The organism is Aeromicrobium sp. PE09-221, from assembly GCF_002174305.1.
GTDB lineage: Bacteria > Actinomycetota > Actinomycetes > Propionibacteriales > Nocardioidaceae > Aeromicrobium.
Window position 1 is genome coordinate 115,344 of record NZ_MIJB01000032.1, and the last position, 54,636, is coordinate 169,979.

Sequence of the window (54,636 nt, forward strand, 5' to 3'; positions counted from 1 at the left end):
TCGTGCCGTCGTCGAGCGCGACCTCGACCTCGACGGTCGGGTTGCCTCGCGAGTCGAGGATTTCACGTGCGCCGATGGCGTCGATGGTGGCCAAGGCCGTCTCCTGGGGTGTGAGGGTGGGGTCCGACTGCTCTCAGCCTAGCGCGTCGGTCACCCCGCGAGCGCCCGCCTCTCAGGCGCGTTCGGCGTACCGCCGGGCCGCCTGTTTCAGCGCCAGATCCGCGTCGATCCCCTCGGCCCGCGCCTCGGCCACCAGCGCGAGCAGCCGGTCGCCCAGCTCATCGCTCGCATCGAGGTCGATCCCGGTGCGAGCGAGCACCTTTTCGGCGTAGAGCAGCGCGGGCAGGGCCTCGGGGATGCCCTCGGTCGGGCTGCTGCGCTGCTGACGCTCGGCCTTCAACCGCTGCCAATTGGCGTCCACCTCCGCCGCGGATGTCACCGTCGCCTCACCGAAGACGTGCGGATTGCGATAGATCAGCTTGTCGCGGATCCCCTCGGCGACCTCGTCGATACCCCAGCCCTCGCCATCGGAGTCGGCGATCTCGGCGTGGAAGACCACCTGCATCAGCAGGTCGCCCAGTTCCTCGCGCAGGTGCTCGCTGTCGCCGGCGTCGAGGGCTTCGAGGGTCTCATAGGCCTCCTCGATCAGGTAGCCGCGCAGGGAGGAATGGGTCTGTTCCTGTGTCCACGGGCATTCGGCACGCAGCCGCGCCATGACCTCGATGAGGTCACGCAGCGGATCGGTCATGCCGAGCAGTTCAAGGCATCGGGAAGCTCCTGGCCGTCCAGCACCGGACCGGCTACCGACAACGAGCCTGACGGCGCCACGACCTCGCCGATACCGGCCATGCCGAATCTCGGATCGATCGACAGCGCCATGGAGTCGGCCTCCGCCCGCAAGATCTCCTGCCCGATCTGTCCGAGCTCCTGCTCGCTCAGGTCATCGGCTTCGTCACCGAGCTGCCTGCGGGCCAGCTCCGTGGCCACGGCCAGCGCGCGCTCATTGCGCTTGATCGTCGAGACGACGAGATCGGTCTGGTCGCCGAAGACCTGCCGCGCCTGCGCCAGATCGGAGCGATCGAGTCCCGCGACGGTGATCGAGATATCCTCACGCTCGGCCACCTGCTCGGCGACGGACTCGAGGATCAGCAACGAGAGCGCCTGGCGTCGCACCTCCGCCCCCGGGATCGAGCTCGCGCCCTGCGCGGCGGCATTCTGCGCTGCAAGGGTGCAGTAGCCCTCGGTGACCTCGTCGGCCTCGCTCATCGAGATCCGCCCATCACCGACCACCGCGGCGCTTCCGCTGTGCACCGAGCCGCATCCGGTCAGGACGAGACCTGCGACGACCAACAGAGCCAGACGACACCGGACGGTCATGGAACCTCCTCATACCCACAGGACGAACCCAGCCTACCCATGACCTGGATCACGTCGTGCGCGCCTGCGGCCGCCGGCGGTGAGTTGTCACGCACCTCGGTCGTCGGCGGTGCGCTACCGCCCACCTGCACCCGGACTACTGTTGCCTTGTGTTGCACTCGCAGACTCCCACGCTGGCGAACGATTTCGTCGTGCTGGAGCCCTTGGCCACCGCGCACCATGACGACCGACATCCCCTCGCCTCAGGACATGGCGAACGAGATCGAGCGCCGACGCGAACGCCAAGCCGAGGGTGAGATCGCCGCCTGGGCCGTCATCGACCCGGGGAACGGCAGAGCCGTCGGCATGACGACCTACCTCAAACTCGACCCCGCGAACCGCCGCCTGGAGATCGGATCGACCTGGCTCGGCCGCAGTGCACAAGGCACCGCGATCAACCCCACTGCGAAGCTCCTGCTGCTGGAGCGGGCATTCACCGGTCTGGACTGCATCGCCGTGGAGTTCCGCACCCACTGGCACAACCGCCAGTCTCGAGCATCGATCGCGAAGCTGGGAGCGAAACACGACGGGGCCACCGGGTAGATCCGGTTCCACCAGACCCGCCTACTCTCACCGTCACGTCCCTGCGGGACGCAGGATGTGACTCCCTGGCTGTCATAGCAACCCTGAAGACACATCTTTCGTCTCCGCGGGACAGAGGATGTGCCTTCAGGGTCGTCATAGCGACCACGGAGTCACATCCTGCGTGGACCGGCCAGACCCAACGCGACCACCGGTGGCGACCCGGCACGGCTAGCCGGTGATGGTGTCGAGAGCGGTCTCGACCCAGGCGATCAGCTCGCGGTCGCGCAGAGGCTTGCCACCGACCGGAGCAGTCTTCGGATGCGGCAGGAGCGCCACACCCGCAGCCTGCTTGTAAACGCTCTTGGGATACACCCGCGCAAGCCGCAGCTGCGCCGACTCCGGCAGCTTGACCGGGGTGAAGCGGATATTCGACCCCGCCGAGGTGATCTCGTTGAGCCCAGCCTCACGGACCTTGACCCGCAACCGGGCGACGTCCAGCAGCACCTCGACCGGATCGGGCGGGGTGCCGTAGCGATCCACCAGCTCCGCGCGCAACTCCTCGACATCCTCATCGGATCGGACTCCGGCGAGACGCTTGTACATCTCCAGTCGCAGCCGCTCGCTCGGGACATACCCGTGCGGCAGATGGGCCTCGATCGGCAGCTCGATCTTGACCTCGCGCTCGGGCTCCTCCTCGCCTCGGAACTCCGCCACCGCCTCACCGACGAGCCGGATGTACAGATCGAAGCCGACATCGGCGATATGACCCGATTGCTCCCCCCCCAGCAGATTGCCCGCGCCGCGGATCTCCAGATCCTTCATCGCCACCGCCATGCCACCGCCGAGCTCGGAATGCTGGGCGATGGTCGAGAGCCGGTCGTGTGCGGTCTCCGTGAGTGGCTTCTCAGGCGGGTACAGGAAGTAGGCGTAGGCCCGCTCACGGCCACGACCTACGCGACCGCGCAATTGGTGGAGCTGCGACAGACCGAACATATCCGCGCGTTCGATGATCATCGTGTTCGCATTGGACACGTCCAGACCCGACTCCACGATCGTCGTGCAGACCAGGACATCGAACTTCTTCTCCCAGAAGTCGACCATCACGCCCTCGAGCTGCTGCTCGCTCATCTGCCCGTGAGCCGTCGCCACGCGAGCCTCCGGCACCAGATCGCGTAGATGCTGCGCCACCTTGTCGATGCTCTTGACCCGGTTATGGATGTAGAAGACCTGCCCCTCACGCAGCAGCTCACGCCGGATAGCGGCGACCACCTGGCGATCCTCATAGGCACCGACGAAGCTCAGCACCGGGTGACGCTCCTCCGGCGGGGTCGCGATCGTGCTCATCTCCCGGATACCCGTGATCGCCATCTCCAGAGTCCGCGGGATCGGCGTCGCGGACATGCTGAGCACGTCCACCGAAGCACGCAGGTGCTTCAGCGCCTCCTTGTGCTCGACCCCGAAGCGTTGCTCCTCGTCGACGATGATCAGGCCGAGGTCCTTGATCCGGATGCCCGGCTGCAACAGCCGATGGGTGCCGATGACCAGATCCACCGTCCCATCGGCAAGACCCTCCAACGCCGCTTGCGACTCCTTCTCGGTCTGGAAACGCGACAGCGGCTTGATCGTCACCGGGAACTGACCGAATCGCTCGGCGAAGGTCGCGTAGTGCTGCTGCACGAGCAAGGTCGTCGGCACCAGCAGCACGACCTGCTTGCCGTCCTGGATCGCCTTGAACGCCGCTCGCACCGCAATCTCGGTCTTGCCGTAGCCGACATCACCGCACACCAGCCGGTCCATCGGCACCACGCGCTGCATGTCGCGCTTGACATCGTCGATCGTCGAGAGCTGATCGGGCGTCTCCATATACGGGAACGCGTCCTCGAGCTCTCGCTGCCACGGCGTGTCCGGACCGAAGGCGTGCCCCTGCGTGGACTGCCGCGCCGCATACAGCTTGATGAGCTCCCCGGCGATCTGACGGACCGCCTTGCGCGCCTTGTTCTTGCGCTGTGTCCAGTCGCTGCCGCCAAGCCGGTCGAGGGTCGGGGCCTCACCGCCCACATAGCGGCTGACCAGGTCCAGCTGATCCATCGGCACGAAGAGCCGGTCCGCCGGTTGGCCCCTTTTGCCCGGCGCGTACTCGATCACCAGATACTCCCGCGCCGCGCCCTGCACGACCCGATGGATCAGCTCGACGTACCGGCCGACACCGTGCTGCTCGTGGACCACCGGGTCGCCGGGCGTCAGCTCCAGCGGGTCGATCTGCTTGCGGCGACGCACCGGCATCTTGCGCTCGGCGCGATCGGCGACCTTCTGCCCGACGAGATCGTCATAGGTAAGCAGCACCAGACCGAGCTTCTCCGCCACGAAGCCCTCGCTGAGCTCCGCGACGGCGACCTGTACCGTCCGGGGTCCGTCCTCCGATGGCTCGAGCTGCTCGACGGCCCGGGCCGCGATGTCGTGTTCGGCGAGCCACTCGAGCGACCGCGTCACCTGCCCCGGTCCCGGGACGGTGACGAGGACCTCGTGCCCCTCGACGAGCCACCGGCGGATGTCGCCCACCGCCGCGTCCATATCGCCTCGATACAGGGGCGCCGGGTCGACGGCGGCCGATGCGTCGTCTCCGATACCGAAGGGACCGATCGCTCCCCAGGCATGTCCGGCGCGGACCGCGTGGTCGCGCACATCGTCGAGCTCCTTGAACGCGGCCGACCCGAGATCGATCGGCGTATCGGCGCCGGTCGCCGCCGCGGCCCATGACGCCGCGAGGAACTCCTCACTGGTCGCCACCAGATCATGCGCACGAGCCCGTACTCGTTCGGGATCGCACACGAGAACGGTCGACGACGCGGGCAGCAGGTCGACGACGAGCTCCATCTCGCCGACCAGTACCGGGGCGAGCGACTCCATGCCCTCGACGGCGTGGCCCTCGGCGAGCTTGGTGAACAGCTCGGCCAGACCGGGCTGCTCGACCGCCAGTCGTGCCGCGCGCTCACGCACCTCATCGGTCAGCAGCAGCTCACGACACGGCGGCGCCCAAAGCCGATCCACCGCTTCGACCGTGCGCTGGTCCGCGACCGCGAAGTGGCGGATCTCATCGACAGTGTCACCCCAGAACTCCACGCGCAGCGGATGCTCCTCCGTCGGCGGGAAGACATCGACGATACCGCCGCGGACGGCGAACTCTCCGCGCCGCTCGACGAGGTCGACGCGCGTGTACGCGGCCGCGGCCAGGCGTGCCACCACGACATCGAGCTCGATCTCCTGACCCGCGCGTAGCTCGACAGGCTCGAGATCGGCGAGACCCTTGACCTGGGGTTGGAGCACCGATCGCACCGGCGCCACGACCACACGCGGACGATCCACATCACCGTGCACCAGGTGACGCAGGACCGCCAGACGCCGCCCGACGGTGTCCGATCGTGGAGAGAGCCGTTCGTGCGGCAGCGTCTCCCAGGCGGGGAAGTAGGCGACGTGATCGGGATCGTCGACCAGGCAACGCAGATGATCGACGAGATCCTCGGCGGTCCGGGCGGTCGCGGTGACGACGAGGACGGTGGCGGCATCGCGCACGAGAGCCGTGCTCACGAAGGGATAGAGAGCTTCGGTACCGGTGATCTGGAAGTCCGGCGAGCCGGCATCGCGTTCGGCGACGGCCGCGGCGATCGCCGGTTCGCGGGCCATCGCAGCGGCCAGGGGAGCCTGGGAGGAGGGGGAGGTCATCATGTCCAGATTACTCAGCCCGCCTCGCGACGCTCGGGCGACCGCCCCGGCCGGGGTCTGTCCTTCAAACGGTGCGTGGGGTCAGCGGTTGAAGTCACTCTGGGTCGCGACCAGGCCGCGAGTGATGAGCGACTCGATGGCATCGGCCGCCTCCTCGACGTTGACGCCGACATCCTTGCGCTCGGTCGCCGAGAACGGCTTGAGCACGAAGTCGTGCACGGGCTGGCGTCCCGGCGGCCGGCCGATGCCCACGCGCACACGGTAGTAGTCGCCGGTGCCGATGGACTGACGGATCGACTTGAGCCCGTTGTGGCCGTTGTCGCCGCCGCCGAACTTCACGCGCAGCGCTCCGAAGCCGATGTCGAGCTCATCGTGAATGACCACGAGATGATCGGGCTCGATGTCGTAATACGTCATGAGCGACGCCACCGGTCCGCCGCTCTCGTTCATATATGAGCGAGCCCGGCCCAGCACCACCCGCTCACCCTGCAAGCGTCCTTCGAGCACATCGGCTCGACGGCCCTTGTGGGCGGAGAAACGACCGCCGACGCGCTCGGCGAGCGCGTCGGCGACGAAGTACCCGATGTTGTGCCGGGTGGTGGCGTACGTGGGCCCCGGGTTGCCGAGGCCCACGATCAGCCAGGTCATTCCTCGTCTGCGGCGGGAGCCTGGGCCTCCTCGTCGGTGATCGCACCGACCTCGGGCTCGGGCTCATCGTGCTCGATACCGGCTTCGGCCTCGGCCTCTTCCAGCTCGGCCTCGACCTCCGCCGCGGTCGGTGCATGCGTCACGTTGACGATGAGCAGCTCCGGATCGCTCGACAGCTCGACACCCGCGGGCAGGGTCAGGTCGGCAGCCGTGATCTGCGAACCGGCCTCCAGTCCCTCGATCGATGCCTCGAGCTCGGACGGCAGGTGGGTGGCCTCGGCCTCGACCGACACCGACGCGTTCTCGGTGACGACCATGGCATCGGGGCCCGGCTCGCCGACGACATTGACGGGTACCTCGACGACGACCTTCTCACCACGCTTGACGATCAGCAGGTCGGCGTGCTCGATGAAGCCCTTCAGCGGGTCGCGCTGCACCTGCTTGGGGATCACGAGATGGGACTCGGAGCCCAGCTCGATCGAGAGCAGCGGGTTCGGCTTCTTCAGGGCCAGCATGAGGTCATGTCCCGGCAGGGTCACGTGCACCGGATCGGTGCCGTGACCGTAGAGGACTGCGGGCACCTTGTCGCTACGGCGGATGCGGCGGGCGGCGCCCTTGCCGAACTCGGTGCGGGTTTCGGCGGCGATCTTGATCTCGGCCACGGGGGTGATGCTCCTCAGCAGACGTCGTTCACTTCAGGTCTCGGCGGCCGCCCGGCGCATGGTCGGCACAGCGCTCAGGGAGCGCCACGTCGATCACGGCTACGAGGTAGCCCTCGCCGAGGCAACCCCGCGAGTCTACCGCACGGACGGAGGCCGGTGAAATCGGTCCACGCCGCGACGCCGATGACCTCCCCGCCGAGCTGCTCGCTCTGCCACAATCAGAGCCGAGGAACCGCGTTTTCGAAACGCGGCGGGAGACAACGATGGCCACTGTGAACACCGCACCGTCCTGGCGCACCCCCCACGCGGGGTTCATCCGCGTGCTCGTGGGCGTGTTCACGATCGCCGCCGTCGTCGTCATCGCCATGACGCTGGCATACCCCGGGCCCAGACCGCACACGGTCGTGCTGACCTCCGCCGGGGCCGCCCTCGTCGTCTTGAACATCGCCGCCTTCGCGCTCCCCTGGGAACGGCTGCCGCGACGTCACAGCTTCTGGGTGGCTCTCGCGCAGCTGGCCATCACGATCCTGCTCGCCGGCACGCTCTATCAGACCAACAATGCCATCCCGCTGCTCGCACTGATCCCCGTGCTGTGGATCGCCTTCCAGCTCGACTGGCCCCACACGATCGCGATCATCGTCGCGCTCGGCATCGGTTGTGTCGCCTTCTGGCTGATCGCGGAGCCGATGCCGAACCGTCCACGCGTGATCGTGGCGATCAGCGTCTTCTACTTCGTGGTCACCTCACTCGCCCTCCTCACCCAGGCCAATGCCCATGCGCTGCGCCGATCACGGGCCATCGCCGAGGAGGCCTGGCGCTCGCAACAGGACGCGCTCGCGAGCGCCGAACGCAATGCCGCGGTGATGCGGGCGATCGCCCATGGCGTCGACGCAGCCGTCTTCTTCGCGGCGCAAGACCGGTCGTCGACCTTCGCCAATCAGCGGGCGCAGGAACTCGGACGCCGGATGGGCGTCTCCCCACAGGACCCCACCTGGGCGGGCCACGAGGTCTACGGACCCGACCGTGTCACGCCCATCCCCCCGGAGGAGCAGCTGCTGCCCCGGGCGCTCCACGGCGACTACACGACAGGGGCCTTGCAATGGGTGGGCGAACCGGGGGCGCAGCACGCGATCTCGGTGTCCTCGCTCCCGGCCGTCACCGAGACGGGCGAGCAGGTCGGAGCCGTGATCGTCGCCCACGACATCACCAATCTGGTGGAGGCGCTGCGCGCTGCGGAGTCCTTCAGCGCCACCGTCGCCCACGAGCTGCGCACACCGCTGACATCGATCGTCGGCTATCTGGATCTGCTGGAGGCCGATGACCTGGACGAGACCGGTCGGGAGTTCTTGCAGCGCGCCCAGCAGGGGGTCACGAGCCTATCGGCCAAGCTGAGCGAGCTGCTCGAACCCTTCGAGGTGGCCGGAGCCTCGCCCTCCTTCGCCTTCATCGATCTCGTCGAGCTCGTGCGCCGGCGATTGAACCACTGGCGCGAGAGCGCCGCCACGCGCGACATCGCCCTCGAGGGTCCAGACGGCCCGCGTCACCTGCAGGTTCCCCTCGACCGCGAACTCGCCGAGCGCATGATCGATGCCGTCCTGTCCAATGCCGTCAAGTTCAGCGCCTCGGGGGGCCGCGTCGACGTATCGGTCGACACCCATGAGCATTGCGCACGGGTCACGATCGTCGACCACGGCCTCGGCATGACCCGCGAGGAGACACGGCACGCGTTCGAGCGGTTCTATCGCGCACCGACCGCGATCCGCCGCGCACTGCCCGGCTTCGGACTCGGGCTCGCCACCGCGCTGTCCATCGCCCGGGCCCACGGGGGCACGATCCGGCTCGAGAGCACCGCCGGTGCGGGGACCACCGCAACCGTCGAGATCCCCTTGACACAGGTCGGCGCCGCGGCGCGGGGCTCCTCATGATCCCCGATCAGTTGCGAGCCCGTCTCGACCGGGACTTCCGCCGGGTCGTCATCTCCCCGCGGGCCATCGTGCACTGGCAGTTCCTCTTCGTCCTCACTGTCGCATTGCCGTTCTTCGCCACGATCGCGGTCCGACCGGATTTCACCCAATCCACGACATTGCTGATTGGCGTGCTGATCATCATCGGCGCGACGACGGTGGCGGGACTCTTCCCCTGGCAGGAGACCAACAGCCCGTGGGCCCTGCTGATCGCGATCATTGACGTGCCGGGCGTGCTGCTGCTCTACATCCCGACCCCCGGTGCGGGCTTCTCCATGCTGGTGGTCCTCCCCGTGGTGTGGGTCGCCATCGCCTTCGGCGGCCTGGTGGCGACCCTCATGGTCGCCGCGTCCATCGTCGCCCTCTGGACTGCCTGGTGGGCACAGGCGCAGGTGGCCGAGACTCAGCTGATCGGTGGCATCCCGGCCACCGCAGCGGTGACCTCGCTGATCGTGCTCAGCGCTGTGGCGGCCTACCAGACCAATCGCGTCGCCTCCGCCCGCCGTGGGCTGTTGCACCGCCAGTCCGATGCCTTCTCCCGCGCACTCGAACGCGCAAGCCTGCAGGAGCGCTTCACCTCATCGGTGCTCGACACCCTGGACCTCGCGGTGTTCTCCTTCGACGCCGACGGAGGACTTCGCACAGCCAATCGCAGCGCCTGGCTGCTGCTCCGTCACTTAGGAGGGACACGCTTCGAGGCTGCTCTCTCGGACTACGAGATCGACTACGGCTCCCCGATCTTCGCACCGGACAGTCCCATCGGTCGCGCCTTGCAGGGCGAGCAGGTCGACGGCGAGACCAGCTGGGTCGGCGGTGCGCAGCCGATGGCGATCGAGTGGACAAGCCAGTTCCTCCGCGGTGACGACGGCTCGACCGAGAACGTCATCGTGCTCGCCCGCGATGTCACCAGCCAGCTGCGCGCCCAAGCCGACCGCGACGAGCTCATCACCTCGGTCAGCCACGAGTTCCGCACACCGCTGACCTCCATCCTGGGATACCTCGAGCTCGCCCTCGACGAGCCCGATGTTCCCGCCGTCCCACGCGAGATGGTCGAGGTCGCCCTCAAGAACACCGAGCGCCTCCTGACCCTCTCGAATGACTTCCTCGCCGCCCGCTCCCCCTCGGGCAAGTCCGGGATGGCGCTGACGATGGAGCCATGCCGTCCCTCGGCCATCGTTGAGGACGCGGTCACCGCCGTCCGTCCCCAGGCCATCGCGCGAGCCATCGCCATCGTCGTTGGCCCGCTACCCGATATCGTCCTGGACGCCGACCCGCTGCGCATCCGTCAGGTCATCGACAATGTGCTGACCAATGCCGTCAAGTACAACGTGGAAGGCGGGCGGATCTTCGTCGACGCGGACGTCACCGAGACCGGTCACTACGCACTGACGATCCGCGACACCGGACGCGGTATGAGCACCCACGACGCCGAACGGGTCTTCGACCGCGGCTACCGGTCCGCGGCGGCACGCGATTCCGCCGTGGGCGGGTCGGGACTCGGGCTGGACATCAGCCGCCAGATCATCGAGTCCCATACCGGCATGATGACCTTGAGCAGCATGCCCGGCGAGGGGACGACCGTATCGATCGTCCTCCCCGCGGGCGCCCCCGATGGGAGACACACATGACCCAGTACCATGCCGTCGCCGTGGGAGCACTCATCGTGGGTGCCACCGTCACCGTCGTCTTCATCCTCTCGGTGGTCCTCCTGCACGCCACGCGCGCGGCCCGGATCCTGGCCGTCGCCCAGTTCGTGTTCAGCGCGAGCATGGTCGTCTACGTCTCGTGGACCAGCGAGGACCTGCCCAGCAGGTTCGCCGAAGCGGCGGCGATCGGCGGAGCAGCCGCCGCCATGACGCTGCTGTGGTCCGGTATCCGGCTCTTCCACGACCGCTCTCCCCGACTCGAGATGGGCGCGGGGGCGGCACTGCTGGTGGTCGCTGCCACCGTCCTCGAAGGTCACGTGGGCGGTGCCCTCGCCGTCACCGCCGGTGCTCTCGTCACGATCACGGCGGCGATCTTGATGATCTATGAGCTGCAGATCGGCTCATGGGCGCAGCATCCGGTGACGCGCATCCTCCAGGGCTACCTCGCCTCGTGTGTCCCGTCGGCCCTCTGGTGGACGATCACCGCCTGGCAGGGCACGGCACGCATCGAGTCGGCCCTCGTCGGCTTCACCGTGGTGCAGACAGTGGCGGCGATCGTGCTCATCCAGCTGCTGCGCCAACACGGCACGGCCGAGGGCTTCACGATCTCCGAGTCCGAGAACCCGCTCGCGGATCTGGACGTGCTGTCGCCTCAGTCCTTCCGCTTCGCGGCCCAGGGACGCTTGAACCGCCTGACCCTCGTCGGGGGCCATGCCTGTTTCCTGCTGGTCAGCATCGAGGACCTCCGCGCACTCAACTCCGCCTTCGGACGGTCGCTCGGCGACGATGCCGTCCGCAAGCTCGCCGAGACCGTCCGCGCCCACGTCCCGCCATGGGCTCCCATCGGGCACCTGAGCGCCGGCAACTTCGCCGTGCTCGCTCCGGCGACCTCACCGCAGAGCGCCCACGCGATCGTCAGCGAGATCGAGGACTCCCTGCTCACCTCCCGTACCGCGACTGTCATGGGCGTGCGCATCGGCGCCGTCTACGGGGTCGCCGACACCTTCTCGGTGACCCCGGAGTACGGAGCACTGCTCGAACAGGCGATCACCTCGATGGCCGCCACCGCCGCCGAGCTGAAGTCCACTCTCCTTGAGCAGAGATTAGGCAAATCCTGAGGCGGCTCAGCAGCTGGACTTGAGCGGACCGCGCCATGCTCAGGCCATGGAGTTCAACACCCCTTATATGGGAACGGATGTGCCCACTCTCACCGGCGCGGTCACCGTCCCCGACGATCCTCGCGGCCTGGTCTCCGACCGGGCGACGGTGGGCTGTGTGATCCCCGCCTACAACGAGGGGGAGAGCATCGCCGCGGTGCTCGACGCGCTCTTGACACAGACCCGGCCGCCCGATGTCATCCATGTGGTCGTCAACAACACGACCGACGACACCGTCGAGGTCGCCAGCCACTACGCGGGTATCCACGCGCGAATGACCGCCGAGGGAGAGCAGATCATCGAGATCTTCGTCCACGACATCGGCGAGAACAAGGATAAGAAGGTCGGCGCGCTCAACTACGGCTTCTTCCTCGTCGAGGGCTATGACTACCTGCTGGGCGTCGATGGCGACACCACGCCTGAGCCCACTGCCACCGCCGAGCTGCTGGCCGAGATCGAGAGCGACGGCCGCATCGGCGGCATCTCCGCGATCTACTCGATCGATGACACTGCGCTGAGCGCCCCGATGGAGAAGTTCCTCGTCGCCGGACAACGGGCTCAGTTCGCGGCGTTCAACATGCAGAGCCTTCTTCGCGGCCGCAATATCGCGGTGTTGGGCGGGCAGTTCTCGATCTTCTCAATTCAAGCGCTGCGCGATGTGATGCGCGAATCCCATCAGGACACACCGTGGGTGAAGGACAGCGAGGTCGAGGACTCGCTGTTGTCGCTGCAGATCAAGAGCGCCGGCTATCTCACGAAGATCAGCGCCACCGCGCGCGCACATGTTGGCGGCATGCCGAACCTTCGCGCCCTGGACGGCCAACAGGTCAAGTGGAACTACGGGGCGATCGAGCTGATGTGGCCCGGGCAACGCGGCGACACGAAGGGGCAGCCGTTCCATCCCAACCTTCGGATTCGCTGGTTCGAACTCGTGTCGATGCTGCTCAACATCCTGACGCGCGCCATGTTCATCACCCTCGCCTTGTGCTCGATTTCTATCGGAGCCTTCGTCTTCCAGTGGTGGTGGCTTCTGCCGCCGGCCGTCGCGACCATCCTCAACTACCGTGTCGCGCGGTCGATGAAATATCGCAACCGACGAGACACCTTGTTCGCGTTATTGATCATTCCGGCCGAGGCCTATATGTGGGTGCGCGTCGGTCACTTCGTTCGAGCGTGGGCCAAGTTCTTCACCAATGCGCAGACCGATAACTGGGCAGCACAGGCACGAGCGGAGCGCGGCGCGGGCCACGGGCACCTTTATCCGTATGCCGTGGCGCTCATCCTTCTGGCAGCCACTTTCGCGGCGTGGACACAACTGTCGCTGGGACTGCAGTCGGATATCCTTGCCTACGCGTGGCCGGTGCTCGGCATCATCACGATCGCCCAGACCGCATGGATGGGTATGAAAGCGCTCCGCAACTACCGCGGCTTCACCGTCTGATCCGCCACCAGCCGTACAGGACAATGATGACTACCTTGATTCACCGCTTGACGCTCGCCAGCTGTTCGTTCGCCGTCCTCGTCGCTCTCTCGGGCTGCGGGATCTTTCCCGATGACGAGGACAAGACGTCCCCGACCCCCGCGGCCAGCGCCTCGGCGTCCCAGCAGGTCTTCGATTCAGAGTTCACGCACGACGGCACCTTCCAATCGCACAACACGACGAGCGATGTCGACTACGTCTTCACCATCTGGCCGACCAAGTCCACCCCACGTACCAATGACTGGTTCCCGCTCGGGGACAAGAACTTCTCGTTCACCTTCCAGGCCTACGACATGAGCCGCGACTTCCGCGACCCGTTCTCGTCCAAGCGGCAGACCTTCCTGCAGCACATCAAGGTCACCTCGACGATCACGAGTGAGTCGGGCAACGTGACCGATGGCCCCTATACCCTCGACGCCAGCGCTCCCTCGATCACCTTCGATCCCGAACCGGTCACCAACCAGTGGGGCATGCAGGTGACATCGCCCAAGGGCTCCTTCGAGCTGCGCAATCAGACGATCGGCGATCTACCCGAGGACACGGTCGGGATCACCCTCCGCTTCGAAGCGACGGTGTGGACGGAGAACACCGCCGGCAAGCCCGACGTGACCCCGCAGGTGATCACCCAGGAGGTGCCGATCGCGATCTTCGCCTCCGACACCCCGACCGAACAGCAGGAGATCGCCGAGAACGCGAACTGAGATCGCGTGTCCGGCGGACCCGGCCAGTGATCGAGGGAAATCCCGCGGCGGTGATCTACGCAACCCTCACGCACCGCAGCGGTGGTCTGGACACCTCTCAACGGCCTTGAGAGGTGCGTAAGCCACCGCCCGATGAAATTGAGGGGTGTGTGAGCCACCGCCCGGTGAGGGGATCAGTCGGCGGCCATCCGGTAGCCGACACCGCGCACCGTCTCGATCCAGCGCGGGGTGGCACTGGAATCGCCGATCTTGCGGCGCAGATTGGCCATGTGCACCTCGATGGCGCGCTTGTCGGCCTCGTTGACGAAGTACGAGGTCACATAGTCCTGTCCCCGCAGGGCCAGCACGAGGTCCGCCTTGCTGCGCACCCGGCGTCCCGAGGACAGCAGGATGTACAACAGGTCGAACTCGGTGCGGGTGAGGTCGATCCCTCGTCCCTCGACGGTCACGATCCTGGTCTCGGGATCCAAGGTGAGCCCGCGAACCTGGAGTGCTCCGTGCATGCCGGATTCCGTCCCCGCACCCGCCTGCGGACTCGTGGCGGCGATATTGCGCGCCGAGACCGGGGCGGACGCCGCCGAGCCCACAGCCGGCTCTGCTCCTTGGGGCTCAGGCGCCGGGCGTGCGGGGTCCGCGCGGTGATGCGGCGGCGCGGCGGGAGAGGTGTACGTCGGTGGCGTGCGATCCGGCGGCGAGGCGGCCGCAGGGGCGGAAGGCTCCACGGCTGGGCCCGCGACACCCGCGCGCTGGCGGGGACGGCGTAACACCGCCTCGATCCGCGCGCGCAGCTCACGCGGACGGAATGGCTTGACGAGATAGTCGTCCGCCCCGGCCTCCAGCCCCTGGACGACGTCGATCTCATCGCCCAACCCGGTGAGCATGATGATGTACGTCGAGCTGAACTCGCGCAGACGCTTGGCGGTGGCGAAGCCGTCCATGCCGGGCATCGTCACGTCGAGGGTCGTGATGAGAGGGTCGTACTGTCTTACGAGCTCGATACCGTCCGCTCCGTTGGAGGCGCTGAGCGGCTCGAAGCCGCTGCTCTCCAGCACGGTCTTCAGCAGATGGCGGATGTCGGGATCGTCCTCGATCACGACGACACGGCGCTGCTCCTGGCTCGACATGGGCTCACAGTATCAACGCGACGGAGTCAACCGGCCGGTTTCCGTCTCGGGACGCCGGAAGCACCGTCCACGCCGGCTCACCAGCCGGCCGCGCGGGCGAGCTCGGCGGCACGATCGTTCCACCAGGTCCCGGCGGGCGGTCCACCGCGGCAGGTGCCGTCGCTCTCGCCCGGGGGCTTGATCCAGAGTCGCGCGTCGAGACGGCCCTCCCCCGCTCCGGGGCGTTGGCCGAGCGCCCGCCCCGGCGGGTTGCACCATTCATCGGAGGCTCCAGCGCCGCTGCGCCCGGTATCCATCACATAGTGCACCCCGTCGTCGAGCAGGTCGGCCAGCCTCTCCGCATAGTCGATCTCATCGGCCTCGCCGTTATAGGCGGCGACATTGACCGAGAAGCCCCGCGCCTCGTCGATCCCGATCCGTCGCAACCGATCAGCCATCGTCTCCGCCGCCACCCAGTCCGAGTGCCCGGCATCGAGATAGGTCGTGACGTCCGAGCGGTCGAGGGCCGACCGGGCGTGGTCGAGGAGGTCGAATCGGGTGTCCGGATCGGGGCACTCGTCCACCATCGCGAGGGCATCGGGCTCGAGCACCGCAGCGACATGACCGGGTGCATGTCCGAGACCGCGCGACGCCCGCTCGACCCAGGTGCGATAGTCCCCCGGCTCAAGACCCCCGGCGGAGTGTCCCCCGGCGCAGTCGCGGCCGGTGATGCCGTAGAGCACGACGACCGCCACGGCATCCTCCTCCGCGGCGGCCTCCGCGATGGTGGCCGCGCGATGCTCGATGGCGTCGAGCCCGCTCACCTCAGGGGTCAGCCAGATCGCGGTGGGCACCTCGGCGACACGGCGCACGATCTCCGCATCGGGGCCCGTAGCCGAATCCGCCGCCGTGCGGGCGAGGGAGTCCGACGCACCGTACAGTCCGGTGTCGACGAAGGGGTTGTGGCGCTGCGCACCTGATCGGCCGAACCAGCCGCGCGGATCCACGTCGAACATGACCAGCGTCGCCAGGAAGGTCACGATGACGAGGATGCTCGTGATGGCGATCGTCCGTGGAGGGATGCTGAGATCTCGAACGCGCACGAGCCACCCTCCCACCACCGTCGGTCGACGGCGCCCGGTACGTCGTCCGTCTCATTATGCCGCGTGACCCCCTCCGGTGGACCACTCCACGCCACACCGTGGTTGACAGCTCACCGCCTGGGGTACGCGTGCGAGTGCAGCGGTCAGCGCAGAGTGGCGGGCAATCCGCGGCGCAGGACCAGATGCGTGACGACCACCATGACGGCCGTCGTCACGATCGCGACCAACCAGCCCGTGGTCCGCAGCGCCAGCACCCCGAAGACCGCCACGAAGAGCGAACCGGCGAGGGCGGCGATCGTCACCGCGACCTCGTCCTCGGGCTCGCGATCATGTGTATAGCCGAGCACCAGCAGCGCGATCACCGTCGTGAGGACACCGCCGACGAAACCGAAGAGCATGAGCACCCCGGCCGCGGTCACCACTGCCTCACGCGGGGCGTCGCGTCCAACCACCACCACGGCAAGGAGAGCGATCAACGCGAAGCAACCCCCAAGTGACACGGCGAGCCGCGCGGCCCCGGGACGCAGGGTCACTCCTTGAAGAGGCTGGTGACCGAGCCGTCCTCGAATACGGCCGAGATCGCCTGGGCGAGCAGCGGAGCGATCGAGAGCACCGTGAGCTTGTCGAACTGCATCTCCTCGGTGAGGGGCAGTGTATTGGTGACGATGACCTCGCGGGCACAGCAGTTCTTCAGTCGGTCGACCGCCGGGCCGGAGAACACGGCATGGGTCGCGGCGATGATGACATCCTCGGCACCGTCGGCCTTGAGCGCCTCAGCGGCCTGCACGATCGTGCCACCGGTGTCGATGAGGTCATCGACCAGGATGCACGTGCGACCGGCCACATCGCCCACGATGCGATTGGCCTTGGACTCGTTCGGACGGGAGATGTCGCGGGTCTTGTGGATGAAGGCCAGCGGCGCGCCACCCAATGAGTTCGCCCAGGACTCGGCTACCTTGATCCGGCCGGCATCGGGCGAGACCACCGCGAGCTGCTTGTCGCCGTACTTCTTCTTGACGTGGCGGGTCAGGATCGGCATGGCCAGCAGGTGATCCACCGGACCGTCGAAGAAGCCCTGAATCTGCGCGGTGTGGAGATCGACGGTCATGAGCCGGTCGGCGCCGGCCGAGAGGAACAGATCGGCCATCAGGCGCGCCGAGATCGGCTCGCGTCCGAGGTGCTTCTTGTCCTGACGGGCGTAGCCGTAGAACGGGAGCACTACCGTGATGCGCTTCGCCGACGCCCGCTTGAGCGCGTCGATCATGATGAGCTGCTCCATGATCGCCTCATTGATGGGCGCGGAGTGGCTCTGGATCACGAAGGCATCGCATCCGCGCACCGACTTGTCGAAACGGACGTAGATCTCGCCATTGGCGAAGTCATAGGCCGTGGTCGGCACGAGCTCGGCCTCGAGGAGCTGGGCGACCTCCTGCGCGAGGGTCGGGTGCGCGCGACCCGAGAAGAGCATGAGGTTGCGGGTCGGTGTGCGCTCACTGAGGCTGCCGTTGGTCACTGAGAGTTCTCTTCCTGCTGTGCTGCGTTCTCCGCGGCCTCGTGGGCCACCGAGCCGGGCCGTCGCCTCGCGACCCACCCGTCCATGATCCTCTGTCCCCCGGCGCTCACCGCGAGTGCCCCCGGCGGAATGTCCTCGCGCACGATCGTTCCGGCACCGGTGAAGGCACCATCGCCGATCTCGACCGGTGCGACGAAGACATTGTCGCTGCCGGTCTTGGCGTGGCGTCCGATGACCGTGCGATGCTTGCGCTCGCCGTCGTAATTGGCCGTGATGGTGCCCGCGCCGATGTTGCTTCCCTCCCCGATCTCCGCGTCGCCGATGTACGAGAGATGGGGCACCTTGGCGCCCTCGCCGATCTGGGCGTTCTTGGTCTCCACGAAGGCGCCGATCTTGCCGTTCGCACCGAGCTCGGTGCCGGGACGCAGGTAGGCGAAGGGGCCGACGGTCGCGCCGGCGGCGATCACGGCATCCGATCCGTGGGCGCGCTCGACAGTGGCACCCTGGCCTATCTCGACATTGCGCAAGGTGGTGTCCGGTCCGATCGTGGCGCCGCCTGCGACGGTCGTGGCGCCGAGCAGCTGGGTACCCGGACGAATGGTGACGTCCGGCGCGAGAGTGACATCGGAGTCGATCCAGGTGGTGGCCGGATCGATGATGGTCACCCCGGCCAACATCCAGTGCCGGGTGATCCGGTCGTTGAGCTCGCGGGCGAGCCGGGCGAGCTGGGCGCGGTCGTTGACGCCTTCGGTCTGCCAGACGTCCTCGAGCACGTGGGCCCCGACCGGCAGTCCGTCGGCGACCGCGAAGCCGACGATATCGGTCAGATAGAGCTCACCTTGCGCGTTCTGGGGAGTGAGCCGGTCGAGTGCACGATCGAGGAAGGCGCCGTCGACCGCGAGGATGCCGCTGTTGATCTCACGAACCGATCGCTCGGCCTCGCTCGCGTCCTTGTGCTCGCGGATGGCGGTGACGGCCCCGTGCTCATCGCGCAGGATCCGGCCGTAGCCGGTGGGATCGCCCACCTCCGCGCTGAGGACGGTGACGGCCCGCGAGCCGGAGCGGTGCTCGGCGAGCACGGCTCCGAGTGTGTCGGCCGCGAGCAGCGGGACATCGCCGTAGGTGATCAGGACCGTGCCCGGATCGGTGCCGTCGGGCAGGGCGTCGAGACCGGCACGGACGGCATCGCCGGTGCCCTTGCGCTCGTGCTGCACGGCGATGAGGGCGTCGGGATCGAGTGCGGTGGCCGCGGTCTCGACCTGATCGCGCTGGTGGCCGACGACGATGACCCTGCGGTCGACACCGAGCTCGCGGACGGCGGCCAGTGCGTGGCCGAGCATGGACCTGCCGCCCAGCTCGTGCAACACCTTGGCCCGCTCGGATCTCATGCGGGTTCCGGCTCCGGCGGCGAGGACGATCGCCGTGACCTTCGCGTCCAATGCGGACTCCTTCGTGTTCGCCGACCCGTTGAGTGTGACGTTTGGACGGTGAGAACCGCGTTTTCGGCGTCCAAACGTCACACTCAACGGGTTCTGTCGTCGCTCCCCGGGTAGGAGTCGAACCTACGTCGCTAATCCTGATTCAAAGTCAGGCGGGCCCTGCCGGCAGACCAACCGGGGAAAGCGCGTCCAGCGTACCGAATACCTCGTGCCGGGGATCGAAGCGGCGCTGGCAAAGAATCTCGACCTCAAGATTCTCGACCCGATAAACTGATTCCATGGACGAGGTCGATCGGATCGTCGCCGCCTGGCGACACGAGCGTCCCGATGCCGATGTCTCCCCGATGGAGGTGCTCAGCCGGGTCAGCCGTCTCTCGCAGTATCTCGACGCGCTGCGCAAACACGCCTTCGCCTCGGTCGATCTCGAGTCCTGGGAGTTCGACGTGCTCGCCGCGCTGCGCCGGGCCGGCGAGCCCTATGAGCTGTCCCCCGGCCAGCTCGTCGCGGCCACACATGTCACCAGCGGGACCATGACCAATCGCGTGGACCGCCTGCAGCGCAAGGGTCTGGTCGAACGGCGTCCGGCCCCTTCGGACCGTCGCGGCGTGCTGGTGCGATTGTCCGAGGGAGGACGAGAGCGCGTCGACGCGGCCCTCGACGCCCTGCTCACCCACGAGCACGAGCTGCTCGCCGGTCTCGATAGCGGTGAACGCGCCACGATCGCCGACCTTCTGCGCAACCTCATCGAGCCCTTCGCCGGCTCCTCCGACTGATCTCCACAGACGTCATGGAGGACGGATGATGATGCGTAAGGGTTGCTACCGCGACCTGAGTGCATCGACGTTCGAACAACGAGGTACGGACGATGATGCGTTGTGTCGGCTATGGCAGCCGTAAGGCATCATCATCGGTCCCGATGCTGACTAGTCGAGGGATTCGGAGAGCTCGAGCCAGCGCTCCTCGAGGTGGGCGATCTCGTCCTCGACCGTGCGTAGCTCCTCGGTGTGGGTCTGCAATCCCTCGTAGTCGCTCTGGTCGTGCGCGGCCAACCGCTCGTGCAGAATGTCGACCCTGGCGGCGAGCCTCTCCATCCGACGTTCAACGGAGGCGATCTCCTTCTGCACGGCCCGCCGCTCGGCACCGGAGAGACCCGATTGCTCCTCGACGACGGTGTCGCGCGGTGCTGACGAGGCGAAGTCGCGGGCCTGGTCCTGTCGCTCGCGCAGGGCCAGGTACTCGTCCACGCCTCCGGGAAGATGGCGGAGTCGGCCGTCCAGGATCGCGTACTGCTGGTCGGTGACCCGTTCCAGCAGATAACGGTCGTGCGACACCACCAGGAGCGTGCCCGGCCAGGTGTCGAGCAGATCCTCGATGGCTGTGAGCATGTCGGTGTCCATGTCATTGGTCGGCTCGTCGAGGATCAGGACATTGGGCTCGGCGAGCAGGATGAGCAGCAGCTGCAGACGCCGGCGCTGACCGCCCGAGAGATCCTTGATCGGCGTCGAGAGCTGTTGCGTGCGGAATCCCAGCCGCTCCAACAGCTGTCCAGGTGTCAGCTCTTTGCCGCCTGCGACATAGGTGGCGCGCTGGCGGCCGACGAGGTCGCTCACCCGCTCCTCGGCCACATCGTCCAGCTCGTGCAAGGACTGGCTCAGCACCGCCACCTCGACGGTCTTGCCCCGCTTGACCCTGCCGCGGCTGGGGGCCACAGCGCCGGTGACGAGACCGAGCAGGGTCGACTTGCCTGCGCCGTTGACGCCGAGGATGCCGGTCCGCTCCCCCGGCCCGATCCGCCACTCGATATCGCGCAGCACCGGGCGTCCGTCGGGGAGATCGACCTCGACACCGAGCAGATCGACCACGTCCTTGCCCAGTCGCGCCGTGGCGAGCTGGGTGAGCTCCACCCCGTCGCGGACCGGCGGCTCACGGCTGATCAGCTGATTGGCGGCATCGATCCGGAACTTGGGCTTGGAGGCGCGCGCGGGCGCCCCACGGCGCAGCCAGGCCAACTCCTTGCGCATCAGATTCTGCCGGCGGGCCTCGCTGGCGGCGGCCTGTCGATCACGTTCCACGCGCTGCAGCACATAGGCCGCGTATCCGCCCTCGAAGGAATCCACCGTCCCGTCGTGGACCTCCCAGGTCGTCGTGCACACCTCGTCGAGGAACCACCGGTCGTGGGTGATGACCGCCACGGCACCACTCCCGGCGGGCCACCGCTGCTGAAGGTGACCGGCTAGCCAGACCACGGCATCGAGGTCGAGATGGTTGGTCGGCTCGTCCAGCACCAGCACATCCCAGGAACGCACCAGCACGCTCGCGAGCGCGACCCGCCGGCGCTGTCCGCCGGAGAGCTCGCCGATCCGCGCTTCCCAGGCGACATCGGGCGGCACGAGGCCCGCCACGATGTCACGGGTGCGGGCATCGCCCGCCCATTCATGTTCGGGGGCATCGCCGACGACCACGTCGCGCACGGTCGCCTCGGGGTCGAGGACGTCGCTCTGATCGACGTAGCCGACCCGCAGGTCACGGCGCCAGGTCACGCGTCCGGCGTCCGGCTCCAGCTCACGGGCGAGGACGCGCAGCAGGGTCGACTTGCCGTCGCCATTGCGGCCGACGACGCCGACCCGATCGCCCTCCGCCAGACCGAGGGTGACATCGCGAAGCACCGGTCCTGCCGTCGGGAAGGCCACCTGGACCTTCTCGGCGACGATGAGCGGTGGCATCAGCGCACCACCTTCGCTCCCGGCCTGGGTCCCGCGGCCGTCATCACGACATCGGCCACCTCCGCGCCGCGGAGGATCTCAGCGAGATCATCTGCGGCGAACTCGTCGCGTGCCAGGAAGGCCAGCGTGGGTCCCGAGCCGGACACCAGCCCACCGACGGCCCCTGCCTCGAGGCCGAGGGCGAGCACACCCGCCAGCTCTGGACGCAGCGCGAGAGCCGCGTCGGAGAGGTCATTGGCCAGCGCCCCGCCGAGCACCTCCGGATCGCCGTCACGAAGCGCCTCGAGCACATGCTGCGTCGCCTCCCCGAAGGTCCCCGATCGTCCGCCGAGGCGGTCGTGCTCCTCATAGACCTCAGGAGTCGACATGCCCTCGGTGAAGGTGGCGAGGACCCAGTGGAAGTGACCGCGGGCGAGCACCGGGGCGATCTGCTCACCGCGGCCGGTCCCGACCGCGGTCGACCCGTGCAGCAGGAAGGGGACATCGCTGCCGAGCTCCGCGGCGATCGGCTCCAACTCGGCGCGGCTCAGGCCGCCCTGCCAGGCCTCATTGCACGCGACCAGTGCCGCCGCGGCATCCGCGGAACCGCCGGCCATCCCACCGGCGACCGGAATGCCCTTGTGGATCAGGAGGTCGACACCGAGTTCGGGCCGGCCGAGATGCGCACGAAGCCGGTCCGCCGCCCGGATCGCCAGATTGCGCTCGTCGCGGGGGACATCGGTGCGTTCGCGCAGCGAATCAGCATCGAGCACGCGCACCGCGAGCACCGCATCGTCATTGGGAGTCGCCGTGACCTCGTCGTACAGCGATACGGCGTGGTAGACCGTCGAGAGCGCATGGAAGCCGTCGGGCCGGCCCCCGCCGACCTCGAGCACGAGGTTGATCTTGGCCGGAGCGCGGACGGTGACGGGGAGCACTGCACCAACCTACGGCACCCGAGGATTTCTGCGAGACGTGGTGAGCCGCTCAGTTCGTTGATCGACAACCACGACGACTGGAACCCGGCCCCGCACATCAGTCATCCGGTGCTGCGCGCCTCGCTGCGCACGGTCAACGCCACGCCGACCCACGTCGCCCCGAGCAGCACGGCGTAGATCCCGGTCATGAGGACGAGCGTGCCCGCCCCAGCGACCGGATCGAGGGTGAACAGCAGACCGAGCAGCACGCTGAGGATGCCCGAGACGAGGGTCCAGCCCCACGCGCGACCACCGTCGCGGCGCCCTTCGATGGCGCCGAAGATCGCGAAGAACCCGGTCACCAGCGCCCAGGCCGCGATCACGAGCACCATCGCCAGCAGTGTGGTCTCGGGGTACCGCAGGGCGACGACGCCGATGACGATACCGAGCAGGCCGTTGAAGACCACCCAACCCCAGGAGGTGCCGCGGGTCGCGACACCTCCGACCACCGCGACGATGCCGTCGACGACGCTGAAAACACCGAAGATGATGAGCAGCGCGGCGAGCGTGCTGACCGGTGCCACGATGGCCACGACGCCGAAGATCAGCGCGAGGACGCCACGTGCCAGCATGAGCCACCAGATCGTCGTCGCGAGTGAGCGAGCCGGCGAAGAATCGGCGACGTGGGACATGGGGGCCTCCCGGAGATCGGACGGAAACTACGTGTCGCTACACGGAGCGTACGCCGTCTCAGTCCGTGAATGCGGCAAGCCGCGCGAAATCCCCGACGGTCAGCTGCTCGCCTCGCGCCCGAGGATCGATCTCCGCCGCCCGTAGCACACGTTCAGCCGCCTCTCCCCCGCCGAAATAGGACGAGAGCGCCGCGCGCAATGTCTTGCGTCGCTGCGCGAAGGCAGCATCGACCAGCGCGAAGGTCCGTCGCCGATCCGCCTCGGGAGGCGTCCGGCGGGTCACGCGGACGAGCGCCGAGTCGACATTCGGCACGGGCCAGAAGATGGTCCTTCCCACCGTCCCGGCGAGTTGCACGTCGCCGTACCACCGCGCCTTGACGCTCGGCACCCCGTACGTGCGCGAGCCGGGCCCCGCGGCCAGCCGATGGGCGACCTCCGCCTGGACCATGACGAGCACCTCGCGCAAGGAGGAGAAGGTCTCCAGGAAGTGCAGGAGTACCGGCACCGACACGTTGTACGGCAGATTGGCGACGAGCGCGGTCGGCGCGGGCCCGGGCAGGCTGTCGACACGCAGAGCATCGGCGTGGACGATCTCCAGTCGATCGGTTCGCTCGGGGGCGAACTCGCGCACCGTCCGCGCCAGCCGGCCGACCAGGACATCATCGATCTCGACGGCTGTGACGTGAGCGGCCACCTCAAGCAGGCCGAGTGTGAGCGAGCCGAGGCCGGGACCGATCTCGACGACGGAGTCGCCTCGATCGATCCCGGCCTCGCGCACGATCCGGCGGACCGTGTTGGCATCGGTGACGAAATTCTGTCCCCGTTGCTTGGTGGGTCGGAGCCCCACCTCCTCGGCGATCCTGCGGACATCGCCGGCGCCGAGCAGGCGGACGGGCTGCGCCTCTGTCAGAGCAGTCCCAGCTTCCGTGCGCAGGCGGGCCACTGGCCCCACCCCGAACGCTGCTGCAGGATCGTCGCGCGGTGGATCTGCTCCTCGCGGCTGTTCTCGTGCGGGAGCCCGGCGCCCCCGACCGAACGCCAGGTCTGCGCGCTGAACTGCACGCCGCCGTAGTAGCCATTGCCGGTATTGGCCGCCCAGTTGCCACCCGACTCGCACTGCGCGAGCCGGTCGAACACGCTGTCGCCAGGCACGGCGGGAGCATTCGAGGTGATCTCGGGCTCCTTGGTGCCGTGACGCTCAACCCGCGACACGGGCTCGCGGACCGTGCTGCGCGAGACGACCTCACGCTCCCGGACTTCACCATCGGCCAGCACGAGGTTGACCTCCTCGGAAGCCTCACCGGCCTCGCCCTCGGTCACGACCTCCTTCTCGCCCTTCTCGAGCTCGCCGTCCTCGGTGACCTCGGTCTCGAAGTCGATCGGAACGGACTCGGTACGCGTGATCTTCTCGATGCGCACGACCTTCAACGCGGTGTCGGCGGCGACGAAGCTCTCGAGGCCGGGATCGACCTCGTCATCCTCGTCGAGCTTCACGCCGGCCTCATCGAGCACATCGCCCACGGTCGGCTTGTTGGTCTCGATCTCGTTGCTCTCGCCATCGGCGGTCACGGTGAGGGTCTTGGGATTGCTGACGACGATCTCCTCACCGAAGCGGTTGATCGTCTCGTCGGCGTCCGACGAGAGGTAGGCACCCTTCTCCGGTGCGACCTCCAGGTCGTCGAGCAGATCGCCGACCGTGGTGGCGTAGCTGATCTCATCGGTCGACTCACCGTCGACGACCACGGTGACGGGCTTGGCGTACCGCACCGTGACCGTGTCATTGTTCTGCACCGTCTCGTCCAACTCGTGGGAGAGCTTGTCCTCCTGGCGGGGCTCGACGCCCTTGCTCGTCAACAGCTCGTCGACCGTCTCCGCGGACGTACGGGTCTCGGTGACGACACCGTCGACATCGAGCGTGACGCGCTTGTCGAAGTCGGCCGCGGCGACGAGCCCCGCCGTCGCCATCAGGACGACCAGCACGGCCGCGACCATCTTCAGCACGTTCTTCGGATGAATCTCAGGAACCGAAAACTGCACGAATCAAACCTCGAAAAATCTCATCGACAACCTGTCCACCTTGAACGAGGCTGCCACGGCCCGTCAAGTCCGCTGACCACCATGCGGGGCCCACGGGCCACCGAAGGCACGACTCGTGTTCTCGTCGATCTGCCGACACAGCGACTCGAGATCGGCATCGAGGACATCGGCGATGAGACGGACGGTGTGGGGCACGAGGAAGGAGGCATTGGGCCGTCCGCGGTAGGGCTCCGGGGTCAGGAACGGAGCATCGGTCTCGACTAGGACACGGTCGGGCGGCGTGACCCGCAGCGCGTCGCGGAGGTACTGGGCGTTCTTGAAGGTCACCGTGCCCGCGAAGGAGAGGAATGCCCCGCGTTCGAGGCATTCTCGCGCGAACTCCGGTCCACCGGAGAAGCAGTGCATCACGACGCGATCGGGGATCCCGGTGTCGTCGAGGACCCCGAGGACGTCCTCGTGCGCATCGCGATCGTGGATCACGAGTGTTCGATCGTGGCGCCGGGCGATGGCGACGTGCGCGCGGAAGGATCGCTGCTGGCGCGGACGTCCCTCCGGCCCGGTGCGGAAGTAGTCGAGACCGGTCTCGCCCACGGCGCGGACGGCCGGATCGGCCGCCAGCTCGTCGATCCGCGAGAGTGCGCTATCTAACATCGGATCGTCCAGACGAGCCGCGTCATTGGGATGCATCGCGACCGCGGCGACGATCGCCGGGTGTTCCCGCGCGGTCTCCACGGCCCACTCGCTGCTCTCCAGGTCGCAGCCGACCTGCACGATGCGGGTGACACCGACGGCGGCGGCGCGATCGAGGGCCTCCTCCACCGGGATCAGCAGACCGCCCTTGATCCGATGATCGAGGTGACAGTGATTGTCGACGACCGGAGACGGCAACGGCGCGGGCGCCTCCGGCCACCCTTCGGTCACCGTCATCGCATGACCTCCGTGGCTGGATCGCCGAGGCTCATGCCTGGTCCAGTTCGATGCGGGGAAACAGCGAGGGCACCTTGGTGATGGTGGTGCCCGCCGGGAGCTGCCCCCATCGTCCGGCATCGGCGAGCGGCTGGTCGGCGAGCGCGCCGAGCGGTCCCTCGGCGCCGAGGGACTCCCACAGTGCCGCGCACGCCTTGGGCAGCACGGGATTGAGCACGACCGCGAGCACCCGCAGGCCCTCCGCGGCGGTGTTGAGGATCGTGCCCAAGCGCTCGCTCTCGGTGCCGTCCTTCGCGACCTTCCACGGCGCCTGCTCAGTGAGGTAGCCGTTGAGCGACTCGACGATGCGCCAGACCTCGTTCATCGCATCCTGGGGTGCCACCCTCTCGATCGCCGCGTCCGCCGCACCGACCGCGGCACCGATGTCGTCGATGAGCGCCATCTCCGGCTGGCTCAACGGCCCGGCCGCGGGCAGCTGTCCGCCGTGGTACTTGCCGATCATCGCGGCGACGCGCGAGGCGAGATTGCCGAAGCCATTGGCCAGCTCGGCGTGATAACGCGCCCCGATGTCCTCCCAGGAGATCGACCCGTCGCTGCCGAAGGTCAGTGCGCGACTGAAGTAGTAGCGATAGGCGTCCGAGCCGAAGGTCTCGACGATCTCATCGGGGTGGATGCCGTTGGCCTTGCTCTTGGACATCTTCTGCCCGCCCACCAGCAGCCAGCCGTGTGCGAACACGCGGTGCGGTACCGGCTGGCCGGCCGCCATCAGCATCGCCGGCCAGATGACGGCGTGGAAGCGGGCGATGTCCTTGCCGACGATGTGGATGTCGGCGGGCCACAGCTCCTCGAAGCGGTCGGGATCAACCCCGTAGCCGGCGGCCGTCACGTAGTTGAGCAGTGCCTCGATCCACACGTACATGACGTGGGACGAGTCCCAGGGGACGGGAATGCCCCAGTCGAAGGTGGAGCGCGAGATCGACAGGTCCTTCAACCCTCGCTTGACGAAGGAGACGATCTCATTGCGCGCCGACTCGGGCTGGATGAACTCCGGGTGCTCCTCGTAGAGCGCGAGTAGGCGGTCGGCGTAGTCGCTGAGCCGGAAGAAGTAGTTCTCCTCGGTCATGTACTCGACGCGGCTGCCGTCGAGGGCGGAGACCTTGAAGCCTTCGTCATCACCCTCGCCGTCGTGGACGTCGTCGTCGCCGACGAACTCCTCGCTGCTGACGCTGTACCACCCCGAGAAGCCGCCCTTGTAGACCGCGCCGCGGTCGTAGAGGTCCTGCCAGAAGGCCTGCGCGCCTTTCTCGTGACGCTCCTCGGTGGTGCGGATGAAGTCGTCATTGGCGATGTCGATGGTGCGCAGCATCGGCTTCCACTCGTCCTCGACGAGCCGGTCCACCCATTCCTGCGGTGAGACGCCGTTGGCATCGGCCTTGCGCAACACCTTCTGACCATGCTCGTCGACTCCCGTCAGATACCAGACCTTCTCCCCGCGCTGACGGTGCCACCGCGACAGGATGTCGCCCATGACCGTCGTGTATCCGTGCCCGATGTGCGGTGCGTCGTTGACGTAGTAGATGGGCGTCGTGACGTAGAAGGTCCGGTCGGTGGCCATACGTCCCAGTCTAGTGAGGCCCGCCCCGGACCGAGATGTGCTCCCGCTTCGTCGACCGGATGGGCACCGCGTCGATGGAGCGTGAGCACATTTCGCTCCGACGTGGGGCGCGCCATACTCGCTCCGCTCGATTCCCCGACACTCGTCATGGACCATGGATCAGTTGGCCCTTTTCGGGTGGCACACGACGATGAAGGCTGAGCATGCAGATCGAGACCCACGACGTCACGGTGGACGGGCCCCACACCGTGTTGCTGCGCCCCACGACGCTGACCGCGACGAGCCGCGAGGTCGCCCTCGTCGAGGGTCCTCCGGGCACGGGCCACACTGCCCTCTCGCTGGTGCTCGGCGGACGGTTGCGACCCGACGCCGGGACCGTGTTGCTGGACGGAGCGGTCGATGACCAGGGGTTACGCGAGCGCGTCGCTCTCGTCGACGTGCCGGATGTGTCCGAGCCCGATGACGTCATCAGACTGTCGACCGTCGTCGGCGAGGAGCTCGCGATGGCCCGCCGGACCGCCAGTCCGGCCGCCGTGCGCGCCTGGCTCGACCACCATGACGCGCTCGGCTGGCACGGCGCGCGGGTCGAGGACGTCCCCGGCTCCGTGCGGATCCATCTGCTGAGCGAGCTGGCGGCATTGCGACGCGGCATCGAGGCGCTGGTGATCTGCGCGCCGGACCGCTACGGCACGCTCAGCGATGAGGCCTACGAGGTCGCGGCACGGATCGCGCGCCGCGACCTCGTGGTGGTGCTCCAGCTCATGACGGCAAGCGTCCGCACGCTCGGCCTCCCCGCCGTCCACCTCGGCAATACCGCCGCCGGCGCTTCTGAGGAGATCGCATGACCTCGATCCGCATGGCCGTCAGCGAGTTCCGGAGATTGACTGCCGGGCGCATGCCGGCCCTCGCCATCCTCGCCATCACTCTCATCCCGACCCTCTACGCATCGCTCTACCTGTGGGCGAACCACGACCCCTATGCGAAGCTGAGCCAAGTCCAGGCCGCGCTCGTCGTCGACGACGTCCCCGCGCAGTCCGAGCAGAGCGGCGAGATCCACGCCGGCCGCGACGTGGCACACGACCTGCGCGAGGACGGCTCCTTCGACTGGCAGGAAGTCAGTGACGCGGAGGCCCGTCAGGGCGTACAGGACGGCACCTATCTGTTCGCACTGACGATCCCGCGCGAGTTCTCCTCCGCCCTGGCGTCGACCGCCGACTTCGAGCCGAAGAAGGCCGAGCTGACGCTCACGACCAATGAGGCCAATAACTACCTGTCGACGACCATCGCCGACCAGGTCCTGTCCCAGGTCAGCGGCTCTATCGCGCAGAATGTGAGCGAGCAGGCGGCCAGCGCCTTCCTGCTCGGCTTCTCCACACTGCACGATCAGCTGCTCCAGGCCGGTGACGGAGCCCAGCAGCTGGCCGACGGGCTCGTCGAGGCCGAGAGCGGCGCGGGACAGCTGCGTGATGGTGCGGGCGAGCTGGTGTCGGGGCAGCAGCAGCTGCTCACGGGCCAGCAGCAACTCGCTTCGGGCATCGACCAGGCCGCCGGTGGCGCCGGTGAGCTGGCCGACGGTGCGGCCGCGTTGGCCCCGGGAGCACGTCAGGTCGCCGACGGAAACGCCCAGATCGCCCAGATCGGCGACGAGATCGCGAATGCCTCCCAGACGGCGAACGGCGATCTCGACACGATCCGCGCCGATATCGTCCAGCAGCTCGACGCGGCGGGCATCACCGATCCGCAACGCCAGCGGATCCTCGACTCCCTCGACGGTTTCCGCCAGCCGCTCGATGATCTGAACGAGCGGGTCCAGTCGACCTCCGGACAGCTCGATCAGCTCGCTTCCGGTTCACGCCAGGTGGCCGACGGGGCCCAGCGGCTCGCGGACGGCTCGGCGAGCCTGGCCGATGGGATCGGCACTGCGCGGTCGGGATCGCAGCAGCTGGTCAGCGGCCAGCAGGAGGCGCTGTCCGGCGCACAGCAGTTGCAGAGCGGGGCCGGTGAGCTGGCCGACGGGATCGGCACGGCGCAGTCGGGAGCCCAGGACCTGGCCGACGGGCTGGCGGACGGCGTCGCCTCGATCCCCTCGCTCGACGAGCGGAGGCGTGACGAGACCGCTCAGACGATCGCGTCCCCCATCGCGACGGACGACGTGTCCCAGGCCTCGGCCGACTCCTACGGCGCCGGACTCGCTCCGTTCTTCCTGTCCATCGGCGCCTGGGTGGGCGCCTATGTCATGTTCCTGCTCGTGCGACCGCTCTCGAATCGCGCGATCGCGGCGCGGCAGTCGCCATTGCGGACGGCCCTCGGCGGATGGCTGACACCGGCGGCGATCGCGGTGGCGCAGTCGGTGGTGATGCTCTTCGTGGTGCGGTTCGCGGTCGATATCGACTGGGTGCGCGCCGGCTACGTGTCGTTATTGCTGGCACTCGTGTCGGTGACCTTCGTGGCGATCGTGCACACCCTCAATGCCTGGCTCGGCGCCGTGGGACAGCTGCTGGGCCTGGTGCTGCTGGTACTGCAGCTGGCGAGTGCGGGCGGCACCTTCCCGTGGCAGACACTGCCGGCGCCCTTGCAGGTGGTGCACCATGTGCTGCCGATGACCTATGCGGTGGACGGGTTGCGGCACCTCATGTACGGGGCGCCGCTGGACAGTCTGCCGCGGACCATCGCGGTGTTGGTGGGTTATGTCGTCGGCGCTCTGGCCCTGACCTGCGCGGCCGCCTACCGCCGCCGGATCTGGACCGTCTCCCAGATCAAACCCGAGATCGCCCTCTAGCGGCGCGGACCTCCCAGGGCGGTGGCTTACGCACCTCTCAACCACGCGGGCGGTGGGCTACGCACGTCTCGGCGCGGGTGAGAGGTGCGTAAGTCACCGCCTCGAGCGTGGTGGGCGCGTCAGCGGTGGGCGGCGGCGTAGACCGTCTTCTTCCGCACACCGGTCTGCGCCGCGACCTGGGCGATCGCATCCTTGCGGCTCAGCCCGGTCGCCTCGGCCTCGGCGACCAGCTCGGCGAGGGCATCGTCGTCGAGATCGGCCGGGGCGGCCGCCGGAGCACCGGCGACGACGAGCGTGACCTCACCCCGTATCCCGTGCTCCTGCCCGGCGGCCCAGGCGGCGAGCTCGCCGAGCGGGAGCCGGACGACCTCCTCGTAGGTCTTGGTGAGCTCACGGCACAGGGCGGCGGGTCGGTCCGCGCCGAGAGTCTCGCTCATCGCCTCCAGGGTCGGGACCGTCCGGTGCGGCGACTCGAAGAACACCATCGTGCGGCGGTCGGCGGCGAGCTCGGCCAAGAAGCGCGACCGTTCCCCCTGTTTGCGCGGCACGAATCCCTCGAAGCTGAACCGGTCGACCGGCAGTCCCGACAGCGCGAGCGCGGTGAGCACCGCCGATGGGCCGGGAATCGCGGTCACCTGCAGGTCCTCGGCCACCGCGGCGGCGACGAGCCGGTAGCCGGGATCGGACACGCTCGGCATCCCGGCATCGGTGACCAACACGATGGTGCGGCCCGCGCGCAGCTCTTCGATCAGCTCGGCGGTGCGGCGCTCCTCATTGCCCTCGAAGTACGAGACCACCCGACCGGGAACCTCGACGCCGAGGTCGGCGGCGAGACGGCGCAGCCGACGCGTGTCCTCCGCGGCGACGACATCAGCCTCGGCGAGAGCGGGCCCGAGACGACGCGAGGCATCATCGGCTCGCCCGATGGGGGTGCCGGCCAGGATCAACACGCACTCATCTTCGCAGGCCCCCGAACCCGTCGCCCCGGCCCGCTCCGCACATCTCACACCGGTCAGTCCGCGCAACACAGCGTCCCTCGGCACGGCCACTAGGGTGGAGCGCGTGCTGGAGCGAGTGACGTGGCGCGCGTGGTCGTGGATCGTGCCGAGCGCCCTCGCCGTTCTCGCCTTCGTGCTGCGCGTCATCCGACTCGATCGGCCCGATGTCCTCGCCTTCGACGAGACCTACTACGCCAAGGACGCCTGGTCACTGCTCCAGTTCGGCTACGTCCGCGACTACGTCGACGATGCGAACGACCGCATCGAGGCCGGGAACCTGAACGCCCTCTTCAGCCCGGATCCGGCATGGATCGTGCACCCCGACGGCGGCAAGTGGTTCATCGCCCTCGGCGAGTCGATCTTCGGCATGACCCCGTTCGGTTGGCGGATCAGTGCCGTGATCGCCGGCGCGCTGACCGTACTGGTACTCGCACGTCTGCTCATCTCCCTCACGGGCTCCCTGTGGGTGGGCGCGCTCGGCGGCCTGCTGCTGACCCTCGACGGCGTGCACTTCGTCATGTCCAGGCTCGCCCTGCTCGACATCTTCCTGACCTTCTGGCTCGTCTGCGCCATCGCGTGTCTGGTGACCGACCGAAGACGACTCGGCCACCTGATGGAAGACGGCGGGCGGCCGCGTCTCGGACGACCCTGGCAGCTCGCCGCCGGAGTGTGCTTCGGGCTGGCGATCGCCACCAAGTGGAGCGGACTGTACGTGCTCGCCGCCTTCGGTCTGACCGTGGTGATCTGGGAGGTAGCCGCCCGCCGTCGGATGGCACGCGAGCGGGGTGATCGACCGAGGGCCGTGGTTCCTTCGCTGTTCGGGGTCGGCCTTCCGGCCTTCTGCCGGCTGGTGGTGGTGGCGGGGCTCGTCTATCTGGTGAGCTGGACGGGCTGGTTCTGGCATCGCGGCGCCTATGAGGACCGCTTCGGCCACGGTTACGGGGACTATGCGCCGTGGCCGAGCGTCGAGCATCCGATCGGCGGGCCCCTCGGCGCCGTCCTCGATCCACTGTGCTCCTGGTGGAGCTTCCATGTGATGACCTGGGAGTTCCACACCGGCGACTACCTGGCCGAGAAGAGCCATCCCTACGCCTCGCATCCGCTCGGCTGGCTGCTGCAGTGGCGTCCGGTCGCGGTCGACACCACCACCGATGTGCCCGCTGCGCGGTGCGGGGCCCCGAGTGATTCCAGCTGCATCAGCGAGGTGCTCATCCTCGGCAATCCGATCATCTGGTGGGTCGGCATCGTGGCCATCATCGCCGTGCTCGTCATGTGGTTGCGCGGACGGCACTGGCGGCTGAGCCTTCCGCTGGTGGGCGTCGCGGCGACCTGGCTTCCCTGGTTCGCGAGCACCGACCGTCCGATCTTCTCCTTCTACTCGGTGGCGATCGCACCCTTCCTCATCATCGCGATCTGCCTCGCGGTCCACGGCATGTATCGGCGGGCATCGACACGCGGAATGCTGAGACTGTTCTGGGTCGCGCTCGGCGCGTTCGTCGCCGCAGTCATCGCCGCCTTCGTGTTCTTCTATCCGATCTGGACCGATGTGCTGCTCCCCTACGACACCTGGCGTCAGCGGATGTGGCTCTCGCGCTGGATCTGAGACGATCTCGTCACGACCGACATCACCCGGTAGAGCACCGAGGAGCTGGTGATGACGAACGAGAGCACGGACGAGGCGTTGCTGCGCCGCGCCTGCCGGGACGATGAGAGGGCCTTCGGGGCGCTCTTCGACCGCCATGTCGACGCGGTCTACTGGCAGGCGTTCGGCGTGCTGCGCCACCGCGATGAGGCTCAGGATGTGGCCCAGGAGACCTTCGTGACGGCCTGGCGCCGTCGTCACGACATCACGATCGTCGACGAGTCGGTGCTTCCGTGGCTCCTCGTCACCGCCCGATTCACCGCGCAGAATGTTCGGCGCAAAATCGCTCGTGTGCATCCGGGTGAGCTCCCAGAGGTCGCCGACGGCGCTCGCTCCGCGGACGAGCTGGTCGCCGATGCCGACATCCGCTCGGCGATCGCGGAGGCGGTCGGTCGCCTCACCCCGGTGGATCAACGGCTCTTCGCGCTCTGCCTGGAGGACGACTACAGCTATGCCGATGCCGCGGCCGAGCTGGGCGTCTCCCGCGGCGTGGTCCGCAACCGCCTGTCCCGTCTGCGCAGCCGCCTACGTGTCGACCTTCATTCTGTCCGGGAGGACTCATGACCTCACTCGATGACATCCTCACGCCTGAACGCCGCGAGGAGATCCGGTCGCAGGTTCTCACCGAGGTACGGGCCGATATCGCGGAGCAGGCTCGGCCATCACGAGGACGGATGATGGTGGGGGTGCTCGCCACAGCGGCCGCTCTGGCCGTCGTCGCGGGGATCGGTGTGCAGGTGCTGTCCCTGCTCACGCCGTCCTCGACGGACTCGTCGGTGAGTTCATTGCCCGCTGAGCCACCGGGAGAGGCCGAGAGCGCACCCGGTGGCGAGCAGGAAGGCGATCCGCAGTCCCTGGACCAGGCGGAGCGCGTGGTGGTGACCACCGGCTCTGCCCGGGTGGAGGTCGACGACGTCACGAGCGCGGTGAACGCCGTCGTCGCCTTCGCCTCCGATGAGGACGGCCGCATCGACGCGCAGGAACAGCAGTCGGACGGCCGTGCCGCGCTGACGGTGCGCGTGCCGCCCGATGCGGTCTCCCGGCTCACCTCCCGGCTGGAGGAGCTCGGCACGGTCGAGGACGTGAGCATCTCGCGCTCGGATGAGACGGCCACCGCCGTCGACCTGGCTGCGCGGATCCGTTCGCTGGAGGTGTCCACAGCCCGCCTGGAGGCGATCATGGCCGAGGCGGACTCAAGCCAGGATCTGCTGGCGACCGAGAAGACCCTCGCCGAGCGACAGGGCGAGCTGGAAAGCCTGCAAGCCCAGCGGGCCGCCCTGGAGGGTCGTGCTGAGCTCGCGAGCATCGAGATCACCGTGAGCGAGCGTCCCCGACGCCAGGCGGTGGACCCCGGAGGATTCGTCGGCGGCCTACAGGGCAGCTGGAATGCCCTGACCCGTACGGCCGAAGCCGCGTTGACGGTCGCGGGGGCGCTGGTGCCCTGGTCGCCCTTCCTCCTGGCCGCAGCGGGCCTCTGGTGGTGGTGGCGTCGTTCCCCTGCGTGATCCGGTCCGTCAGAGGCAACGAGCCCAGCCGGCTACGTCCCGGGCTCCGCGATGTGGAGTCGTGCGGTCGAGCGTTACAGCGATCGTCTACGTCGTCGCGTCATCCTCGTCCGCCGTCGGGCAGTGATCGACTGAGCAGCTCCTCTGCGGTCGCCTGCGGTACCGAGAGCGTCACCTGGGTGCCCCATGGGTCATCGACGATGACCGACCGTCCCGTGTCGGCGAATCCGATCCCGCGATGACGCAGCCTGCCCACCAGAGCATCGAGATCCTCCCGGTCCGGCAGTGTGATGGCGACATCGCCAAGGCCCAGCCCGGCGGCGCGTGGGCCCGCACCTGCGCTGTTCCACGTGTTCATCGCCACGTGATGGTGATATCCGCCTGCCGAGGCGAAGAGCGCTCCCGGATACCCCGTCACGGTCGCACCGAATCCGAGAGCCTCTACGTAGAAGTCGTGGGCACGAGCGACATCTCCTACCTGCAGGTGCACATGGCCGACCCTGCCCGACTGCCGGTCGACCGAGCTCAACACGTCCTCGTCGAGATGGGCAGCAAGGTAGGCCTGGGGGTCGAGGTACAGCGTGTCCATCTGGACCTGACCGTTGTCATAGCTCCAGACCTCACGCGGGCGATCGACGTAGAGTTCGATGCCATTGCCTTCGGGATCGGTGAAGTAGAAGGCTTCGCTCACCAGATGATCACTGGACCCGGTGAACCTGCTCCGCGGATCCTTCGCGGCCCGATAGACCGTGGCCGCGAGACTGGCGGCGTCATCGAAGAGGAAGGCGGTGTGAAAGAGCCCGGCCTCGCGCGGATCGATCGCCGGGAGACCGGGCGTGTGCACCAGCCTGACCATCGGAACGTCTCCTCGGCCGAGAACCCGATGCACCTCGCGTCCAATCGCGCGTTCTTCGATCGGCACCAATGCGAGCGCATCGGCATAGTAGGAGCTCATCGTCTCGAGGTCTCCGACGCGCAGGCTGACCGCATCCATGGCGAGTCGTGGCGAGAGCTGGCGTTCGGTGACCTCTTCGGTTGTCTCGGGCATAGTCGGACCTTTCGAGTTCAGAAGCGACGACGTGGGCCGCAGGGGATGTCCGTCGGGACGCCTCGACCGCGCGTCCGTCGACCCGGGTGCTCCGTTCGACGGCCGGGTTGCGCGGCACAGGGTGAGACCTGTGGTCGATACTAGCTCATCTAGTTGATACTTCAACTAGATGAGCCCACCCCGCTTCCCGGGACCCCCGGAGCACACCCCCGCGGACCCCACCTTCAGACAGGAGAGCCAGAGCGGCCGAGTATCATGGCACTGGAATGCCAGCCCGATTCGGCGTCATCAGCCGCCGTAGACTGAAGCCGCGAGGAGCAGATGGCGACACATGAGACGCAGCCGGCCATCGCTCGTCGCAGGCGTACCGGTGTTCCCCGAATCCCCCGCAACGTGGTCCCGCGGCCACGACTGCACCAACTACTGGACGGACCGGAACCATTGGCGGTCGCCCACGGACCGGCCGGGTCGGGGAAGACCGTGTTGGTGGCGGACTGGGTGTCGCTGAGAAATGACGACTGGGCTCTCCTCTGGGTCGATCTGTCCGCTACCGAGCCGGCATTGTTCACCTTCTGGAGGGAGCTTCTCCGGGTAGCGAGCGACTCCGATCTGGTTGATGTCGACCAGCTCGCCCACGGGGTCGAGGATCTCGCTTCACTCAGCGAGCGAGAGGTGCTCTCCAGCCTTCTTCGAACCATTCACCAGCCACTTCTCGTGGTCATCGATGCCCATGAACAGGCGCGCGACGCCTCCGAGGAGATCAGCCGGGCGATACTCACCTTCCTTGCGCCCTTGCCAGACATCAAAGTGGTCGTAGCCACACGATCCCCCGGCCTGCTCGCCTCGGTCCGCACCGCGGCAACGGTCGACGTGGCGCTCATAGGCCCCTCTCAGTTGGCATTCACCGCCGAGGAGACCGCCGCGCTCCTGACGGCAGACGGCGTCCCAGCGGACGCACAAGAGCTCATGCTCCCGCTCTTGGCCGAGGGCCACGCGGTCACCATCCGGAGCGCCTCAGTGGCGATGGCGAGAAGGCTTCGCGACCACCCGCGGGACCGGAGTCAGCTGAGGCAGCGATGGCACGACACACTTCGGAAGGAGATCGAGTCGATTCCCTCCAGCCCGGATGCACGAGCCGTGTTGCGATCCAGCAGCTTGCTCCCTTACGTCACGGTCTCCATGGTCTGTGAGATCACCGGCCTCGGCGAAGACCACTGCGAGCGGATCCTGACGCGGTTCGCGGACGACGGACTCGGGATGTGGACTGAGGTCACGGGCGGGCGGCCGGCATTCCGCTACTCGGACATCGTGCGGGAAAGCGTCGCCGAAGGCGTACGCATCGAGGAGCCGGAATCATCCCGCCGGGTCGCCACTCTCGCTGCACGCTGGATGCACCGAAATGACCAGCCGGTGGAGGCTCTCGCACTCGCTACGGCCACAGGGGATCTGGAACTCGTTCTCGAGCTCGCCATGCCCTCCTTCCCTACGGCCACGGAACCCGAATGGGCCCCCCAGGTACGTGAACTCCTGGCACACCAGCGGCCTGATTGCCTGCGTGAACGTCCTATCGCGGCGATAGCCCTAGCGCTCATGGTCGACGCCGAGCGACGAGGTACCGCCTACGCGCGGATGCTGTTTCCTCAGGCCCTCCTCGCGGCACGCCTCTCCAGGCCCCGGGCCGACCCACTGGACGCCTTCCTGTTGGCCTGCATCGAGAGCTCGGTCGGTCGCGTCACCGGCGATACGAAGCGCGCGCGCCGGGCGATGCGCGAGGCCTGGCAGCTCTACGCCGATCTGGAGCCGTCAGCGGATTTCCCCCTCGGACGACTCGTGCCGACTCTCCTCGCCCAGCTCGGCGTCAGCTCGCTTTCCGAGACCGACTACCGGCAGGCCACGGTGGCTTTCGCCGCTGCGGGGAAAGCGGCCAAGAGCCTGCAACCTCCGGCCCCCGCCGGGCCCCACCAACTGAACACGGTCGTCGCGAAGATCCTCGATGGCGATATCACGGGGGCTCGTCGCCTGATGCGGCAGATCGACCCGGTGGTCCTCGAGAACGGTGAATCCTCCGCGCTGGGGACTCTGTGGAACCTCGGACAAGGCCTTCTGCATCTGGAGGAAGGCCGATTCCGTGAAGCAGAGGTCGCCGCCGCCGCCGTACACGAGAGTCCCAGCGGAGAAGAGTACCGAGCATTGGCTCTCATGGTGCTGATGTTCGCCCGCCTAGCTCAGGGCAGAGCCAACAAAGAAGCCGACAGGATCGCACTCGAACTCAGGCACCATCCCCTCGGCCCCGCGTGGGCGTCGAGCGCTCGACGCGTGGACGACGTTCGCGCCGTACTCCTGCTCGTCGCAGGCCGGCTCGCCGATGTCGAGGCCATCCATCGCGCTCATCCGGCCGATGTCGATGAGCTCGTGCTCTCACGGGCACTCTATGAGATGCAGATCGGTCGCGCAGAGAGCGCCTTTGAGCGGCTCGCGCGATTCACCGTCGACGCGAGGGGGAGCCTGCGGGAGCGCAAGTCTGCCCTGTTGTTCGCCAGCGCCGCGGCAGCACGCTGCGGACGCGACGGAACAGCTCGAGAACTTCTCGGCAAGGTAGCGAGTCTGCGCGAAGCGGCTGGTATGCGTTACCACGGACTGTTTCTGTCTGCCCTCGACCGGCAACGACTGCAGGAGATCGCGCTGGCGACGGAGGATCCTGCCCTCGAAGCGACCCTCCAGGACTACACCGCTCTACCGATCGTCATGCCCAACCCTTCACCGGCGACGCCCTTGACCGAGCGGGAGCGGATCGTGCTCGCTGAACTGACCCGAGGTGGTCCGGCCCAGATCGCCGAGCGTCTCATCGTTTCCCCCAATACGGTGAAGAGTCAGCTGCGGAGCCTGTACCGCAAGCTCGGGGTGACGAACCGTGAAGATGCGATCGCCCGCGCGGTGGAACTCAATCTTCTCGGCATCCAGGCGTAGCCGTCTCCCATCAGCGCCCACGACCTTCCGGGGCTGACGCGTCAGAGCGACGAGAGCATTGGTCGCCTCACATCCGAATATCCGACATTCGCGTGAGGTGCAGCATATGGCCGATCTGCGAGCTCCCCAACGCTGTCCTGGGGTCTGGTCCTGACCGTGGCCGCCCTCGCGACATGGCTGCCCCGCCTGCGTGGTGACCGACCCATCGGCTCGGACGGCTTCCTGACCCATCCGGAACCAGGTTCCGGTTAGAGCGCGTCCACCTCGAACGGGTCGGGCGTCCCGACGTCACCGACCACCGCCGAGACCGCCAGGTAGCCGCGGTGGATGTGCTCCCAGGTCGCGCGATCCACCCGTTCCAGATCTCCCGACTCCACCGCCGCAAGAATCTCACGGTGCTCCTCGTGGGAACTGGCGATGCGTTCCTCGGACCCCAGCAGCAGGTCCCACGGGAAGGCCGACCATAGCGAGGCGATGTGCTCGGACAAGGCCGGCACGCCGCACCGTTCGTAGAAGTGGAAGTGGAAGGCGCGGTTGAGTCTGCGGACCTCCGCAGCATCTCCGAGCCTCGCCGCCGCCTCGATCGAGGCGGCGATGTCACCCGCTGCTCGCAGCTCCAGACGTGAGATCCGCACGGTGGCGCGCTTCATCGCGTACGGTTCGGCGAGTCGTCGCATCACGTAGATGCCGGCCACCCTCGCCGGGTCGACGGAAAGGACCCGCACCCCCCGTCGGGGCTCGGAGATGACGAGCCCCTCCGCCTGGAGGACCTGCAGGGCTTCGCGCACCGGGGTGATACTCACGCCGAACCGCTCGGCGAGCGCGTCCTGGGGCAGTCGCTCACCGCGCGGGTACTCACCGGCCAAGATGAGCCGGCGCAGGGCATCCGCGATCTGGTCCCGCTTGGTCACTCCGGTCGAGTCGTGCTGCATCTTCGCTCTCCTCGTCAGGCTTCTGCCCCGTCGTGCTGCACGTGCCACACCTCGTCGTCAGCTGGGTACGGCGGGGGCGATCCCCAGCTCCTGTAGAATCGCGGCTCCATGCTCGCCCACGTCGGGGATGGGATCCATCCGGGGTTCATGACCCGCGAACGAGATGGGTGGCAGCGTCGCCCGCACCGGGCCGGCCGGCGACGCGACCGTACGCCAGCGGTCCCTACTGCTCAGCTGCGGATGCTCGACCACCTCGTGCAGATCGCGCAGCCGCGCATGAGCGATGCCGGCCTCTTCTAGTCGTCCGGTGAGCTCGGGACCAGTCACGGTCGAGAATCGTTCGACGATCAACGCGTCCAACTCTTCACGATGCCGGACCCGTGCCGCGCCGCTCTCGAACCGGGAGTCTGTGGCCATCTCGGGGGCGCGGAGCACCCCGCGACAGAACGAGCGCCACTCACGCTCGTTCTGCACCGACAGGACGACATTCGTGCCGTCGCCGGCCTCGAACGTCCCGTACGGGGCGATCGCCGCATGGCTGGTACCGGTCCGGGGCGGCGCCTCGCCACCGTACGAGGAGTAGTAGAGCGGATAGCCCATCCATTCGACGAGCGCGTCGAACAGACTCACCTCCAGTGTCGTGCCCACGCCCGTGCGCTCACGCTCGTACAGAGCGGCGAGAATGCCAGAGAAGGCGTACATGCCAGCACCGATATCCGCCACGGGAATGCCGGACTTGGCGGGCTCGGCCTGCGTCCCGGTGATGGAGACGAGCCCCGCCTCGGCCTGGATCAGCAGGTCATATGCCTTGGCGTCGCGCATCGGGCCACGTGACCCGTACCCGTTGATGGAGCAGGTGATGAGACGGTCGTGACCTGCGCGCAGCTCATCCGCGCTCAGCCCGAGCCGATCGGCCGCTCCAGGCGCGAGGTTCTGCACGAACACGTCGGCCTGTTCGACGAGGGCGCGCATGACCTGGAGCGCGGACGGATCCTTCAGGTCCAGGGCGATGCTCTCCTTGGAACGGTTCAGCCAGACGAAGTGACTCGACTGCCCGAGTACTGTCTCGTCGTAGTCGCGGGCGAAGTCCCCGCGACCGGGACGCTCCACTTTGATGACCCGCGCGCCGAGGTCCGCCAGCTGACGTGTCGCGAACGGTGCGGCGACTGCCTGCTCGCAGGAGACCACGAGGACGCCGTCGAGCGGGAGTGCCACGGTGGGCGGGCGAGACGTGGACGAGAACGATGTATTGTGCATGATAAGAAGAATAATGCATTATCAGCCGCGGCCGCTCCTCACGGGCGGAGGCCGAGACCCGGGAGGCCCCATGACCGAGTTCGTCCACACGCCGCTCCTGCCGCGCGGCGAGGACACGACGGAGTACGTCACGCTCGACATGCCCCGACCGAAACTCTCCCGAGCCGCGGGGCGCACCTTCCTCACGGTGCCCGGGGAGACGCTGACGAGCCTGGCCGCGCACGCCTTCGCGGAGATGTCGCATTTCCTGCGCCGCTCGCACCTGCAGCAGCTTCGATCGATCCTCGACGACCCCGAGGCGAGCCCCAACGACCGCTACGTCGCCACGGACCTGCTGCGCAACGCCGCCGTCTCGTCCGGCGGCGTGCTGCCGATGTGCCAGGACACCGGGACGGCCATCGTCATGGCGAAGCGCGGCCGTCACATCCTGACCGACGGGGCCGATGACGAGCACATCTCCCGCGGCATCCACCAAACGTTCGCATCGTTGAACCTCCGGTACTCTCAGCTCGCACCACTGACGATGTACGAGGAGCGAAACACGGGCACCAACCTGCCCGCGCAGATCGAGATCCACGCCGAGGGCGACGCGTCCTACGAGTTCTTGTTCATGGCCAAGGGCGGCGGCAGCGCCAATAAGAGCTTCCTGTTCCAGGAGTCGAAGGCCGTGCTCAACCGCGCGGACCTGTTGCGCTTCCTGACCGAGAAGATCGGTTCGCTAGGGACGGCCGCTTGCCCGCCGTACCACTTGGCCGTCGTCGTCGGTGGAACCTCGGCGGAGTCCGCGCTGAAGACGGCCAAGCTGGCCTCGGCGCGCTACCTGGATACCTTGCCGACCACCGGGGACCGCACCGGACGGGGCTTTCGTGACCTCGAGCTCGAGGAGGATATCCTCGCCATCACGCGCGAACTCGGGCTGGGGGCCCAGTTCGGCGGCAAGTACTTCTGTCACGACGTCCGCGTAGTCCGCCTGCCACGGCACGCGGGATCGTGCCCGATCGCCATCGCCGTCTCGTGCTCGGCCGACCGACAGGTCCTGGCGAGGATCGACGCCGAGGGCGTCCATCTCGAGCAGCTCGAGCACGACCCGGCCCAGTTCCTGCCGGCACCGACGCCCGAGGCCCTCGGCGGGGAGGTCGTCGAGGTTGACCTGAACCGTTCGATGGACGAGATCCGCGAGCAGATCCGCCCGCACCCGGTGGGCACCCGCCTCTCACTGAGCGGGCCGCTCGTCGTCGCCCGTGACCTCGTGCACGCCGAGATCCGCCGACACCTGGCCGACGGCGGCACGATGCCGGACTACCTGCGAAACCATCCGGTCTACTACGCCGGTCCGGCAAAGACCCCCGAGGGGATGGTCTCGGGCTCCTTCGGCCCCACCACGGCGGGTCGGATGGACGGCTACGTGGACGAGTTCCAGGCCGCCGGCGGGTCGCTCGTGATGCTCGCGAAGGGCAACCGCTCTCCGGAGGTGGCGCGAGCCTGCAAACGCCACGGCGGATTCTACCTTGGGACAGTCGGCGGGCCGGCGGCGCGAATCGCCCAGGACTGCATCGCCTCTGTCCGAGTCCTGGACTTCGAGGAGCTGGGCATGGAGGCGGTGTGGCTGCTCGAGGTCCGCGACTTCCCCGCGTTCGTGGTCGTCGACGACCGAGGCAATGACTTCTTCGCCGAAGCGGCCCCACCGCTGCTGTCAATCGGACGCAGACCCCGCTGATCTCCGGCGTTGACAGGGTGACCTGCGGCGCACCAATTGACATTCGAGTGCAATATGAGGAAAGGAAACCTGCGTGCGCGTCGGACGAACCGAGATCAGTAGCACGACGAGGACCGATTCAGCGCCGGCAGCGCTGTGGCCAGCGTCCCCCGAGGAATCGAGCATCGAGTTCCGGCCGGCGCTTCCGGTGGACTGGGAAACCCAGCATGCGCGACTCCGTCGGCTTCCTCGATCACCTGCACAGCGCCCCCGCGGCTCGCGCCATGACGGACCTCCCGCTTCAACCGTGGTGCGACCCGCCGGCGTTCGCCAACCACGGTTCCCTGCGCTCGAGCGACCAGGCGGTCGAGATACCACCGGGGGGCGAGAAGTTCGACTTCGCGCTGAAGATCGGCGCGGTCACCGAAGCATCGTGAGGCGCGGGATCGGGGCATCGTTTGAGGAGCACTCCGGTAGCCGATGGCTCATCGCGCTCGCCAACAACCCGTGGCAGAACGTCGGCCCGCTCACTCCGGGGGTGGGGGCCGGCAGGCCGGATCACTCGCGGCTCGCGACCAATGAACACATCCTGCGCTCGTGCGCAGCAGTGCTGGCACACCGCGAGGCCGAAAAGGAGTCCCGATGAGCACACACGAGGGCCCACTGGCCGGTACCCGCGTCCTCGACCTGTCCACGATGATCGCCGGGCCCCTCACGGCCAGTGTGCTCGCCGACTACGGCGCGGACGTCGTCAAGGTCGAGAACCCGTTGACCGGCGACCCGATGCGACAGTTCGGCGCCGAGCGTGACGGGGAGGGATTGTACTGGAAGTCGCTGAGTCGCGGTAAGAAGAGCGTCGCGCTGGACCTGCGACGGCCACGGGTGCAGGCGCTCGTTCGCTCGTGGGTTCGCCACTTCGATGTCGTGGTGGAGAACTTCCGCCCAGGCACCCTCGAGCGTTGGGGCCTGGCTCCCGACGCGCTTCTGACCTCCCACCCGGGACTCGTGGTGCTACGGGTCACCGCGTACGGCCAGGACGGGCCGTACGCGGACCGTGCCGGCTTCGGCACGCTGGCCGAGGCGATGACCGGCGTGGCGTCTCCGGCCGCTGACGGCCGACGGCCCCTGCTGCCCGACTTTCCGCTGGCCGACGTCATGGCAGGACAGCTTGGCGCGACCGCCGTCCTCTCAGCCCTGCGCGCCAAGGACCGCGACGGCATGGGTGACGTCATCGACCTCGCCATCTACGAGGCGGTCCTGAAGCTGTTGGAGATGCGAATCCTCGACTCCGACGCGAACAAGGACGATGCCCCGGCTGGAAGCGCCTATGGGGCCGTCGCTCCTCGTGGCGCCTACCGGTGCGGAGACGGCGCCTGGATGGCCCTGTCCGGTAGCACTCCCTCGGTCGTGGAACGCCTCCTGCGCACGATCGGCGGTCAGCGACTCGTCGACGATCCTCGTTTCAGCGACAACCTCGCGAGAGTCCGGCACGCGACGGAGCTCGACGCGCTCATCACAGCGTGGTGCAGCGAGCGCACTCGCGACGAAGCGGTCGAGCAGCTCACAGCAGCGGGGTGCGCCGTGGGTCCGCTCGCCACGGTCCGCTCGATGCTCGACGATCCTCAGGTGATCGCTCGCGACTCAGTCCCGGCCGTCGACGACGAGCATTTGGGCACCCTGCGGATGACCAACGTCTTCCCACGGTTCGGTGTGCACGGCTGCCGCCTTCCGGCTCCCGGCCCCCGCGAGGTCGGAGGCCACACGCTCGACGTACTCTCCAGCGACCTCGGACTCGACCGTGCCGACCTCACCCGCGAGTTGGCCGACGACCATGTCGCGCCCAGCATGAAGGGACAGCGATGACGCCGCCCCACACGGTCGTCCACGCCGCCCACCTGTTCGTGCCCGCCGTCCGTCCCGACCTCGCCTCGAAGGCCGCCGGCTCGGCGGCGACGGCCGTCATCCTCGACCTGGAGGATTCGGTCCCTGTCGAACAGAAGGCACGGGCCCGCGACGCGCTCGGCACGATGGCCGAGACGCTGGCCGCCCAGGGCAAGCACGTCATGGTGCGTCCGAACAATGAGCCGGACCTGCTGTTCGATGACGTCGACGCGGCTCTGGACGCCGGCGTGCGCGGCATCGTCCTGCCGAAGACGGAGTCCGTCGACCAGTTGCACGAGCTCGATGAGTACCTGCGCGCCCGCGAGGCGTCGATGTCCGGTGCGCTGGAGCGGATCGGCCTGGAACTGCAGATCGAGTCGGCCCGCGGGCTGCTGGACGCGCCGCGCCTCTCGGAAGCACTCGAACGGACCCAGGCGATGATGCTCGGGGTCGAGGACTTCGGCACTGACCTGGGGGTCGATCCTCAGGATCCGGAGGGTGACTTGCGCTGGGCACACGGGCAGCTGCTGCTCGCCGCGACGGCCAGCGGTGTGTGGCCGTACGGGTTGATCGGCGCGTTCAGCGACTTCCGGGACCTGGAGGCCTACGCGCGCGCGGTGCGTATGTCGCGAGCCTTCGGGTACGTCGGCGCCTACTGCATCCACCCCCGGCAAGCCGAGATCGCCGCCACAGGCTTTCGACCGGACGAGGAGAAGGTGCGTCACGCCCGCAGGGTCGTCGACGCTTTCGACCGGGCGGAAGCGCAGGGCCGCTCAGCCTGCTCCCTCGACGGAGCCATGGTCGACCTCCCCGTCGTGGAGCGGGCACGTCGACTGCTGCGGAGAGCCGGCGAGGACACCTGACCGTTATCAGCGAGGAAGGCTGAGCGGGCCAGGTTCAGGTGTCGGTCGAATCTGCCGCCCATAGCTCACGGAGCTCGCTTTTGCGGATCTTTCCCGCCGGGGAAAGCGGGAGCTCAGCGACCTCGACCAGCCGGTCGATCCGCTGGTACGGCAGGAGGTCTTCGTTGACCTGGAGCTTGACGTCCTCGAGCGACATGGCGCAACCGTGAGTACGCGTCACGAAACCGATCGGTACCTCACCATCACGTTCGTGTGGGACACCGATGACGGCGGCCTGCTGAACCGCGCCGGTGGCCTGGAGTCGTGCTTCGAGGTCAGCCGGGTAGACGTTGTATCCCTTGCGGATGATGATGTCCTTGGAACGGCCGGTGATCCACAGCCATCCCTCGTCGTCGAAGCGACCGAGGTCACCGGTATGCACCCATCCGTCTCGGAACTGCTCGAGCGCCTCGGCCTCCTCCACGGCCTCATACCCCGCCGTGACCTGCGGTCCTCGAACCCAGATCTCCCCTGAATCACTCGCAGCAAGCTCCGCGGCAGGAGTACGAACCTCGATTTCGGTCCCCACCACTGGCAGTCCCACCGAACCGATCGGGGCGGAGACATCCTCGACCAGCGGAGGTGACGCGACCAGGCAGGTGCACTCCGTCAGCCCGTAGCCCTGCACCACCCTGGCCCGTGGGAACAGCTCTACGCAGCGGACGTGGACACTCGGACTCAGAGGACCTGCCCCCGAGGACAGCACCCGGATCGAGGTGAGGTCCCAGTTCCCCTTCTCCGCCACGTCGCACAATGCGTTGAACATGGCGGGGCTGCCCGTGATGTACGTCGCGTCCCATTCGTCGATGAGATCGAGCATGGTGTTCGGCTTGAACCGATCGAGGAAAACGACCGTGTGCCCGGAGACCAGGAAGAAGGTGAGATTCACCAATGCATGCGCATGGTACAAGGGGCTCACGAGAATCGTCGTTCCGCCGCTGGTCTGCACCAGCGGAGATGCGATCGAATCGAGACGTTCCACGCGGAGCCCATCGGCATGCCGGACGATATCGGCACCACAGCGCCAGATCAGCATCTGCCTCACGTTGCCGACGACGTTATCGTTCGTGACGCGTACCGCCTTGGGCATGCCCGACGTGCCACCGGTGAAGACCAGGTGGGCCAAGGCATCGGCTGGAGCCCACGAGTCGGCCGGCCTTACTTCCGACGAACCCTCACGAAGCACTCTCTGCTCTACGTGCTCATCGAAGGACACCGCCTCCACCGAGCGATCTCGGATGTCCGACAGCAGCATGTCGACGCCGTAGCGGGAACACCTGCGCCGCACCTCTTCCTCGACCATGCCCGGGTCGGTCGGGACCACCGTGGCTCCCAGGGACTGAAGCGCGTAGTAGGCAGCGACGAGCCACCGGCTGTTCGCCATCGCGACCGCGACGCGAGAGCCCGCCCCCATTCCGTTGCGCGCCAGCGACGCTGCAGCCTCGGACACGAGATCGCCCAACGCCTCGTAGCTCACGCTCCCGGAAACGTCCCGGAGCGCGGCACGGGAACCGTGCTCGGCGAAGGACCACTCGGCGAGCTCGAAGACCGTGGTCTCGAGAGTTTGTGTCCATGGAAAGTCTGATTGCGTCAACAACGTCGGCTCCGTGCTTCGATCGATGGCTGGCCCGTGGTCCCTCGGCACTCGATCGCGTTCACGGTGCGGGAGCAGACGGCTTGAGGCCGGACCTGGATCCGGTGAAGAACTGCGGGTCGACGAGTCTTCCGTGCTTCAGGAGATTCTCGGCATGACTGAGCTGGTGCAGCGCGAAGCTGGTCTCCAGCGCCGCTGGGCGACCTTGCGCGTCCTGAGCCGCATTGACTGCCTGCTTCACCAGCTTCAACGCGAAAGGAGGCTTGCGGGCGATCACAGAGGCGAGCTCCTGGACGGTCGCAGCCAGCTCGTCGTCCGCGACCACGCGGGTGACCATGCCGAGATCGAGCGCCTCACGTGCGGTGACGGGCTCGCCGGTGAAGAGCATCTCCTTCGCTCTGCGCACACCGACCTCCCACGGGTGGTGGAAGAACTCAGCCCCTGCCACAGCCATGTCGATGGTCGTGTCCTGGAAGTACGCCGACTCCCCCGCGATGATGATGTCGCAGGGCCACACCAGCATGAGGCCACCGGCCACCACCGCTCCCTGCACCTGAGCGATGGTCGGCTTCGGGATGTTGCGCCAGCGCTCGCTGAAGCCAAGGTACATCTCACGCTCTCGACCCATCTGGGCCTCGATGTCCGAGCACGAGAAGCCACACCACGTCCCCACGGTCTCCCATCTGGACATGGCCCCGATCTTGTCCGGCTCATTCATGTCGTGCCCGGATGAGAAGTGAGCGCCATTGGCCTTGAGGACAATGACCCTGACTTCGTCGTCATGCGCTGCACGATCGAAACACTCATTGAGCGAGTACAACAGATCGGTATCTTGAGCATTTCTCTTTTCAACGCGATCCAGAGTGATTCTGGCAATGCCCTCTGCGCTGACCTCGTAATTGACGCTCAATGTGAACTCATTTCTTATGGTCGCTTTCGTGAATTACTATCGATCATCGTTCGATCGGCTATATCAGATCTGTCAGCCACGGGAAGGCGACAAGAAGTCCCACGGAGAGAAGGAGTACCGCGATGAACGGAAGGCTTCCGATGACCACCTGTTTGATCGGAACACCGGAGTGCTTGCTGACGATGAACAGGTTCAGACCAATAGGCGGGGTGACGAGGCCGATCTCCAGCAGAAGCACGAGGAGCACACCGAACCACACGGGGTCGAGCTCGAGCGCCACGATCAGCGGAAAGACCACCGGCAAGGTCAGGAGCATCGAACCGATGAGGTCCAGGAACAGTCCGAGCACCAAGTAGAAGCCACACAGCAGGAGAATCACCCCCAGCGTCGAGAGCGCACTCTGCTCGACGACCGTCACCAACTCCCGTCCCACGCCGGAGACAGTGACGAAGTGAGTGAACACGTACGTGCCGATGAGGATCAGGAAGACCATCGACGTCGCGGACACGGTCGACTCGAGCGCGCGTCCGATGGCGGGTCGATCCAACCGACGCATGGCCAGGCCGAGGAGCAGCGCGCCCGCGGCCCCGAAGGCCGATGCCTCGGTCGCTGTGGCTACACCGCCGTAGATGACGCCGACGATGAGGGCGATCAGTGCCAGAGGGCCGACGAGCACCCGGGTGCTGCGCAACCGGTCTCCCCAGTCGACCAGCCCAGCCGTCGCCTTGTTCGGGCTCCTCAGGTTCATGCCGACCACCACGAGGATGATCAAGCCGGCGATGAGCAGGCCCGGGACGATCCCGGCGATAAGCAGCGCTCCTACCGAAGTCTCCGTCTGCACGCCGTAGAGGATCAACGGGATGCTGGGAGGGATGAGGGCAGCGAGGGTGCCCGTCGTGGTGGCCACCAGGCCCGAGGCCTGCGCCGGGGAGTAGTTCCCGCGGACCATCGCCGGGACGGCAACACGTGCCATCACTGACGTCGCTGCGACACTCGACCCCGACAAAGCTCCGAAACCGGCGCTGGCGACCACGGTCGTGACGCCCGAGCCTCCGGGGATACGACCCACCCACTTCTCGATGGTGTCGAAGAGCTCGTCGGCTACCCGGCTCTCCGAGAGGAACATCGCCATGAGGATGAACAACGGAATGGCGATGTACGTGGGATTGCTGATGCTCCGGTAGGCGGTCGACGACAGCACGCCGACGAGAGTGTCCGGGCCACTGATCAAGATGATGCCTATCCCGCCGACCAACAGCATCGACAAACCAATAGGCAGGCGCAGGAGCAGGATCCCCAGGAAGAGGATGATGAGTACAGCGACGAGCACGGATCATGCCCCCTTCACGGGGTCGAGCTGCGACGCCGGCACGCCGAGACCAGCGCGGGGACCGGGTCGGAGCTGAAGCAGCAAGGTGAGGATGAGCAGCCCGGTGCCGACGCACACGAGCATGTACCCCGGTGCCAGCGGGTAGCGCAGCTGACCAGATGAGGTAGCGTTCGAGGCCCACGCTTCAAGGGCACGATCCCAGTTCGCGCGCATCAGAATGCTCAGCATGTACGCGGCAGGAATGTGGGTGAGCCATCGAGCCGCCAGCCCTCGCCGACCGACCAACCAGGAGGCGAGAGCATCCAGTTGTGCGTGTCCCCCTCCTCGCTGCGTGTGTGCGAGGCTCAGGTACACCACGGCGATGAGGAGATACTCGCCAGCGAACTGGTAGGCACCCGGAACGCTCGATGAGAGGAAGTACCGCGATCCGGTGTCGATGAGGACGAGGACCATCATGACGAACAGAGCAGCCGCGGCCACCCGGGCGGCCTGACGCTCGATCGTCCGCACCGCTCGGTCGAGATTGTCGATCACCGTAGGCTCCGTTCGCGTCGCAGTGGTCGACGTCGGCCCAGCCGTTGGGCTCGTTCAGCCGTCCGCGTCACTGCGCTGCCTCGCGGAACGCCTCATAGACCTCTCGGAAGTCGGCGCTCTGAGCTTCAAGGTACGTGGCATTGAACTCTTCGAAACTCTCGGTCCACGCCTGACGATCCGCACCTTCCATCCGGCGCACGGTGGCTTTCGCGAGGTCCTGTTCCACGATCTCGGCGACCGCCTGCGTCTGGGCTTTCGCGTACCCCTTGAGCAGTTCCTCGGAGGCTTTCGTGAGCACGTCCTTCTCATCGTCGCCGAGTGCGGCGTAGACGTCGTCGTTGATGATGAAGCCGAAGCCGGCTCCGCCGAGCCCACTGTCGAGCGTGGCGAATGCCGTCAGCTCGGCGAGCCCGTAACCCCTGAGGTTGGTCGGATCGACAGCCACGGCGTCGATGACCCCGGTGTCGAGGGCTCCGTACAGTTCCGAGGAGGTCAACTGGATCGGGTTGGCTCCGACGTGAGACAAGTACTCGCTCGCCGTGCCGCCGGCAGTACGCACCCGCATGCCCTTCAGGTCCTCGGGGCTGTTGATCTCGGCGCCCTTCGTGTAGAGCTCGGTGGGCGGAGTCGCCATGGCGAAGAGCGGCCGCACCCCGTGGTCGAGGAAATCGCTGGACAGCGTCGGCTCTTGCTGACTGATCTGGTGGTAGGCCTGCGATCCCTGCTCGGCAGTGGCGAAGGTGCCCGGCATCCCGAAGAGGGACGCTGAGATCGGTGTCCTTCCGGGGTCGAAGCCGACGACGAAGTACGCGATGTCGGCGACACCGTCGGCCACGAGTGTGTGGGCATCCGCGGTGTCACCGAGCTGACCTGCTGGAAAATAGTCGATCTCGATGGACCCATCGGTCCCGGACTCGACGGCCTCGATGAACGGCTCGACGTGATCAGTCGAGAACATGTGCTCCGCCGGGATGCCGGTCGCCAAGGTGAGTGTCGTGACGCCGCCGTCGCCGTCCTCGCCCGGAATCGCACAACCTCCCAGTGCGAATGCCAGGGCGCCAAGTGTCGTTCCAGCGATCAGTCTCAGCCTCATCATGTCTCCTGTCGATGCGCAGCGAAGGCTGCCCAGTAGTTCTCCCAGTGATCCGTGGGGCCCGAGAGCCGCCGTCCAGCCGGAGCCTCCGGCCGTTAGCGGGGTCCATGACCCTCCCTGCTCCGTCCCGGAGCTGAAGTGGTTCCCGGTGCAGCGGATCCCTCCAAGCGACCCTGTCGAGTGACCCGGATCACGTGAAGCGGTCTCATGCAACCACGCCGATGCATACGCAGTCCAGGAACGCGCGCTTATTCAGTCGATAAGCCGAACGTATGACGAAATAGCGTCACTGGAACCAATTATCCGCGCGAGCGTGGCATCCTACTTCCTGTACATCTCGCGGCGTGCGTCGCCGCTTGGTGGAATTTGGAGAGTCCACCGCGAGCACCTCGCGCGCGCATGACGAACGGAGTCGACCATGACCGGTCCCGGAAATTCAGCACCACAGAAGATGGCGTTTTCGATCGACGACATATTCTTGTGGCGCGGCGTTCCTTTTCCGCCAGGATTCGACGCCTTATCGGTGACAGAGAGTATCCTGCACGCCTTCGAGACGCATGGCATCGAGGGCGTCTATCTGTTCTCCAGCACAGCACCGCTAGAGGACGATCCCAGCCTCGCGCGTGCACACGAGATGTGGACCGATGCCGGTCACCACATCGGCAACCACGGGCACGCGCACGCGAGCCTGAACTGGGCCGACCCCGACGCGTTCATCGAGGACGTGCGTCGCTCGGAGCGGTTCCTGTCCCCATGGCTCGAGCAGGCTCCCCGCAAGTACTTCCGGTTCCCGATGGACATGTGGGGCGACCCGCGGGAGAAGACGGACGCGGTGCTGCGATTCCTTGTAAGCAGCGGCTATATGACTGCACCTGCCACCTACTGGTTCTACGACGCACAGTTCATTCTGCCGCACACCAGAGCCGTCACCTTGGGGAACGACGCCGATCGCAGCAAGCTCGTCGACCTCTACGTCGAGACGGGCGTCCACCAATATCAACTCCATCGCCAGCAGCTCACGAGAGTATTCGACAGAGAGGTCCCTCTCATCGGACTCGCGCACGGCTCAGCCATCACAGCTGAAGCCTTGAGCCGCTACCTTGGTCGGCTCCTGGAGTGCGGTGTGGAGTTCGTATCGCTCGAGGAGGCGATGACGGATCCCGTCAATGCCTACCCTCCACCCATCTCGACACCGATGTTCCGAAATGCCACCCAGAAGTGGAGCGAGGCACTCGGACACGAGTTCGATGGCGTTCCACCGACGGACGTCCTGCTCGAGGTGGACGCCATGAGTCCCATCGATGGCATGGACTACGACACCGTCTTCGGCGGCATGCGACAGCAGGCCGCGGCAGCCCTTGGTGGCAAGGTCGATGCCGCGCAGTTCGACTGGCGCAAAAGCCACTGAGCCGGCCCACCGTTCCCTCGGCTTGAACCGAGACGATGCCGAGGGAGGTCAGGTGAGACCCGTGGCCGGGGGCCGGTTCGAAGAACCGGGCCTAGAATGCGGCGTGTCCAGTGTTGACTTCAAATTGCTCGTCCATTTCGTTGCCGTCGTACAGTATGGCAGCTTCTCGGCCGCCGCCGCAGAGCTGGGCGTCAGTCAACCGACCGTCTCTCGGAGCATCAACAGGCTCGAGACCTCCCTAGGCGCGCTCCTGCTGGATCGGAGCCCACAGGGAGCGACATTGCTCCCCGCAGGGCGACGGATTCTCGATCTGGCCGAGGAGATCCTCGCCGACACCCGAGCGATCCGCGACAGGCTGACGTCAGTATCCACTCTCAGAGCCGGCTCGCTTCGCATCGCCGTCGCCCAGAGTCTGGTCATCCATCCGATGGCCGATGTCATCAAAGAGCTCAGCGTCACCGCGCCCGGTGTCCTGGTGAAACTGGTCAATGCGGAGTCGCCAGAGCGGGTCGCGGATCTCGTGCGCTCGGGCCAGTGCGAGGTCGGGCTCGCCGACGGGGAGACCTCGGCTGCCGGCACGGTCAGTCGCCGCATCGGCGATCGCAGGGTCGTCCTGGCGGGCTTCCCAGGTGACGACTGGCCTTATGGCCGCGGGAGGAGACTGCCCTTCGAGGCTATCGATGCCGTGCCCTTGATCACCGGCCCGATGAACGGAGCGATGGAACGTCTGGTTCGTGACTCGCTCAGCCGGCCTCCGGCGCGCGTCGCGGTGCGCTGCGGCAGTTGGCGCGCCGTGTGGGACCTCGTGGCATTGGGCGTCGGTTGCGCGTTGCTGCCGGAGGCCCTGGTGAGGACGGAGTTGGACGGCGTCCCGTACTGGAAGTTCGAGCCGGAATTGACGCTAACCGAGCATCTGATCGTCCGTCGAGGATCGATCAGTCCCGCCGCCACTCTCTTCGTCCGACTCATCGAAAACGCGAACGCAGGTCGCGATGAACTCCCGGGCGATGGGTGAGACCGTGGACCGGGAGTAGACCAGCCCCAAAGGCGTTCTCAGAGGCGGTTCCAGCCGGGCGATCACCGCTCCTCGACGACGAGCCTCCTCAATGAGCGGTCCTTCGATGAAGCATCCCCCGAGGCCGCGCATGACATAGGCCAGTCGCGCCTCCCGATGCTCCAGAACCAAGGAGGGCATGGTCGGCCTGCCGATGCTCCGCACCATGTCCTCGATCACCTGGACCCTCACACCGCCCCGTTGGACCACGATCATCGGGAGATCGGGAAGATCCTCCCACCGCATCGCCTCACAGTCTCGATCGAGCCGCGTCTCCGGAGGGTAGGCGACCCAGGTCTCGTGCCACCCGAGATGGACAGTCTCGAGGTCGGAGATCCGGTCGATCTGCGCCACGACGTCACCCGCGAGATGAGCTAAGAAGATCTCGTAGCTTCCGTTCGCGACGTGCCCGACACCGTCAGCCTCGGAGGGGACCTCGGCGATGTTGAAAGTCACACCGGGATTGAGACGTTTGAAACGGGCCACCGCACGAGCCAGCGCCCCGAACGCCATCGAGGGGGTCACGGAGAACTCCACCAGCCCCTGAGACCTCGACGAGTCACTGACGGCAGACGAAAGCTGCATCATTCGTCGTCTCAGCCGTCTGGCCGGACCGATGATCGCGCGAGCGGCAGGAGTGGGCACCATGCCCGTCGCAGTCCGATTGAACAGGTCGCTGGAGAGCTCATGTTCCAAGGCATGCAAGCCCTGGGACACCGCCGACTGAGAAACGCCGAGAGCCAGCGCCGCCGCGCGCACGCTGCCGTGCTCCGCGATGCTGACGAAGTACTCAAGATGTCGAGGGTCCACCGGAAATCCTCACTGTGACGATGATGTCGGCTCACCGACGACGAAGCCACGCCCCCACCAGCCTCCGCGGAGAAGGCGTCGATTCCTTAGCCCCCGCCTGGCCTGTGTCGCACGTTCGGACCTCCACGGGTGGCGATATCGACCCTTCATCGTAACGCCACCACCGCCAGACACTCAGCGGGAGCGGTTGGAGAGGCGCAGTTCACTGCGCAATACACAACAAGAGCCCGGCCGATGGCCGAACTCTCGTCCCTAACCGTCTCACATCAAACGACCTCATCTGCCGCCGATGTCCCGACTCTTCAATGGTGGACCTCCGTAGAGACTTT

The 54,636-nt window shown here is 67.2% G+C and carries 47 protein-coding genes and 1 tRNA gene (1 of these 48 cut by a window edge); 19 read left to right on the plus strand and 29 right to left on the minus strand.

Annotated elements, in window-relative coordinates; translation table 11 throughout:
- The 3 genes from eno to BHE97_RS17430 all read right to left on the minus strand — a co-directional run.
- Positions 1-94, minus strand: the start of a protein-coding gene (eno, locus tag BHE97_RS17420; RefSeq protein ID WP_087625303.1) for a phosphopyruvate hydratase. It extends 1,184 nt beyond the left edge of the window; the window shows 94 of its 1,278 coding nt (coding positions 1-94); it begins with the start codon at positions 92-94; its stop codon lies off the left edge, out of view.
- 78 nt (positions 95-172) lie between these two features.
- Positions 173-748 (minus strand): MazG family protein, encoded by a 576-nt coding sequence (locus tag BHE97_RS17425; protein ID WP_087625304.1) that lies wholly within the window; start codon positions 746-748, stop codon positions 173-175.
- The gene (locus BHE97_RS17430) at positions 745-1,377 is read right to left on the minus strand and encodes a SurA N-terminal domain-containing protein (protein ID WP_087625305.1); all 633 of its coding nucleotides are present in this window, start codon (positions 1,375-1,377) and stop codon (positions 745-747) included. The genes BHE97_RS17425 and BHE97_RS17430 overlap by 4 nt, the downstream gene beginning before the upstream one ends.
- A 219-nt stretch (positions 1,378-1,596) precedes the next feature.
- Between BHE97_RS17430 and BHE97_RS17435 the strand changes: the two genes are divergently transcribed.
- Positions 1,597-1,959 (plus strand): GNAT family protein, encoded by a 363-nt coding sequence (locus BHE97_RS17435; RefSeq protein ID WP_087625306.1) that lies wholly within the window; start codon positions 1,597-1,599, stop codon positions 1,957-1,959.
- A gap of 210 nt (positions 1,960-2,169) precedes the next feature.
- Here the strand turns inward: BHE97_RS17435 and mfd are convergent, their stop codons facing one another.
- From mfd to BHE97_RS17450, 3 genes are all read right to left on the minus strand, one after another.
- The gene (gene mfd / locus BHE97_RS17440; RefSeq protein WP_087625307.1) at positions 2,170-5,661 is read right to left on the minus strand and encodes a transcription-repair coupling factor; all 3,492 of its coding nucleotides are present in this window, start codon (positions 5,659-5,661) and stop codon (positions 2,170-2,172) included.
- 81 nt (positions 5,662-5,742) lie between these two features.
- A complete protein-coding gene (pth, locus tag BHE97_RS17445) occupies positions 5,743-6,309 on the minus strand; it encodes an aminoacyl-tRNA hydrolase (protein WP_087625308.1) in 567 nt (188 codons plus the stop codon).
- Entirely contained in the window at positions 6,306-6,971 is a 666-nt protein-coding gene (locus BHE97_RS17450) for a 50S ribosomal protein L25/general stress protein Ctc (protein ID WP_087625309.1), read from the minus strand. The genes pth and BHE97_RS17450 overlap by 4 nt, the downstream gene beginning before the upstream one ends.
- Positions 6,972-7,234: 263 nt before the next feature.
- Between BHE97_RS17450 and BHE97_RS17455 the strand changes: the two genes are divergently transcribed.
- From BHE97_RS17455 to BHE97_RS17475, 5 genes are read left to right on the plus strand one after another with little or no spacing between them, the layout of a single operon-like run.
- The gene (locus BHE97_RS17455) at positions 7,235-8,896 is read left to right on the plus strand and encodes a HAMP domain-containing sensor histidine kinase (RefSeq protein WP_087625310.1); all 1,662 of its coding nucleotides are present in this window, start codon (positions 7,235-7,237) and stop codon (positions 8,894-8,896) included.
- Positions 8,893-10,563: an ATP-binding protein gene (locus tag BHE97_RS17460; RefSeq protein WP_087625311.1), complete on the plus strand. Its 1,671-nt coding sequence runs from the start codon at positions 8,893-8,895 to the stop codon at positions 10,561-10,563. The genes BHE97_RS17455 and BHE97_RS17460 overlap by 4 nt, the downstream gene beginning before the upstream one ends.
- The gene (locus tag BHE97_RS17465) at positions 10,560-11,699 is read left to right on the plus strand and encodes a diguanylate cyclase (RefSeq protein ID WP_087625312.1); all 1,140 of its coding nucleotides are present in this window, start codon (positions 10,560-10,562) and stop codon (positions 11,697-11,699) included. Before BHE97_RS17460 ends, BHE97_RS17465 begins: the two co-directional genes overlap by 4 nt.
- Positions 11,700-11,745: 46 nt before the next feature.
- Positions 11,746-13,179 (plus strand): glycosyltransferase, encoded by a 1,434-nt coding sequence (locus BHE97_RS17470; RefSeq protein ID WP_087625313.1) that lies wholly within the window; start codon positions 11,746-11,748, stop codon positions 13,177-13,179.
- 26 nt (positions 13,180-13,205) lie between these two features.
- Positions 13,206-13,919: a hypothetical protein gene (locus tag BHE97_RS17475; RefSeq protein ID WP_087625314.1), complete on the plus strand. Its 714-nt coding sequence runs from the start codon at positions 13,206-13,208 to the stop codon at positions 13,917-13,919.
- Positions 13,920-14,092: 173 nt separating this feature from the next.
- Here the strand turns inward: BHE97_RS17475 and BHE97_RS17480 are convergent, their stop codons facing one another.
- From BHE97_RS17480 to BHE97_RS17505, 6 genes are all read right to left on the minus strand, one after another.
- Complete coding sequence (locus BHE97_RS17480; RefSeq protein ID WP_087625315.1) at positions 14,093-15,043, minus strand: response regulator transcription factor; 951 nt, start codon at positions 15,041-15,043, stop codon at positions 14,093-14,095.
- 77 nt (positions 15,044-15,120) lie between these two features.
- Complete coding sequence (locus BHE97_RS17485; RefSeq protein WP_140400241.1) at positions 15,121-16,125, minus strand: glycoside hydrolase family 6 protein; 1,005 nt, start codon at positions 16,123-16,125, stop codon at positions 15,121-15,123.
- Positions 16,126-16,268: 143 nt separating this feature from the next.
- Positions 16,269-16,658, minus strand: coding sequence for a hypothetical protein (locus BHE97_RS17490; RefSeq protein WP_087625317.1), 390 nt, complete (start codon positions 16,656-16,658; stop codon positions 16,269-16,271).
- Entirely contained in the window at positions 16,655-17,638 is a 984-nt protein-coding gene (locus BHE97_RS17495) for a ribose-phosphate diphosphokinase (protein ID WP_087625318.1), read from the minus strand. Before BHE97_RS17495 ends, BHE97_RS17490 begins: the two co-directional genes overlap by 4 nt.
- Positions 17,635-19,077, minus strand: a complete 1,443-nt coding sequence (gene glmU, locus BHE97_RS17500) for a bifunctional UDP-N-acetylglucosamine diphosphorylase/glucosamine-1-phosphate N-acetyltransferase GlmU (RefSeq protein WP_087625319.1) — start codon at positions 19,075-19,077, stop codon at positions 17,635-17,637. The genes BHE97_RS17495 and glmU overlap by 4 nt, the downstream gene beginning before the upstream one ends.
- A gap of 102 nt (positions 19,078-19,179) precedes the next feature.
- Positions 19,180-19,258 (minus strand) — tRNA-Gln (locus BHE97_RS17505).
- Positions 19,259-19,355: 97 nt separating this feature from the next.
- Here BHE97_RS17505 and BHE97_RS17510 point away from each other — a divergent pair.
- The gene (locus BHE97_RS17510; RefSeq protein WP_087625320.1) at positions 19,356-19,850 is read left to right on the plus strand and encodes a MarR family transcriptional regulator; all 495 of its coding nucleotides are present in this window, start codon (positions 19,356-19,358) and stop codon (positions 19,848-19,850) included.
- A gap of 150 nt (positions 19,851-20,000) precedes the next feature.
- Here the strand turns inward: BHE97_RS17510 and BHE97_RS17515 are convergent, their stop codons facing one another.
- The 7 genes from BHE97_RS17515 to metG form a co-directional block, all read right to left on the minus strand.
- Positions 20,001-21,800 (minus strand): ABC-F family ATP-binding cassette domain-containing protein, encoded by a 1,800-nt coding sequence (locus BHE97_RS17515; RefSeq protein ID WP_087625321.1) that lies wholly within the window; start codon positions 21,798-21,800, stop codon positions 20,001-20,003.
- Positions 21,800-22,717, minus strand: coding sequence for a 4-(cytidine 5'-diphospho)-2-C-methyl-D-erythritol kinase (locus BHE97_RS17520; RefSeq protein ID WP_087625322.1), 918 nt, complete (start codon positions 22,715-22,717; stop codon positions 21,800-21,802). Before BHE97_RS17520 ends, BHE97_RS17515 begins: the two co-directional genes overlap by 1 nt.
- A 101-nt stretch (positions 22,718-22,818) precedes the next feature.
- On the minus strand, positions 22,819-23,388 hold the full coding sequence (locus tag BHE97_RS17525) for an HdeD family acid-resistance protein (RefSeq protein WP_087625323.1): 570 nt from the start codon (positions 23,386-23,388) through the stop codon (positions 22,819-22,821).
- Between the two features lie 58 nt (positions 23,389-23,446).
- Positions 23,447-24,331 carry a 16S rRNA (adenine(1518)-N(6)/adenine(1519)-N(6))-dimethyltransferase RsmA gene (gene rsmA / locus BHE97_RS17530; protein WP_087625324.1) on the minus strand — a complete coding sequence of 295 codons (885 nt, stop codon included), beginning with the start codon at positions 24,329-24,331 and terminating at the stop codon, positions 23,447-23,449.
- Positions 24,295-25,425 carry a resuscitation-promoting factor gene (locus BHE97_RS21030; protein ID WP_140400243.1) on the minus strand — a complete coding sequence of 377 codons (1,131 nt, stop codon included), beginning with the start codon at positions 25,423-25,425 and terminating at the stop codon, positions 24,295-24,297. Before BHE97_RS21030 ends, rsmA begins: the two co-directional genes overlap by 37 nt.
- A 63-nt stretch (positions 25,426-25,488) precedes the next feature.
- Positions 25,489-26,352 carry a TatD family hydrolase gene (locus tag BHE97_RS17540; protein WP_087625326.1) on the minus strand — a complete coding sequence of 288 codons (864 nt, stop codon included), beginning with the start codon at positions 26,350-26,352 and terminating at the stop codon, positions 25,489-25,491.
- Between the two features lie 31 nt (positions 26,353-26,383).
- Positions 26,384-27,967 (minus strand): methionine--tRNA ligase, encoded by a 1,584-nt coding sequence (gene metG / locus BHE97_RS17545; protein WP_087625327.1) that lies wholly within the window; start codon positions 27,965-27,967, stop codon positions 26,384-26,386.
- 203 nt (positions 27,968-28,170) lie between these two features.
- Here metG and BHE97_RS20215 point away from each other — a divergent pair, with 203 nt between their 5' ends.
- Both BHE97_RS20215 and BHE97_RS17555 read left to right on the plus strand, forming a co-directional pair.
- Positions 28,171-28,812: an ABC transporter ATP-binding protein gene (locus BHE97_RS20215; RefSeq protein ID WP_170931485.1), complete on the plus strand. Its 642-nt coding sequence runs from the start codon at positions 28,171-28,173 to the stop codon at positions 28,810-28,812.
- Positions 28,809-30,746, plus strand: coding sequence for a YhgE/Pip domain-containing protein (locus BHE97_RS17555; protein WP_087625329.1), 1,938 nt, complete (start codon positions 28,809-28,811; stop codon positions 30,744-30,746). The genes BHE97_RS20215 and BHE97_RS17555 overlap by 4 nt, the downstream gene beginning before the upstream one ends.
- 119 nt (positions 30,747-30,865) lie before the next feature.
- Here the strand turns inward: BHE97_RS17555 and rsmI are convergent, their stop codons facing one another.
- Positions 30,866-31,696 carry a 16S rRNA (cytidine(1402)-2'-O)-methyltransferase gene (gene rsmI / locus BHE97_RS17560; RefSeq protein WP_236757766.1) on the minus strand — a complete coding sequence of 277 codons (831 nt, stop codon included), beginning with the start codon at positions 31,694-31,696 and terminating at the stop codon, positions 30,866-30,868.
- 112 nt (positions 31,697-31,808) lie between these two features.
- On the opposite strand from rsmI, the gene BHE97_RS17565 reads away from it, so the two are divergent.
- The 3 genes from BHE97_RS17565 to BHE97_RS17575 are packed head-to-tail and all read left to right on the plus strand — an operon-like array spanning position 31,809 to position 34,891.
- Entirely contained in the window at positions 31,809-33,347 is a 1,539-nt protein-coding gene (locus BHE97_RS17565; protein WP_236757767.1) for a phospholipid carrier-dependent glycosyltransferase, read from the plus strand.
- Positions 33,348-33,398: 51 nt separating this feature from the next.
- The gene (locus BHE97_RS17570) at positions 33,399-33,950 is read left to right on the plus strand and encodes an RNA polymerase sigma factor (protein ID WP_087625331.1); all 552 of its coding nucleotides are present in this window, start codon (positions 33,399-33,401) and stop codon (positions 33,948-33,950) included.
- The gene (locus tag BHE97_RS17575) at positions 33,947-34,891 is read left to right on the plus strand and encodes a DUF4349 domain-containing protein (protein ID WP_087625332.1); all 945 of its coding nucleotides are present in this window, start codon (positions 33,947-33,949) and stop codon (positions 34,889-34,891) included. The genes BHE97_RS17570 and BHE97_RS17575 overlap by 4 nt, the downstream gene beginning before the upstream one ends.
- Before the next feature lie 100 nt (positions 34,892-34,991).
- Here the strand turns inward: BHE97_RS17575 and BHE97_RS17580 are convergent, their stop codons facing one another.
- The gene (locus BHE97_RS17580) at positions 34,992-35,939 is read right to left on the minus strand and encodes a VOC family protein (RefSeq protein ID WP_087625333.1); all 948 of its coding nucleotides are present in this window, start codon (positions 35,937-35,939) and stop codon (positions 34,992-34,994) included.
- A gap of 321 nt (positions 35,940-36,260) precedes the next feature.
- Between BHE97_RS17580 and BHE97_RS17585 the strand changes: the two genes are divergently transcribed.
- A complete protein-coding gene (locus BHE97_RS17585; protein WP_087625334.1) occupies positions 36,261-38,906 on the plus strand; it encodes a LuxR C-terminal-related transcriptional regulator in 2,646 nt (881 codons plus the stop codon).
- Positions 38,907-39,154: 248 nt separating this feature from the next.
- On the opposite strand, the gene BHE97_RS17590 is transcribed toward BHE97_RS17585, so the two are convergent.
- Positions 39,155-39,838 carry a GntR family transcriptional regulator gene (locus tag BHE97_RS17590; protein ID WP_087625335.1) on the minus strand — a complete coding sequence of 228 codons (684 nt, stop codon included), beginning with the start codon at positions 39,836-39,838 and terminating at the stop codon, positions 39,155-39,157.
- Positions 39,839-39,895: 57 nt separating this feature from the next.
- The gene (locus BHE97_RS17595; protein WP_087625336.1) at positions 39,896-41,095 is read right to left on the minus strand and encodes a CaiB/BaiF CoA-transferase family protein; all 1,200 of its coding nucleotides are present in this window, start codon (positions 41,093-41,095) and stop codon (positions 39,896-39,898) included.
- A gap of 70 nt (positions 41,096-41,165) precedes the next feature.
- Between BHE97_RS17595 and BHE97_RS17600 the strand changes: the two genes are divergently transcribed.
- The 4 genes from BHE97_RS17600 to BHE97_RS17615 all read left to right on the plus strand — a co-directional run bounded on the left by BHE97_RS17600 (position 41,166) and on the right by BHE97_RS17615 (position 45,535).
- Entirely contained in the window at positions 41,166-42,812 is a 1,647-nt protein-coding gene (locus BHE97_RS17600; RefSeq protein WP_087625337.1) for a FumA C-terminus/TtdB family hydratase beta subunit, read from the plus strand.
- A gap of 206 nt (positions 42,813-43,018) precedes the next feature.
- Positions 43,019-43,228, plus strand: coding sequence for a hypothetical protein (locus tag BHE97_RS17605; protein WP_087625338.1), 210 nt, complete (start codon positions 43,019-43,021; stop codon positions 43,226-43,228).
- Between the two features lie 205 nt (positions 43,229-43,433).
- Entirely contained in the window at positions 43,434-44,654 is a 1,221-nt protein-coding gene (locus BHE97_RS17610) for a CoA transferase (protein ID WP_087625339.1), read from the plus strand.
- Positions 44,651-45,535, plus strand: coding sequence for a CoA ester lyase (locus BHE97_RS17615; RefSeq protein WP_087625340.1), 885 nt, complete (start codon positions 44,651-44,653; stop codon positions 45,533-45,535). The genes BHE97_RS17610 and BHE97_RS17615 overlap by 4 nt, the downstream gene beginning before the upstream one ends.
- A 34-nt stretch (positions 45,536-45,569) precedes the next feature.
- On the opposite strand, the gene BHE97_RS17620 is transcribed toward BHE97_RS17615, so the two are convergent.
- From BHE97_RS17620 to dctP, 5 genes are all read right to left on the minus strand, one after another.
- Positions 45,570-47,168, minus strand: coding sequence for a class I adenylate-forming enzyme family protein (locus BHE97_RS17620; protein ID WP_140400246.1), 1,599 nt, complete (start codon positions 47,166-47,168; stop codon positions 45,570-45,572).
- A gap of 61 nt (positions 47,169-47,229) precedes the next feature.
- Positions 47,230-48,078 carry an enoyl-CoA hydratase gene (locus tag BHE97_RS17625; protein WP_087625342.1) on the minus strand — a complete coding sequence of 283 codons (849 nt, stop codon included), beginning with the start codon at positions 48,076-48,078 and terminating at the stop codon, positions 47,230-47,232.
- A 58-nt stretch (positions 48,079-48,136) separates the two neighbouring features.
- A complete protein-coding gene (locus BHE97_RS17630) occupies positions 48,137-49,408 on the minus strand; it encodes a TRAP transporter large permease (protein WP_087625343.1) in 1,272 nt (423 codons plus the stop codon).
- Between the two features lie 3 nt (positions 49,409-49,411).
- The gene (locus BHE97_RS17635) at positions 49,412-49,942 is read right to left on the minus strand and encodes a TRAP transporter small permease (RefSeq protein WP_087625344.1); all 531 of its coding nucleotides are present in this window, start codon (positions 49,940-49,942) and stop codon (positions 49,412-49,414) included.
- Between the two features lie 67 nt (positions 49,943-50,009).
- Entirely contained in the window at positions 50,010-51,035 is a 1,026-nt protein-coding gene (dctP, locus tag BHE97_RS17640) for a TRAP transporter substrate-binding protein DctP (RefSeq protein WP_170931487.1), read from the minus strand.
- 523 nt (positions 51,036-51,558) lie between these two features.
- On the opposite strand from dctP, the gene BHE97_RS17645 reads away from it, so the two are divergent.
- Both BHE97_RS17645 and BHE97_RS17650 read left to right on the plus strand, forming a co-directional pair.
- Positions 51,559-52,443, plus strand: a complete 885-nt coding sequence (locus tag BHE97_RS17645; RefSeq protein ID WP_170931488.1) for a polysaccharide deacetylase family protein — start codon at positions 51,559-51,561, stop codon at positions 52,441-52,443.
- A gap of 103 nt (positions 52,444-52,546) precedes the next feature.
- On the plus strand, positions 52,547-53,458 hold the full coding sequence (locus BHE97_RS17650) for a LysR family transcriptional regulator (protein ID WP_170931489.1): 912 nt from the start codon (positions 52,547-52,549) through the stop codon (positions 53,456-53,458).
- Here the strand turns inward: BHE97_RS17650 and BHE97_RS17655 are convergent.
- Positions 53,345-54,307, minus strand: a complete 963-nt coding sequence (locus BHE97_RS17655; protein ID WP_087625348.1) for a LysR family transcriptional regulator — start codon at positions 54,305-54,307, stop codon at positions 53,345-53,347. The genes BHE97_RS17650 and BHE97_RS17655 overlap by 114 nt on opposite strands.
- Positions 54,308-54,636 lie beyond the last annotated feature (329 nt).

What these genes read in the sequence shown, in the direction of transcription:
- BHE97_RS17460 (WP_087625311.1), top strand. Translation starts at nt 8,893, where the DNA reads ATGATCCCCGATCAGTTGCGAGCCCGTCTCGACCGGGACTTCCGCCGG.
- dctP (WP_170931487.1), bottom strand. Translation starts at nt 51,035, where the DNA reads ATGAGGCTGAGACTGATCGCTGGAACGACACTTGGCGCCCTGGCATTC.
- BHE97_RS17475 (WP_087625314.1), top strand. Translation starts at nt 13,206, where the DNA reads ATGACTACCTTGATTCACCGCTTGACGCTCGCCAGCTGTTCGTTCGCC.
- BHE97_RS17595 (WP_087625336.1), bottom strand. Translation starts at nt 41,095, where the DNA reads ATGCACAATACATCGTTCTCGTCCACGTCTCGCCCGCCCACCGTGGCA.
- BHE97_RS17585 (WP_087625334.1), top strand. Translation starts at nt 36,261, where the DNA reads ATGGCGACACATGAGACGCAGCCGGCCATCGCTCGTCGCAGGCGTACC.
- BHE97_RS17575 (WP_087625332.1), top strand. Translation starts at nt 33,947, where the DNA reads ATGACCTCACTCGATGACATCCTCACGCCTGAACGCCGCGAGGAGATC.
- BHE97_RS17465 (WP_087625312.1), top strand. Translation starts at nt 10,560, where the DNA reads ATGACCCAGTACCATGCCGTCGCCGTGGGAGCACTCATCGTGGGTGCC.
- BHE97_RS17510 (WP_087625320.1), top strand. Translation starts at nt 19,356, where the DNA reads ATGGACGAGGTCGATCGGATCGTCGCCGCCTGGCGACACGAGCGTCCC.
- BHE97_RS17435 (WP_087625306.1), top strand. Translation starts at nt 1,597, where the DNA reads ATGACGACCGACATCCCCTCGCCTCAGGACATGGCGAACGAGATCGAG.
- BHE97_RS17470 (WP_087625313.1), top strand. Translation starts at nt 11,746, where the DNA reads ATGGAGTTCAACACCCCTTATATGGGAACGGATGTGCCCACTCTCACC.
- BHE97_RS17610 (WP_087625339.1), top strand. Translation starts at nt 43,434, where the DNA reads ATGAGCACACACGAGGGCCCACTGGCCGGTACCCGCGTCCTCGACCTG.
- BHE97_RS17425 (WP_087625304.1), bottom strand. Translation starts at nt 748, where the DNA reads ATGACCGATCCGCTGCGTGACCTCATCGAGGTCATGGCGCGGCTGCGT.
- BHE97_RS17455 (WP_087625310.1), top strand. Translation starts at nt 7,235, where the DNA reads ATGGCCACTGTGAACACCGCACCGTCCTGGCGCACCCCCCACGCGGGG.
- mfd (WP_087625307.1), bottom strand. Translation starts at nt 5,661, where the DNA reads ATGACCTCCCCCTCCTCCCAGGCTCCCCTGGCCGCTGCGATGGCCCGC.
- BHE97_RS17430 (WP_087625305.1), bottom strand. Translation starts at nt 1,377, where the DNA reads ATGACCGTCCGGTGTCGTCTGGCTCTGTTGGTCGTCGCAGGTCTCGTC.
- BHE97_RS17480 (WP_087625315.1), bottom strand. Translation starts at nt 15,043, where the DNA reads ATGTCGAGCCAGGAGCAGCGCCGTGTCGTCGTGATCGAGGACGATCCC.
- pth (WP_087625308.1), bottom strand. Translation starts at nt 6,309, where the DNA reads ATGACCTGGCTGATCGTGGGCCTCGGCAACCCGGGGCCCACGTACGCC.
- BHE97_RS17600 (WP_087625337.1), top strand. Translation starts at nt 41,166, where the DNA reads ATGACCGAGTTCGTCCACACGCCGCTCCTGCCGCGCGGCGAGGACACG.
- BHE97_RS17525 (WP_087625323.1), bottom strand. Translation starts at nt 23,388, where the DNA reads ATGTCCCACGTCGCCGATTCTTCGCCGGCTCGCTCACTCGCGACGACG.
- BHE97_RS17515 (WP_087625321.1), bottom strand. Translation starts at nt 21,800, where the DNA reads ATGCCACCGCTCATCGTCGCCGAGAAGGTCCAGGTGGCCTTCCCGACG.
- BHE97_RS17590 (WP_087625335.1), bottom strand. Translation starts at nt 39,838, where the DNA reads ATGCAGCACGACTCGACCGGAGTGACCAAGCGGGACCAGATCGCGGAT.
- BHE97_RS17540 (WP_087625326.1), bottom strand. Translation starts at nt 26,352, where the DNA reads ATGACGGTGACCGAAGGGTGGCCGGAGGCGCCCGCGCCGTTGCCGTCT.
- metG (WP_087625327.1), bottom strand. Translation starts at nt 27,967, where the DNA reads ATGGCCACCGACCGGACCTTCTACGTCACGACGCCCATCTACTACGTC.
- BHE97_RS20215 (WP_170931485.1), top strand. Translation starts at nt 28,171, where the DNA reads ATGCAGATCGAGACCCACGACGTCACGGTGGACGGGCCCCACACCGTG.
- BHE97_RS17605 (WP_087625338.1), top strand. Translation starts at nt 43,019, where the DNA reads ATGCGCGACTCCGTCGGCTTCCTCGATCACCTGCACAGCGCCCCCGCG.
- BHE97_RS17555 (WP_087625329.1), top strand. Translation starts at nt 28,809, where the DNA reads ATGACCTCGATCCGCATGGCCGTCAGCGAGTTCCGGAGATTGACTGCC.
- BHE97_RS17570 (WP_087625331.1), top strand. Translation starts at nt 33,399, where the DNA reads ATGACGAACGAGAGCACGGACGAGGCGTTGCTGCGCCGCGCCTGCCGG.
- BHE97_RS17580 (WP_087625333.1), bottom strand. Translation starts at nt 35,939, where the DNA reads ATGCCCGAGACAACCGAAGAGGTCACCGAACGCCAGCTCTCGCCACGA.
- BHE97_RS17615 (WP_087625340.1), top strand. Translation starts at nt 44,651, where the DNA reads ATGACGCCGCCCCACACGGTCGTCCACGCCGCCCACCTGTTCGTGCCC.